Source organism: Staphylococcus sp. HMSC34G04, from assembly GCF_001838765.1.
Classification (GTDB): Bacteria; Bacillota; Bacilli; order Staphylococcales; family Staphylococcaceae; genus Staphylococcus; species Staphylococcus epidermidis.
The window spans coordinates 1-57671 of record NZ_KV838772.1; the positions used below are offsets into that span (position 1 = coordinate 1).

Below are 57671 nucleotides of genomic sequence, written 5' to 3' on the forward strand. Positions count from 1 at the left end.
TATGGATGCGATGAGCCTAATCGAGACCGAAATGTCTCTTTTTTTATGCAAAAATAGTTTTAAAAAGAAAGTGTTTGATATGAGAAGTAAGGATCTCGACGAAGAGAAAGCGTTTTGAACTCATGAATTAGGGAGCGAGAGCAATGAAATTATTCGAGCTACAAGGATCAACAAGAGTTGAAAATGAAACAAGAGGCGAGCGCTTATCTCAAATGGATAAAGCTTCTTAACCGAGGAATTAAACTGACATTCTACAGTAAGACACTAAAATGAAGACGACGAATTAATAATATACTCGTCGTCTTGAGACTTGGATATAAAATTAGTTTAAATAAGCAATGAATATAACATTTTATTTTCATTGATATAAATATTAGAAGGATCAAATTGACATACACGATCTTTTAACTGAATGAGATCATCATGATGTTTCAGCTGTATACCTATAATAACAGTTCCAGTGTTTTGTGATGTTTTCTTTAAATATTCAAATTTTGTAATATCGTCTTGAGGTCCGAGGACATCATTAACGAATTCTCTTAAAGCACCAGGTCTTTGTGGAAAATTTAAAATAAAGTAATGTTTCATTTCTTCAAATAGAAGAGAACGCTCTTCTATTTCTTTCATACGATTAATATCATTGTTGCCTCCACTTACTATGCAAACAATTGTTTTATTTTCAATCTGCTTTTTATATTGCTCTAAGGCACTTACACTTAAAGCACCAGCTGGTTCAGCAACAATCGCTTGTTTAGAGTACATATCCAGAATTGTGGAGCAAACAGCTCCTTCGTCAACTTGAACGTAATCATCCACTTTATCTTTCGCAATTTCAAAAGTAATATCACCAACTCTTGCTACTGAAGCTCCATCAACAAATTTATCAATATTTTCTAAAGTAACTATACTATGGTTGATAATGACTGATTGATACATACTACTGGCACCAGTTGGTTCAACACCGATAATTTTAGTGTGGGGGGAATGTGTCTTAAAATATGTGCTCACTCCTGAAATAAGACCGCCACCACCTATAGCAGCAAATACATAATCAAATGTATTATCCTCTTTTTCAGCTTGATTTAATATTTCCTTAGCTATAGTGCCTTGTCCTGCAATAGTATATACATTATTAAATGGATCAATGAAATTCATTTTATGTTGCTTCGTATAGTTTAAAGCTTGTGCTAAGCAGTGATCAAATGTATCGCCAATTAGTACTATTTCTACGTTATTATCCCCGAAGAATTTGACTTGATTGATTTTTTGCCGTGGTGTAGTTACTGGCATGAAAATAACAGCTTTTAAATTGAGTTTTTTTGCAGTATAAGCAACACCTTGAGCATGATTTCCAGCACTTGCGCAAGTAATACCTTTATTTTTTTCTTCATTGGATAATACTGATATAGCATTATAAGCTCCTCTTAATTTAAAGGATCGTACCCACTGTAAATCTTCTCTTTTTAAATAAACATTACAATTATATTTTTGAGATAAGTAATGATCGAATTGTAAGGGAGTTTCTTTTACTATATTTTTCAGACGTAAATATGCTTCATCTATATCTTTTGTCGAAACTTTAGTTCTTACTGTCACTGTCTTTCACACCTTTAAAAAGTTTTTTCGTATTTTTCTATTAAATTTTCAAATTGTAAAGTAATAGCAATATCGTCTAAGCCATGGATTAATTTATTTTTCCAGGTTTCATCTATATCAAAATGAAAAGACTGAGACACCGTAGACACTGTTTGATTAGGTAAATCAACAGTTATTTCATCAAATTGAGCTAAATGTTCTCGTTCTTTCTGATTTAAACATATAGGTAACATTGCGTTTTTAGTACAATTCATGTAAAAGATATCACTAAAACTTCCTGCAATAATAATGTTAAAACCATAATCTTTTAAGGCCCACGCTGCATGCTCACGGCTAGAACCACAACCAAAGTTATCTCCAGTAATGAGAATTGACGCACCATGATATTCAGGTTTATTAGGATTAAAATCAGGATTATCACTACCATCAGGTAAGTAACGCCATTCATCAAAAGCAAAAGGTCCAAAGCCTGATTTAGAGACCCGCTTAAGATGCACTTTGGGAATGATTTGGTCAGTATCTATATTGTCATAAAAAAGGGGGACAGTTTTTCCGGTATATATTGTTATCGGTTTGATTTCCAATTACACTACCACCTTTCTAACATCAATGAATTTACCATTAATCGCAGCAGCTGCTGCCATAGCAGGAGATACCAAATGTGTACGAGCGCCTTTGCCTTGTCTTCCTTCAAAATTGCGATTACTCGTGGAGGCACAATGTACTCCTTCTGGAACTTGATCTGGATTCATACCTAAGCACATAGAACAACCTGGTTCACGCCACTCAAATCCAGCATCTTTAAATAATTTATCTAGACCCAGAGCTTCAGCTTCCTTCTTAACAGTTCTTGAACCTGGAACCACAATAGCAGTAATATTTGGATGTACTTGTTGTCCTTTAATAATATGACTTGCTTCAATAAGATCTGATAATCTTGCATTCGTGCATGAACCTAAAAAAACGTAACCTAATTTTATATCTTCGGCTTTTTGACCTGGTTGAAGTCCCATATAGTCATAAGCACGTTGGTCATTTGCATTTTTAATTTCTGGGAATGGATTACTAAAACTAACTCCCATTTCTGGGTTAGTTCCCCAAGTTACTTGAGGTTCTAAATTTGTTACATCAAGTTCAATAACTTTCTCAAAATAGGCATCATCATCAGAATAAAGTTCTTTCCACCACTCCATAGAACTATCAAAATCAGTAGCATAAGGACGACCTTTTACGTAATTAAATGTTGTTTCATCAGGTTGCATTAAACCATACTTTGCTCCTGCTTCAATAGCCATATTACAAATCGTCATACGTGCTTCCATGGATAAATTTTTTATAGTTTCCCCTGTAAATTCAAGCGCATAACCAGTACCGAAATCTACACCATATTGATTGATTAAATATAAAATAATGTCTTTAGCATAAACTCCAGGTGGTAAAGAACCATTTATATTAATTTTCAAATTTTTAGGTTTTGTTTGCCATAATGTTTGTGTAGCAAATACATGTTCAACCTCGCTTGTTCCTATCCCAAATGCGATAGCACCAAATGCGCCATGTGTAGCAGTATGGGAATCTCCACAAACAATAGTTTTTCCTGGTTGTGTTAATCCAGTTTCTGGTCCAACCATATGTACGATACCTTGTTCGTCAGAACCCATATCAAAAATATGTACGCCAAAGTCTTTAGCATTTTGTTGTAAAGTTGTAATTTGTTTATAGGCAATTTCATCTTTTATATTAAAAATATCAATTGTGGGAACGTTATGATCTAAAGTTGCAAAGGTTAGATCAGGTCTTCTAAGTTTACGATTTTGTATTCTAAGTCCTTCAAACGCTTGAGGAGAAGTAACTTCATGAATGAGATGTAAATCAATATACAATAATTGTGGTTCACCTTCTTTTCCATGAAGCACATGTTTTTTCCATACTTTATCAAAAAGTGTTTGACCCATAATTTTCTCCTCCTCTTATAAATATTTTTCTTTAAGCAACTTAAAAATTTCTGAGGTTCGATATTGTCCACCTAAATCTGCAGTTGTCTTATTAGATTGAATAAACGAGTAAACAATTGACTCAAGTTCGTTAGCCGCATCAATTTGATTTAAACTTTCTCTTAAGCAAAGTGCTAAAGAGAGAACCATACCAAATGGATTCGCTTTATCTTCATTAGCTATATCTGGAGCTGAACCATGAATTGGTTCATACAGACGTGTACCTGTTTGACCAAAACTAGCTGAAGGAGAAAGACCTAGAGAGCCTGGTATAACAGATGCTTCATCACTTAAGATATCTCCGAAAAGATTCTCTGTTACAATCACATCAAATTGCGTAGGTTGGGTGATAAGATGCATACTACAAGCATCAACTAGCATATGATTAACTTCTACTTCTGGAAAATCCTTTTTTACATCATTTACTATCTGTCGCCATAACTTACTAGAGGATAGAACGTTTTCCTTATCAACAGATGTTAATTTTTTACGTCTACGGTTTGCAAGATTAAAAGCGATTCTCACAATACGTTCAATTTCTTGACTTGAATATTTTAATGAGTCTAAAGCTTCATTTTTTTTAACATAGCTTGGTTCACCAAAATAAATACCGCTCGTTAATTCTCTTACAATAACTAAATCGGTGCCTTCTACAATATCTTGTTTTAGTGGTGAAAGATGACTAGCCCCTTTAGTTACAAATGTAGGGCGAATATTAGCAAATAAATTTAAGGATTTTCTCAGTTTTAACAAACCGTGTTCTGGACGATTATTTGGGTCTGTCCATTTAGGCCCTCCAATCGCGCCTAATAATATAGCATCTGCATTTTTACATGATTGTAATGCTTCATTAGTTAAAGGTGTACCATAATTATCTATTGAGATACCTCCAAAATGATGACTTTCCAAATGGTATTCAAAATGATATTTTTCACTTATTAATTTTAAAAGTTCTAATGTACCAGATAGAATCTCTGGTCCTATACCATCTCCAGGTAAGGCAACTATTTTATAACTCATGTACGGATACCTTCTTTCAACTCATATTCTGAAATATATTTAGCATGAGCATCGATATATGCTTTACATGAGGCTTTTAATATATCGTGGTCTATACCTATGCCAGTCACTTCAATATGATTAATAATGATTCGTACATGTACTTCTGCTTGAGCATCAGTACCTTCTGTTACAGAATCAATACGATAATCAATCAATTCTGCGTCTCTCTTGAAAATTCGGTCAACAGCATTATAAATTGCAACAATTGACCCCGTTCCAATACTTGAATCTTGTTTAATTTGTCCGTTTCTTTCCTTTATAACTACTACTGCACTTTGTAGACCTTTAGATACGTATTGAAGTTGTAAGTTATCAAGTTGAAAAATAGCATTGTGTTCATGTTCAGAGCCATGTATAATTGCATGAATATCTCTATCGGATACATTTTTTTTCTTATCTGCAATTTCTTTAAATTGTTTAAATAATGTAACTTGATCTTCCAATTTAATTTCATACCCTAGAGATTTAAGCTTTTCGGCAAATGCATGTTTACCAGACAATTTACCTAATGGCAATTCTGTAGTATTTACACCTACGAGTTGAGGTGTCATGATTTCATAGGTTTCACGATGTTTAAGTACACCGTCTTGGTGAATTCCGGATTCATGACTAAATGCATTTTGACCTACTATAGCTTTATTTCTAGGTACACGGATACCAGCATATCTTGAAATTAAGTCAGATGTTTTCTTAGTTTCTTTAAGGTTAATTTGAGATTCAAGACCATAGTGGTCCTTCCTTACATATAAAGCTAAAGCAACTTCTTCAAGTGCGGCATTTCCTGCTCTTTCACCAATACCGTTCACTGTACCTTCAATACGTCTAGCTCCACCTTCAATAGCTGCTAAACTATTAGCAACTGCCATTCCAAGATCATCATGACAATGTGCACTAAAGATAATTTTAGAATTTGACTTAACGGCCCGTGTTAATTGCTTAAAAATTTCACCATATTCAGTAGGATAACTAAATCCAACTGTATCAGGGATGTTGATAATTGTGGCTCCTGCGTTAATTGCAGTTTGAACACATTCAATTAAAAATGGAATTTCAGTTCTTGTTGCATCCTCTGGAGAGAATTGTACGACTTCAAAAAATTGTTTAGCATAAGAAACGTGTTCTTTGATTGAAGTTAAAACTTCATCTTGAGTCATTTTTAATTTATGTTCTAAATGAATAGGGGAGGTTGCAATGAATACATGTACTTGAGGTTTTACAGCTTCTTTAGTGGCTTCATATACAGCATCAATATCAGATTTTTTACATCTAGCTAATCCACACACTGCTGTTGTAGTCAAAGTTTTGGCTATAGCTTCTACTGATTTAAAGCTACCAGTACTAGAAGCAGGAAAACCTGCTTCTAGTACATCTACTCCCCATTTTTCTAGTTGCTTGGCAATTTTCAATCTTTCATCAAAGCTAAAATTGACTCCTGGCGTTTGTTCACCATCTCTAAGTGTTGTATCAAAAATTTGAATATGTTCTTCCATTAAAAACACCCCTCTACTGTTGTTATTTTTCAATACTTTTAGATTTAATGAATGGCATCATTTCTCTTAATTCACGTCCAACTTGTTCAATTTGATGACCATGTTGATCTTCACGTAATTGATAGAATTCTTTAAAGCCATTTTTGTTATCTTCAACAAATCTACGGCTAAAGTTACCATTTTGAATATCTTCAAGTACTTTTTTCATATTTTCTTTAACATCAGGTGTAATTACTCTTGGTCCAGAAACATAGTCGCCAAATTCAGCAGTGTTAGAGATAGAATAACGAACGTTTTCCATTCCGCCTTCATACATTAAATCAACAATTAATTTCATTTCGTGTAAGACTTCAAAATAAGCTAATTCAGGTTGGTAACCTGCTTCTACAAGTGTTTCGAAACCACTCTGAATTAATTTGGAAACTCCTCCACAAAGAACAGCTTGTTCACCGAATAAATCTGTTTCAGTTTCTTCTTTAAATGTCGTTTCAATGACCCCGGCACGAGTAGCACCAATGCCTTTTGCGTAGCTTAAAGCAATGTTTCTTGCTTGGCCTGTAGCATCTTGTTGAACACCAAATAATGCTGGTACGGCACTTCCTTCAACAAATGTACGTCTAACTAAATGACCTGGTCCTTTAGGTGCTACTAAAAAGACATCGACATCACTAGGTGGTTCGATAACACTGAAGTGGATATTAAAACCGTGTGCGAATGCTAAAGCATTTCCTTTTTCTAAATGTGGTTTAATTTCCTCGTTATATACTTTACCTTGAATTTCATCAGGCAATAGTACCATCACTACATCAGCTTGTTGTGTAGCATCACTTACCGTATAAACATCAAATCCATCTTCTTTAGCTTTATTAAATGATCGTCCTGGACGTAGACCAATGACTACATCATAACCATTGTCCTTTAAATTTTGTGCATGTGCATGTCCTTGTGAGCCATAACCAATGACAGCAATTTTTTTACCTTGTAATGCATCTTGAGTTACTGTTTCATCGTAATATACTTTTGTCATAATAAATTCCTCCAGTCATTTTATCGAAAGTTCTGAATTTTCAAAATAATATGTGCGTAAAAAGTGTATGATGTTAGTTATGTTTAGTTGATTTTTCATTTTAACTAGCGCATCAAAACATTTACTCACTTTTTACACTTAGTACATTTACTTGTTGTGATAGTTTTTTAAGAACAATTTTAAAAGTATCATCATCTTTAATATTGACTTTAAGTTTCATATTAGAAATTCCTTCTTTGTCTGAATGTTTAACATGAAGTTCATCAATATTACATTGTAAGCGAACGAAGGCGCTAGTAATTCTGTTCAAAGTACTCACTTGATCAACTAATGTAAAATGAATTGTTCGTTCCATTAGTAACCCTCCATTTCATGATTTGATTTGCCACTAGGTACCATTGGATTAACTGGTTCTACAGGTGAGATTCTAACTTCAATGAGTGCCGGTCCATGATATGCAAATGCTTCATCAATTGAAGATTCTAATTTATCAGGAGAATCTATCAAGAATCCCTTAACGCCATAAGCTTCCGCCATTTTCATAAAATTAGGTTGATCATTAAATACAGAATGAGAAAATCGTTTATTAAAGAATTTATCTTGCCATTGTTTGACCATACCTAAAGTTCCATTATTAATAAGTACTATTTTGACATTAAGTTCATATTCTGGAAGTAAAGCCATTTCTTGGTTCGTCATTTGAAAACCACCATCTCCTACAAAACAAACAACTGTTTTCTCAGGTTCAGCTAATTGTGCTCCTATTGCTGATGGAATTCCAAATCCCATAGTACCTAAACCGCCACTTGTTACCCATTGGCCATAATTTTTAAATGGGTAGAATTGTGCTGTCCACATTTGGTGTTGTCCTACGTCAGTTGTCACAATTGCATTTCCATTGGTAACTTTACCAATATATTCAATTGCTTTTTGTGGTTTACAAAATGTTTTATCATTATCATCATATTTAAATGGATATTTACTTTTGTTATTAATACAATAATCGTTCCATTCTTCGTGGGTGGATGTTAAAACTTGCTCATGGCATAAATTCTCAAGCACAAGTTTGCAATCAGCGACTATACCTAAATCTGTATTAATAACTTTATTTATTTCAGAAGGGTCGATATCGACATGTACAACTTTTGCATTTGGTGCGAATTCATCAGGCTTACTTGCAAGACGATCATCGAATCGACTACCTAAGTTGATAAGTAAATCACAATTTGTTAATGCCATATTACTTGCATAAGATCCATGCATGCCACCCATACCTAAAAATAAGGGGTGATGATAAGGTATTGCTCCAAGTCCAAGGAGAGTTGTGACAGTAGGGATTTGATGTTTTGTCACAAATTCTGTCAATAAATGATTAGATTTAGAGTGATTAATACCAGCACCTGCAAGAATAAGAGGTTTCTTAGCTTCTTTAATCATATATATTAACCTATTAATATCCTCTTTATTAGGGTTACTATTAACTTCATAGCCAGGAATATTAATTTCTTGCGTAAGTTCAACATCAGTTTTAAGAACACCCATATCTTTAGGAAAATCAATCACTACAGGGCCTTTTCTTCCAGTGTTCGCTAAATGAAAGGCTTCATGAACAATTCTTGGAATGTCTTCGATCTTTTTAACTTGATAATTGTGTTTTGTAATAGGTGTAGTCATCGAGAGTAAATCAGCTTCTTGGAAAGCATCTTTACCTATACCAGGTGTAGCAACTTGACCAGTAAAAACGACTAGTGGTAAAGAGTCACTAAATGCATCAGTAATACCCGTAATGGCATTTGTTGCACCAGGTCCGCTTGTTACAACAACGACTCCTGTTTTACCAGAGACACGCGCATATCCTTCAGCAGCATGTGTAGCACCTTGTTCATGACGGGCAAGAATATGTTTGATTTTCCCGTCATAAAATGTATCGTATAAAGGTAAGACAGCACCACCAGGATAACCGAAGATAAAATCTACATCTTCTTGCTGAAGTGCTTCAACTAATAATTGAGAACCACTGCGTGTTATTAAGGGTTGTGAATTCTTTGTTTGATGCACAGAAGGGTGAGGCGAAACCATTGATTTTTGATTTGACATTTTAATCATCTCCTAATTAAATAAGGTTTTCCGGAACTTGCATAATACCACCAGTATTAGCGCTTGTGACTAAACTAGTATATCTAGCTAAGTAGCCTGTTTTAACCTTTGCTTTAAATGGTTCAAGCTGATTTTTACGACGATACAGTTCTTCTTCAGATTGATCTACGTTTAGAGTTCTATTGATTAGATCAATCGTAATTTTATCACCATCTCTTATTAAGCCAATGGGTCCACCTGAAGCGGCTTCAGGTGAAATGTGTCCAACTGCAATACCTCTAGTTGCACCCGAAAATCTACCGTCCGTAATTAATGCAACATCTTTACCTAATCCTCTGCCCACTATGGAAGACGTAGGGGCTAGCATTTCTGGCATTCCAGGACCTCCCTTAGGTCCCTCATATCTAATAACAACAACATGTCCCTCTCTTACTTTATGATTATCAATGGCTTCAACAGCTTCATCATGAGAGTTGAAACAAATTGCCTTTCCTGTAAATACTTTAATTGAAGGATCAACTCCACCGACCTTGATTACCGCTCCTTTAGGTGCGAGGTTTCCGAATAAGACAGATAATCCACCTTGCTTATCATAAGGGGTTTCAAGAGGATGAATAACTTCAAAATTTTTGATGTTTTTACCTTCATTATTTTCTCTCAAGGATTTACCCGTAACTGTTAATCTATCTGGATGTAAAGTGCCATCCTTTTTCATTAATTCATTTATGATAGCTGGCACGCCACCTGCTTCATGAACATCATGCATAGAATAAGAAGAACTAGGTGCAATTTTAGAAAGGTAAGGTGTTTTTTTAGCAATTTCATTAATACGTTCTAAGTCGTAGTCAATACCTGCTTCATTTGCAATTGCAAGAGTATGAAGAACAGTATTAGTAGAACCTCCCATGGCCATATCAAGAGCAAAAGCATCATCAATCGCATCTTGTGTGATAATATCGCGAGGTTTAATATCATGTTTAATATTTTCAACTAACCTGAATGCTGCTTGTCTAATCATTTCACGACGTTGGTCACTCACAGATAGAGCTGTACCATTATATGGTAGGGCTAAACCTAAAACTTCCATTAAACAGTTCATTGAGTTTGCGGTAAACATACCGGCGCATGAACCACATGTAGGACAAGCGTTTTGTTCCATGTCTAAAAATGCTTCTTTTGAGATTGTTCCTTCTTTAAAAGCTCCAACCGCTTCAAACATTGAAGATAGTGTCAATGCCTTACCTTGAGCGGAAAGACCAGCTTTCATTGGGCCTCCTGAGCAAAAGATAGCTGGTACATTTGTTCTAACTGCTGCGAGTAACATTCCTGGCGTAATTTTATCGCAATTAGGAATGTAAAATACACCATCAAACCAATGAGCGTTAATAACTGTTTCAGCTGCATCTGCGATAATTTCTCTTGAAGGTAAGGAATATCTCATGCCAATATGTCCCATAGCTATTCCATCGTCAACACCAATCGTATTAAATTCGAATGGGATAGCACCTGCTTCTCTAATAGCTTCCTTTGCGATGTCTGCTAATTCTCTTAAATGAACGTGCCCAGGAACAATATCAATATAAGAGTTACAAATTGCTACGAAAGGTTTATTCATATCTGTAGGTTGTTTAAGAGCGCCAGTCGCATGTAAAAGACTTCTTGCAGGAGCTTGGTGATCTCCTTTTTTGATCATATCACTTCGCATATATCATTCCCCCATATAATTATTTAGAAAATAAAAAAACGTCCCAATGAATATTGGGACGTTGTTAAGTCCCATCCAACTAGAAATAGGACTTAAACATTTAGAAGTTAAAACCTTTCTAAAGTTCGAGTCCTTACGAGTATAATAAAATGATAATAGCTTGTTGAGTTGTTGGTAGGTCTAGCGTAGATAGATAAGTCATTTTATTATACTCCTTTCGTTGAATGGTCATTTATTCTTAATAGTTTGAATTGTTTTAAAATTTGATAAATTCAATTTACTACATGTGATGAATTGTGTCAATAATAAATTTAGAATTTTCTAAAAATTTATAGAGGACAAGCTTAAATATTTTACGAAGAAATTTGAATTAAAATTTGTTACAATGATTAAGTTAATAAACCACGTAGAAATGTATATATATCTTTAAATATAGAGATAAATTGATTTTAAATAATCATATATAGGAGAGTAAAAATTGATAACTATTCACAATTTAAATGAAATGGATAAATTTGCTCAAATACTTGTAAAACATTTAAGTGCTAAGGACTTGATTTTACTAAATGGTGACCTAGGAGCAGGGAAAACTACATTAACACAATTTATAGGAAAAGCGTTAGGTGTTAAAAGAACGATAAACTCACCAACATTTAATATAATCAAATCTTATACAGGTTCAAGCATACGATTACATCATATGGACTGTTATCGACTTGAAGGTGAGGAAGATGATTTAGGTTTCGATGAATATTTTGAAGACAATGCCATCATAGTTATAGAATGGAGTAAATTTATCAAAGATTTCCTTCCTCCTAATCACTTAACGATTAATATAAATGTCAAAAATGCGAATGAGAGACAAGTATCTATTGAAACACATGGACAACATTATGCATTAGTAAAGGAGGCAATTTTAAATGAACTATCTTCTAATTGATACGTCAAACCAACCTTTATCAGTAGCTATTATGAAAGATAATGAAGTGATTGCTGAAAAAACAACTGATATCAAAAAGAATCATTCAGTGCAACTCATGCCTGAAATAGCAGAAATTCTTTCAGAAAGTAAATTAAATAAAACAGAAATAACTGATATCGTGGTAGCGGAAGGTCCAGGTTCATATACCGGTCTTAGAATAGGGGTTACTGTTGCTAAAACATTAGCGTATGCATTAAATACTAACTTATATGGTGTCTCATCACTTAAAGCACTTGCTAGCACAGTCAAAGACAGTACGAAGTTGTTAGTACCTATTTTTGATGCTAGAAGAGAAGCAGTTTATGCAGGTGTTTATCAATATCAAGACAATGAATTAATAACCATTATTGATGATACTTATATACCTATTTTTGAACTTATTGAAAAACTTCATCAACTAAACCAACCTTATGTGTTTGTAGGATATCATACCGAAAAAATAAAACATTTATTAGACAGTGATATCATAGAACAGTTACCAAAAGCTTCAAGTATGAAGCAATTAATTCAAAAACCAGAAAATATACATTCATTTACTCCTAAATACCATAAATTATCAGAGGCGGAACGAAATTGGTTAAACCAACAAGAGAACAATTGAATATTAGGAAAATGAGTGTGGAAGATGTACCTAAAGTTTTTGATATAGAAAGAAATAGTTTCTCACACAGTTCGTGGTCAATCGATGCATTTTATTATGAAATAGAAAACAACGAATTTGCAACATATTTTGTGATAGAATTTAGGGACAAAATAATTGGATATGTTGGTTTATGGTTAGTCGTTGATCAAGCACAAATTACAACGATAGCTATATCAAAGGCATTTAGAGGCTATGGTCTTGGTCAACTTTTACTTAAATATGCAATGAACTATGCACGTTTTTCTTGTGATGTGATGAGTTTAGAAGTAAGAATAGATAATGATGTTGCACAACATGTTTATAGAAATTTAGGATTTCAAAATGGTGGTAAAAGAAAGAATTATTATGGAGAAGGCGAGGACGCATTAGTCATGTGGGTGAATTTGAAATGACAAATAATACATTAATCTTAGCAATAGAAACAAGTTGTGATGAAACGAGTGTAAGTGTAGTAAAGAATGGTACTGAACTTTTATCTAATACTGTTTTAAGTCAAATAGATAGTCACAAACGTTTTGGTGGTGTTGTACCTGAAGTTGCTAGTAGACATCATGTTGAGGGGATAACAGCAACTATAGATGAATCATTAGTGAGTGCAAAAGTGAAAATGGAAGACATTGACGCTATTGCAGTTACACAAGGCCCTGGATTAATAGGAGCTTTATTAATTGGTATTAATGCGGCTAAAGCTTTGGCATTTGCTTATGATAAGCCTATTATTCCAGTACATCATATTGCTGGTCATATTTATGCCAATCACTTAGAACAACCGTTAACGTTTCCACTTATATCATTGATTGTATCTGGTGGTCATACTGAACTGGTATATATGAAAAATCATTTAGATTTCGAAGTGATTGGTGAAACGAGAGATGATGCAGTAGGGGAAGCTTATGATAAAGTTGCTCGAACAATCAATTTACCTTATCCTGGTGGACCGCATATTGATCGATTAGCAGCTAAAGGTAAAGATATATACGATTTTCCAAGAGTTTGGCTCGAAAAAGATAGTTATGATTTTAGTTTTAGTGGTCTTAAAAGTGCTGTAATAAATAAACTGCACAATTTAAGACAGAAAAATATTGAAATTGTAGCTGAAGATGTTGCAACAAGTTTCCAAAATAGCGTTGTAGAAGTTTTAACACATAAAGCTATTCATGCTTGTAAAACCTATCATGTTAATCGCTTAATTGTTGCAGGTGGTGTTGCTAGTAATAAAGGATTAAGAGCTGCACTAAGTGAAGCATGTAAAAAAGAAGGCATACACCTTACTATTCCAAGTCCTGTTCTTTGCACTGATAATGCAGCGATGATTGGTGCTGCTGGATATTATTTATATCAAGCTGGTTTGCGTGGCGATTTAGCCTTAAATGGACAAAATAATATTGATATTGAAACTTTTTCTGTTTAAATAATATTTCAAAGCGCCTATCTAAGAGTGACTACTTTTAGATAGGCGCTTAACTTTTTTATAAATATTAAACTAATTAATTCTAGAGGTTTCGAATATTTTGTTGAGCACGCTGATAAATATCGATAGGAAACTGTGTAATACGCAGTAATTCAATTGCATTACGTGTATTGGCTTTACCAGGTTTAATTTTGTAATCGAAAAATATGCTATTTTCTTGAATAGATTCATTAAAATGATAATTATTATATGTATTTTCTAATAATATTGATAGTTCAACATCATGTGTCGCAGCGATAACCTGATATGCTTTTTGATTATCTAAATACGATAATACTGATTCAGAAGCGGCAATACGTTCGGTTGTATTCGTTCCTTTAAAAATCTCATCTATAAAACAATATATCTTATTGCACTGATAAGTGTTAAATAATCTACGAATAGACTTAAGTTCTGACATGAAATAACTGTCACCACTTAAAACGTCATCCGCATTTGCCATTGAAGTCATTACATAGCCAGGTTGATAAATAAATGAGTAAGCTGTTGCAGTTTGTATCGATTGAGCTAAAATCAAATTTAGTGCAACTGCTTTCATAAATGTAGATTTTCCTGATGCATTAGAGCCTGTGAGTAATATATGATTTGAAATGTCAATGGTGTTAGCAATCGCATTTTCTTCATCTAGCAGAGGATGAATGATTGATTTCATTTGAAGGCCATTAATATTGTTATTGATTTTAGGATAACAATAATGTGTCAAAGTATGTTGATACATAGCTATAGAGTAATGATTATCTAATATACTTATATAGTCATAACATGCCATAACTTCTTCTTGATACTTAAAGTAGCTACGTTGTATTAAATGAAATAAAACATAATCTATCATGAATACTAATTTAATAAACATAATTATGCTACTCACCATATCTTGTGATTCTAATCTAGCTAATAAACCGCTAAAACGACGTGAAGCTTTAAAATGAGTAAAATCAACACTTATCGCTGGCGTGCTCTCAATCTTACTTAAAGCTTGACTTTGCTTTATAACATTAGCAGTATAAAAAACTGATTTTAAATCTTGGTCATAAGATTTTTTTAGTTTGAAAGATAATATTGCATTTAAAATCATAAAAGTAAGACATATTAATATACCTTTTGAAGGAATTAAAAAAATGAATGCAAACCCAATAAATGGTAACAACGGACAAAACATTAATAAAATATTACGCTTAGAGGGTAACATTTGATCTGGAAACAAAGGGTATACATTTTTACCAATTTTAGAAAGAATGTAAGATACATTTAAACGAAATACTTTATTATCTTTAAACATGTTTATCAATGAGGTTTGATTTACCTTAAACATACCTCTTAAAGTTGCATATAGTCGCATTTCACCAATTGCAGTGAAATTAAAATTAATTTTATGAAATAACGTATCCATATTTAGGTCTGACCAAGTCTTATCGTCGATAAATGACTGCTTATTATAATGATCACGGTAAGTACGGTATTGGGCATCGAATCGTGAATTAGGACGTATAAAACTTTCTAATTTTAATTTGTTATCCCATAAAGTATTTATTTTAGCAATCTGTTTACGTCTCTCTATTATAGATATAATTACATTTACAAGTGTAATTAGGATGATGAAAGTTAATATAATTAGTACTAAGGTTTGATTGTTCGTCATGAAGTTTAGTTCTCCTTTATCTTTCTCAATAAATTATTTCATAAATGAATATCTGAAACAATTAAAAATGGAAAATAAGTTGTCAATAGGGAACGTGCGTACTTATCAACAAAATGTGAGTAAGTTGTGGGTAAGTAGTGAAGTTGTTTGTGGATATGTAAATAAATAAGTTAATTTCAAAACATAAAAGTGTTAATTTACTTGTGGATAAATAGGATAACTCTGTGGATATTGATTATGAAAGTAATTCATGCTGTTAATAATATTTGTGTAAAAACATACTAAAAGACACCGAAAAGTCATATATTCGACTTTTAGGTGTCTTGTCATTATGTTGGAAATTAGAGCTTTTCTTGTAATTTTTCCCATTCTAACATTATTTGTTCTAATTTTTGTTCGGTTTCGGATTTTTGATTGGCAAATTTACTAGCTTTTAGAGGGTCGTTAAATACTTCAGGCTGTGTTAACTGTTCTTCGATATGTGATATTTGTGATTCTAATTCTTCGATTTGTCTTTCACAATGTTCAATTTGTCTTTCTAATTTACGTTGTTGTCTTTTTTGTTGTTTTTGACTGAAATAGGTTGAAGTATTTGCGTCTTGATTTATCTCTTTATTTTCAAAATTATTTTGAATTTCTGTTTCATGTGCTTTGATAGCAATAGCTTCTTCAGTTTTCTCAATATAATACTGATAATCTCCTAAATACATTTGGCCACCATTACGGTTTAAATCAAAAACTTTATTTGCAAGTTGGTTAATAAAATAACGATCATGTGATACAAAAATAATCGTGCCTTCAAAATCTTTCAATGCTTGTTCAAGCATTTCTTTAGAATCAATATCTAAATGGTTAGTCGGTTCATCTAAGATAAGAACATTATCACGTTGTAACATTAAAAGTGCTAATTGTAATCGTGCTTTTTCTCCGCCGGATAAGTCATTGATAATTTTTTTAACGTCTTCTTGAACGAACAAGAAACGCCCCAATACTGCACGTACATCTTTTTCATTCATGTGTGGATATTGATCCCAAACATAATCGAGAATGGTTTTATTTGATTTAAATTCAGCTTGTTTTTGATCATAGTATCCAATTTGTAAATTAGCACCAAAGATAATTTGACCACCTAGTTTTGGATGTTTTTCAGCAATTGTTTTTATCAATGTTGTTTTACCAACACCATTTGGCCCAATGATAGCTATATGATCCCCTTTAAAGACTTCGAGGTTTATAGGTCGTGTAATAGGTGAGTCGTAACCAATCTTTAAATCATGAATATGCATCACATCATTACCAGTATTACGGTCGAAGCCAAATTGTATATTTGCACTTCTAGCATCTATCATAGGTTTATCAATACGTTCCATTTTTTCCAATGTTTTACGTCTACTCTTAGCCATGCCACTTGTAGATGCACGAGTAATATTTTTTTCTACAAAGGTTTCTAAACGCTTGATTTCTTCTTGTTGCTTTTCAAATTCTTGCATGCGCTTTTCGTAATACTGATTACGTTGCTTTATAAATTGCTCATAGTTTCCTACATAGTGTTTTACATTTCCTAGAGCAACATCATAAACTTGAGTTACAATTTTATCTAAAAAATATCTATCATGACTGATAATCACAATTGCTCCTTTAAAGTACTTTAAGTAATCCTCTAACCACTTGGTTGTTTCCATGTCTAGATGGTTAGTTGGTTCATCAAGAAGGAGTAGATCGGGTTCTTTAAGTAACATTTGAGCAAGAGAAAGACGCGTTTTTTGACCACCACTAAAATCATTAATAGGCTTGTTGAAATCGTTTTCTGTAAAGTTAAGCCCGTGCAGTACTGTTTTAATTTTACTTTCATATTGATAACCATCTAATTGCTCATAACGATTAGTTAAAGTTTCATATTTTTCAATATGTGATTGATATTCATCGGATTCATAATCTTGTCCATTTCGTGCAAGCCAATCTGTTTCATCCTTAATTAAATTTTCAATTTTTTTAATGTGTTCAAAGGGCTTAGACATTTCTTCAAAGACAGTAGCTTCTGAATTGAGTGTCATTTGCTGAGTTAAATAACTCATTGTTAAATTTTTGATTTTTGATATATGACCACTATCGTAATTTTCGACACCTGCTATGATTTTCATTAATGTCGATTTACCAGCTCCATTACGGCCTACTACGCCGATTCTTTCGCCAGTTTTCACCTCAAAATTAACATCTGTGAAGATATCTTCACCATCGAACGATTTGGAGATGTCATTAAGTTGTAAAAGTATCATTCGATTCTCACCTTTCTATGTATTTGAAATAGGTTTAAACTATATATAAAGTATTTGTTTTTAAATATTTAAATTTTTGTTAATTCTATATTATCGAATTTTAAATAGAAAAATAAATTGTGTACGTTGTCTTGAAATGATGTTAAACTCAATTACCTCTATTCTACAGTATTCATAGAACACATGAAACTAGGATATTTATTTTTAAAAATTAATAATGTATAATGTTTAAGTATTCGTTGTAGACAATTATTTGTATTATGAGATGACATTCAACATATGTTTTAACTCATTTACTGATTTTAAAGATACATGCATAATATACGCGAAAAAGGGGGTTAGATATATGTCAGATGATTTTAAAATTCCTCGCGCTACATTAAAACGTTTACCTTTATATTACAGATTTGTCAGTATTTTGAAAGGTAAAGGTATAGATCGTGTTAATTCTAAAACAATAAGTGAAGCACTACAAATTGATTCAGCTACAATAAGAAGAGACTTTTCATACTTTGGTGAATTAGGAAAAAAAGGATATGGATATAATATAGATAGTATGCTTGAATTCTTTAAATCAGAATTAAGTGAGAGCGATCAAATTAAAATTGCCATTATAGGTATCGGTAATTTAGGGCGTGCATTACTTACATATAACTTTTCAATACATGATGAGATGACAATAACTGAAGCTTTTGATATTAGATCAGATATTATAGGTGAAAATATCGGTGACGTTGTGGTAAAACATAGCGATGATATCAAAACGACATTAGAATCAGAAGATATTGATGTAGTCATTTTAACAACACCAGATAATGTAGCACAACAAGTAGCTGATGAACTTGTGAAAGCCGGTGTTAAAGGTATACTAAACTTTACACCACGTCGAATTAAAACACCCCAAGATGTCCAAGTACATCATATTGATTTTGGTATAGAGTTACAATCATTATTGTTCTTCATGAAAAATTATAGTAAATAATTAATAAAAAGCACTTTAACATAGTACTCTCAATTGAGAGTGCTTTTTTTATATTAAACAGTTACAATAGATTATAAATACGAAACTTTTTTAGCAAAAATTGTAAGTTGATATTTATTGAAATGGGAGATTGAAACAAGTGACTCAAGAAATAAATTGTAATTTCAAACCACATATTCCCAGAATAATGACAGTTCCTGGTATATTGTTGATACGTGAAAATAAGTTGGAGTTTCAGGCATATAATCAAAACAATAATCCATTCAATATCCAATTCGAACTCTCTAGCATTGTGCGGTATAGAATATCTAAAGGTTTATTAGGAAATAAATTGTTTATTTATTATTCTGATCGAGAGTGGTATAAATTTAGTAACTTATCTAAAAATGACTTAAACAAACTCACAAAATATTTATATTAAAAAATAATAAAGAAAATTAAGAATTTGCAAAATATTGTCCTTTCTACTATAATACCTTAGTATTTATATCGGAAAAAGGTGATAAAATGGTTTGGACAATTATAAGCGGACTAGTCGTTGGCATATTGCTAGGATTTGTAATGCAGAGAACAAGATTTTGTTTAGCTGGTGGATTTAGAGATATGTACGTTCAAAAAAGTAACAAAATGTTTTATGCATTGCTTATTGCTATTACAGTCCAAAGTATTGGTTTACTTATTCTAAAGAACTTAAATATTATTGAGGTTCCAGCAGAAACATTTCCAGTTATAGGAACTATTTTGGGATCCTTCGTTTTTGGAATAGGAATAGTATTAGCTGGAGGATGCGCGACTGGAACTTGGTATAGGGCTGGTGAAGGGTTAATTGGAAGTTGGGTGGCATTAATATTTTATGCATTGACTTCAGCCGTAACTAAAACTGGGGTACTTCTTCCAATAATGAATCAAATAAATAAACCGACACAAGTCAGCACAAGTATGACAAGTACAACTGGTATACCACAATGGATTCTCGTCACGTTATTAACTGTAATTACAATATTTTTAGTTGTAAAAACAACTCGAAAGCCTAAAATAATGGTGCCCCAACTTAAACAAAAATATAGTGGTATTAGACATTATCTATTTGAAAAAAGATATCATCCATTTGTTGCTGGTATTGCAATAGGTTTTATTGCTTTACTTGCTTGGCCTATGAGTGAATCTACTGGGAGAATGGGTGGCTTAGGTATAACAACACCATCTGCAAATCTTGTAAATTATCTTATTTCAGGAGATTTAAAATTTATTGATTGGGGTGTGCTTTTGGTACTAGGTATATTCATAGGTTCTTATATAGCTGCAAAAGGGTCTAAAGAATTTAGATGGAGATTGCCAGATATTAAGACAATTCGCAATAGTGCGCTTGGTGGCATATTTATGGGATTTGGTGCTTCAGTTGCAGGTGGTTGCTCTATCGGTAATGGTCTAGTAGAGACAGCTACAATGAGTTGGCAAGGATGGATTGCTTTAGCCTCTATGATTATTGGTGTTTGGTTTATGAGTTATTTTATTTTTGTAAAACCTATGAAAAAGTTACAACAAGTATCTCAAAGCTAATATTGGTTATTCAAATGTGACATTAGATAAAGTGAATGAGGAGGTATATCAATGGTATACGAATTAGGAACAGTAGGGATGGTTTGTCCATTTCCTTTAATAGAAGCACAAAAGAAAATGAATGATTTAAATCAAGGGGATGAATTGAAAATCGATTTCGATTGCACCCAGGCTACCGAAGCATTACCTAATTGGGCTGCAGAAAATGGATATCCAGTTACAAACTATGAGCAACTTGATGATGCATCATGGACGATTACCATTCAAAAGGCATAAAAACTTATAATTATAAAGTTGATAAAAAGATTTTTTAAGGATAGAAAATTAAGCAAATTTAATTATAGATTAGATTGACGAGAAAAAAGTTAAATTAAGTAGCCATTAGCTATATCGTTGAAAGAAAGAGCTAAACTTGAAGACTGTTTTTAATTTAATGAAATTCGTTAGTAGAATTATGATAGCCTGAGACAACAATCATTGTCCCAGGCTTATTTATTATTGTAATGAGATAACTAAATCAAGATTATCTTTTAATTATACTCATTACTAACATGGTGTAACGAAAGTAATATGTTTTTTGTACTACGCTTATATATAAAATGTAACTTAAAGTGACATACTGTGTAACATGACCTTACCTAATTTTGCTTTTTAAAAAAACACTCATTATGATGTTTTTAAAGGAAGTGGTAAGTATGAATATGAATGATACAATATTTCTATTTTTATGTACTCTATTAGTATGGTTAATGACACCAGGTTTAAGCCTTTTTTATGGGGGACTCGTACAATCAAAAAATGCTTTAAATACTGTAATGCAAAGTATGGTTGCCATTGTCATTGTCACATTTATATGGATAATGATTGGTTTCTCTTTAAGTTTTGATGGAGGTAATCAATGGATAGGTGGTTTGAAATTTTTGGGTCTTCATCATGTTGGTTTTGAAACTTCAAAAACTTTGAGTACTCATATCCCTCTCTCATTATTTATGTTGTTTCAAATGATGTTTTGTACAATTGCGGTATCTATTTTATCAGGTTCGATAGCCGAGAAAATGAGATTCATTCCTTATCTGATTTTTGTGAGTTTATGGGTTCTATTAATTTATAGCCCTGTTGCCCACTGGGTATGGGGTGGTGGTTGGATTAGTAAAATTGGAGCAATAGATTATGCGGGTGGAACAGTAGTTCATATAACATCAGGTGTATCTGGTTTGGTTCTTGGGATAATGATAGGTATAGGTAAAAAGAAAGAAAAACATACTCCCCATAATCTATTAATTACACTTATAGGTGGTATATTAGTATGGTTAGGATGGTATGGATTTAATGTGGGCAGTGCATTTACACTTGATCACATAGCCATGATATCGTTTGTGAATACAGTTATTGGTGCAAGTGCAGGTGCTTTCGGTTGGTTAATCTTTGAATATATCTTGAAAAAGACTACAAGTTTACTAGGTCTTTTATCTGGAGCACTCTCTGGTCTTGTCGCTATTACACCAGCAGCAGGATACGTCAGCTATATGAGTGCTATGATTATTGCAATAATTGGTGGCATAGGTTGCTATATCGTTATAAATTTAATCAAAGTAAAACTCCAATATAATGATGCACTTGATGCATTTGGTATTCATGGTGTAGGTGGTATCTTAGGAGCTGTGTTTACAGGAGTTTTTCAATCACATCAAATTAATAGTGCGGTGCAGAATGGTTTTATCTATACAGGTGATTTTAAAATAGTAGTCATTCAACTTGGCGCGGCAATTGCGACTGTCGTTTTTAGCGCAATAGTCACATTTTTGATTGCTAGATTTATTAAAATTTTTACTCCTTTAGCTACAACTCAAGAAGAAGATAAAACCGGACTCGATGTTATAGTACACGGTGAGAAAGCATATTTCTATGGAGAGCTAAATAAGTTTAATCGTCATATTAAGTTTTAAAATTATATAAATGACAATCACCTAACACGTCAATTTATTTAATCGTATTCTAAACAATAATTTCAACTATTTAAAGCGTTGGTTCATATGATAAAATAAAAAGGAATGATTGATGACGTGATAGGTGATTTTTTATGAAAAATATATCAGATATAGCAAAACTAGCTGGAGTATCGAAAAGTACTGTTTCACGCTTTTTAAATAATGGATCTGTAAGTCCAGCAACAAAAGAAAAAATAACTAAAATAATAGAAGAAAATAATTATCAACCTAATCAATTTGCACAAAGCTTAAGAGCTCGACGTACCAATTTGATTGGAGCAATTATTCCACGTATGAATTCATACGCTGTTGATGAAACAATTAAGGGCTTGGTACACCAATGTAATAAACATCGATATCAGTTATTATTAAATTACACAGGATTAGAAATAGACGGTGAAATTTCGGCACTAAAAACATTATCACGTAGTAAAGTTGATGGAATCGTGCTAATGGCAACACATATTACTGAAGCACATATTGAAGTCATTGAGAAAATAGATGTTCCTGTCATTATAGTGGGACAAGAACATGATCAACTATATAGTATATATCACGATGATTATGAAGCTGGATATAAAATTGGAGTACTCATTGGTGAAAAAGGATGTCGAAATGTACATTTCTTTGGTGTAAGTGAAGAAGATATTGCAGTTGGTGTTCAACGTAAGCTGGGAGTTATTCAAGCGTTGAATGACTATCACATAAGTCCGAAAATTTATGAGACAACATTTAAGCATGAACAAGCTTTTAAAGATGTAAGTCAGCAACTTAAAAGAGTACATCATGCTGATGCGATAGTTGGAGCAACTGATACCATTGCTTTTGCAATCCATAAATATTGCTCTGATCATCAACAAAGGTTTTACAATTGTTCAATATATGGATTTGGTGGAGACCCTATGACTCAAATAGTATCACCTGTCATTCAAACGGTTAGCTATAATTACTTTGAAGCAGGAGAGCAAGCATTAAAAGAAATTAACCAACTATTAAAAGGTGAACAAACAGCATTAAAAATAAAAATTCCTATCCATTTGAATTAACATGCACAACAAGCTTGTTTTAGTTAAAATGGAACCGATACCACATATAATGATAATTGCTAATCAAATTGATATAATTATTGTGAAAACATAGTTAAATGAAATAATTAATTATATGTTGACTGGTATCAATTGGATATTAATAGGCCTGAATTTAAACATGTCAAAAAGTGACATTATTAACATATTTGTCTTAATCGATATGTTAGAATAATAGAGTTATTAATATATAAATAGTTTTAGTAGGAGGTAGAACATAGTGGAGTGGACTCGTGAAGAGAGATACCAACGTATTGAGGATGTTGATGAAACATATCTTGAGCAACTGAAACACCAAGTGGATACATCTTTATATAGACAAACATTTCATATCCAACCTGAAATGGGTTTATTGAATGATCCAAACGGACTCATTTATTATAAAGGATACTACTATATTTCACATCAATGGTTTCCGTTAGGTGCTGTGCACGGTTTAAAATATTGGTTTAATTATAAAAGCAAAGATTTATTACATTTTGAGCCTCAAGGAACACTTCTTAAACCTGATACTAAGTATGATAGTCATGGCGTATACAGTGGAAGTGCTTTTGAATATCAAAATCACCTTTATTATATGTATACAGGTAATCACCGTGACCAACATTGGAATAGAATTTCCAGTCAAATGATTGCCAGAATGAACAAAGACGGAAAAATAGAGAAGTTTCCTAAACCTGTGATTTATGGACAACCTGAAGGCTATACAAGTCATTTCAGGGATCCCAAGGTATTTGAAAAAAATAATCAACTGTACGCTATTCTAGGTGCTCAAAATGAAAATGAGATGGGTCGTTTACTTTTATATCGTAGTCAAGATGTTGTTGATTGGCATTTTGAGGGTGAGATTAAAACTAATCTGACACAATTTGGTTATATGTGGGAGTGCCCTGATTATTTTAGACTAGGCAATAAAGATGTCATACTCATGTGTCCACAAGGTGTTGAAGCTGAAGGAGATAAATTTAGAAATATCTATCAATCAGGGTTTATGATAGGAGATTTAAACTTTAATAATCTATTTTTCGATCATGAAAGTTTTCAAGAATTGGATAATGGTTTTGATTTCTATGCGCCACAAACGTTTATTGATGCAGATGGACAACGCATTTTAATAGGATGGATGGGACTTCCAGATACAGAGTATCCTACAGATAAAGAGGGGTGGGCACATTGTCTTACTATTCCTCGAGTACTGACTATTGAAAATGGAAAACTTAAGCAACGACCTTTTAAGCAGTTAGAAGATTTAAGAACAAATAAAGAAACAGCTTTGGGATATGCTAATAAATTCAAACGTAAATTACATCCATATGAGGGTAAACAGTATGAGATGATTATAGATATATTAGAAAATGATGCTTCAGAAATATATTTTGAATTGCGTAGCTCTCGATCTGAATCTACACTGATTACTTATAATAAACACGAAAATAAACTCACTTTAGATCGTACCGATAGTGGGAAACTACCATCAAATGTCGATGGAACAACGCGTTCTACCATTTTAGACTCACCATTAAAACAGTTACAAATTTTTGTAGATACATCTAGTATCGAAATATTTTGTAATGATGGTGAGCGTGTTTTAACCTCACGTATTTTCCCAAATGAGGATGCTACTGGTATAAAAGCTTCGACTGAATCTGGTCAAGTATATTTAAAATTCACTAAATATGAATTAAAAGGGTGATTTATAATGAGACGTCTATTTGCCATTGGAGAGGCATTAATTGATTTCATACCACACGTAACACATTCAAAATTAAAAGATGTTGAACAATTTAGTCGACAAGTTGGAGGCGCACCGTGTAATGTAGCGGCTACAGTAAGTAAATTAGGTGGAAAATCAGAAATGATAACACAGCTAGGAAATGACGCGTTTGGTGATATCATTGTAGAAACAATTGAACAACTTGGCGTAGGTACGCAATATATTAAGCGAACTAATAAAGCAAATACTGCGTTGGCATTTGTTAGCCTTCAAGATGATGGTCAAAGAGATTTCTCATTTTATCGTAAACCTTCTGCAGATATGTTATATCAACCTGAAAATATTGATAATATTCAAGTATTTCAAGACGATATTTTACATTTTTGTTCTGTAGATTTAATAGAGAGTGACATGAAATATGCCCATGAGAAAATGATTGAAAAATTCGAGTCAGTAGGTGGTACCATTGTTTTTGATCCTAATGTACGCTTACCTTTATGGGAAGATAAACTCGAATGTCAACGTACAATTAATGCGTTCATACCTAAAGCACATATTGTTAAAATATCTGATGAAGAATTATTATTTATTACTGGTAAGAAGAATGAAGATGAAGCAATTCAATCTTTATTTAGAGGTCAAGTTAATGTAGTGATTTATACGCAAGGAGCACAAGGTGCCACTATTTTTACCAAAGATGATTATCGTATTCATCATGAGGGGTATCAAGTTCAAGCAATTGATACAACTGGTGCTGGTGACGCATTTATAGGTGCTATTATTTATTGCATACTCCAGGCTCGGCATTCTGAATGTAAAGATTTATTTAAGGAAAAGGGAAAGGATATACTAGCGTTTAGTAATCGTGTTGCAGCACTTACAACAACGAAACATGGTGCTATTGAAAGTTTGCCAACAAAAGAAGATATAAAAGACTATTATTGATTAAAAACATAAGAAATAAGTCAAACACCCACCTTTACAACTTCATATCGTAAAGGTGGGTGTTACATTATATTTTTTTAACATTACGTACTGAAGCGAAACAATTTTCGCCATTCTTAAAGTAAACAATACGTTCTTTTGAATCAATAGATTCAATATTATGCCTGTTTATTACAAAACTGTTATGACATCTAAAGAAACGTTCATCAAGCTGTGCTAATTCCTTTAAATTTCCATAAAATTCAATTTGTCGATTATCAAGATGTGCGATGAGTCTATGAGATTTCGTAGATGATTCAAAAAACATAATATCATCATATTGAACGTATACTGAATTACTTCCACGTTTTAACTCAATCGTATCTACATTACTTTCTTTAGATAATAATTTGAGTCGTGTATGTGCTGTTTCAAGACAATCTATGATTCTCATTTTTAATTCAGATGGATCATCCTTAAAAATAAAATCCATAGCAGCCACTTTATAAACAAACGTCAAATAAGTCAGTTCACTGTGACTGGTTACAAATATAATATTACCAACAGGATCATGTTTACGAATTTCACTGGCTAATTTAATACCGTTCATATCAGCTTCTAATTGAATATCAAGGAAGTAACAACCAATGTCATTAAGTTCTTTTGATTGCTCTAAGACCTCATAAGGATCATTTGTTGCTAAAGTTAACTCCATTGGCTTTTCTTCAATCATTATGTAGTTTTTAATGATTGATACCATATGTTCTCTTTGTCTTTGGTCATCTTCACAAACAAAAATTTTCATTTAATTCTACACATCCTTATGATTCCTTATTATTTATTTCTACTTTTTGTACAAAGTAACCATTTTCGATGACAGTATCTAATAAAACATTCTCGTTTGAGTCTGTCAGTTCTTTTAAAGTTGATAAACCTAAACCGCGATTATCGCCTTTGGTAGAAAAACCTTGTTCAAATAACTCATGAATTTTAGGAATATCATCACTACATTTATTCATAACGATAAAAGTGACAGATTCATCATTATCAATGAATGCGATATTGATGAGTGGTTCTTCAAGATTTTCTGAAGCTTCAATAGCATTATCAACTATAATACCGATAATACGACTAAGCTCAACAGTATTCATATCGATACGATCAATTTCATCAGGAACCTCAATACTAATTGGAATACGTTTTTCTTGAGCTTGAATAATTTTAGTAGTAATCAGCCCTTTAATTTCTCTCACTTTCAATTTTTCAATACCATTCATTTTAATAGAGCGAGTTTTTAATTTATCTTTCATTGGGACGATATGTTCATCAAAATATTTGCGTAATCCAGGCATATCATCTTCTCTTATGTAATCTGAAAGAGTGGTGAGGATATTAACATAATCATGTCGGAACTTACGCATTTCATTGTTAATGCTTTCTATACGTAACGTGTACTCATAATATGCTTCGATTTCTTGTAGCTTACGTTTATATTTCATTTCACGTAGTGCGAAAGCCGATAACAATAATATAACCAAACTCAAAAGTACGGTAATAGAAACAAAAATAATAGCATAAAAGTTCAAACTATTACTTTCTTGTAAATTAGTTTGTGAAATTATATAGAAGTATATAAAAGTATATAAAAGCAATAGCTAATACAAAAGAAATAATAATGTAATACCTTTTGCTTAAATATAAATAAGAATACCTAAGCCTAATTAATAAGTGTTTAAATAAATGTGCCAAAATTAAAGATAAAATGATAAAAATTGAAAAATGAAAGATATTATAAAAATAAATATTATGTATTATATTTTCAGTATATAAACTGATAGCTACTGTAATAAAATTTGTTAAATATGACAACAAAGTGCTCATTAACACTATAACAATAGAATACCATCTTACTTTTGAATAGAAGAAAATTATAATTATTAATACTACAAGTACAAGTGCTTGGCTTGCATAAACATTATATAATATTGCAGAAAGGATTATAATTCCAGTAATGAAAATATAATCCTTTCCTACAAATTTAATATTAGCAATAGTTTTTGTAACCCAAACCAAAAGAAACACTTGTATAGCTGCAAATGGTAAAAAGTCAAGTTTACCCATTGAATACACTCTTTCTACAAAATTCTACTCATCTAGTTTAGTTAATTCTTCTGGCACTTGTGGCTCATCGAGATAATTACTACAAGGGTTGTATTTTGATGCGTTACCAATTACTGCCATAAAGTTTGAAAATATTTTTAAAAGTAAGCCACCTAATAAATTCATATTTGTTAATCCTCCTTAGGAAAAAATATTGGTAAAAGTGTAATAGACTCTATTACAACACCCAAGATAACATTTTTTTTGAATACTTCTTCTAGTGTTAAAGCGATTGTTATGATTACGATAAAACTTAATATGGAGAGTACTTTTTTCTTCTTAAGTAAACGTTTAGGTATAGGTTGTTTCTTTGTTGCAGCCGGTGCAAAAGATATTACTAATAAAAAACTAATCATGGCTAAAAAATAAAATATATTTGTACTAAGAGGAAGGTGTAGTACTAGCCAAGGTAAAAATAAAAAATAAAGAATATTTTGTATATGACATTGAAGAGTTGTTTTAGCATGTGCACCATGAGCAAATATTCTTAATAGAAAGTAACTAATATGAGTTAAAAATGTAAAAATGAGCAAATCAAAAAAATAAGACAGTCCATATAGAACCACTGTTTTTTCAATATTACCAGCAACTACTTGCATCCCTAAACGAACTTTTAGAAACTCAATGTGATCTAAGTTATTTTTACGTTGTAAATATTGAGCAAATTGCTCAATTTTTTTATCGATGATTTTCACTTGTCTTCTACTCTCCTCAAGTGTCATTATACTATTTTGCGCAACATTTTTTAGAAAGCATGCCTAACTGTCAAAAAAACATACCTAAGTGTTTTAATTAAGTGCTATTAGATATTTTATCATATTTAGTTTTACAGTTGAGTACTAAATATTGCTATTTACGAAATTTTAATCTTTAAATGGAAAAATCATGTTTTAATAGACTTATATCACAGAGATGTGATTGAAAGATAGTTGAAAAATTTGCTTAATCTAGTCGAGTGAATGTTAAATTCATTCGTATCCATTACCTTAATTCGAAAGGAGTGAAGTTATAATGGCAGCAGATATCATTTCTACAATCGGTGATTTAGTAAAATGGATTATCGATACAGTTAATAAATTCAAAAAATAATTTTTGAATGAGTCTATTGTAACTTTTGTAACTTTGTTTTCTTCGTATAATTAATACTATTAGTGAGTTGTTGAGCCATCCCAACTTAATAATTTACTAATATAAACTAAGCAAGTGAGAAGCATTTGCTAGTAGCTGTAGTTTCCTTGGACTCAGTGTTACGTATTATTCTTAGCTACCTTAATAGGTAATTATTTCTAGCATGTAAACTATCGTAAACAACATTCAATTTATCATGTTAAATAGATAAATTCACTAAAATTTTTTCATAATTAATAACATCCCCAAAAAATAGATTGAAAAAATAACTGTAAAAACATTCCCTTAATAATAAGTTATCAAGCCGTGAGTCTCTCCCAAGCTCACGGCTTTAACTATGCTATTTATAAAGATGTGGTTTTAGATTTTTGAAAACTGGAATATATTCTCTTTGTTGATCTACTAAGTCTATGTCGATATGTGTTGTTAGTACACCTTCTTTATCATCTAAATGGCCTAAAATTTCACCATTAGGATTAATGACAATTGAATTTCCAGCATAACTGGTGTGACCATCATCACCACAACTATTACAAGCTACAATAAAAATATCATTTTCGATTGCTCTCGCTTTTAGTAATGATAACCAATGATCTAGTCTTGAGTTAGGCCACTGTGCTACATAAAAAGCAATTTTAGCACCTTTTCTAGCTGGATAGCGTAATATCTCTGGAAATCGTAAGTCATAACAAATGATTTGTGTCACAAGTGTTTGATCAGATAAATAAAAAGGTTCAGGGACTACATGTCCACCACATAAAAAGTCTGGTTCACTTAACATTGGCACGAGATGTATTTTGTCATATTCATTAATCAATTCTCCGTTTTTATTGATTGCAAAAGCAGTATTATATATATGATTTTCTCTTATATTTGAAACTGAACCTGCAATGATATCCACATTAAATGTATGTGCTAAATCTTTTATAAAGAGAGAACTGTCTTTAAGATTTTTATCAGCTTTTTGTTTTAATTCTTCTAAAGCATAACCGTTATTCCACATTTCTGGAAGCACGACGACACTGGTATCTTTATCTAAATATTGCTTAAACTTAGTTTTGATATTTTGCATATTTTTTTCAACATTTCCACGTTCTACATTGAATTGAAGTATTTGGATTTTCAATATATTCACCCGCCTGTCGTTTTAGTTATAAGATACTAAAATTGCCAGTTAAAGGCAAAATTTCATTTAAAATATCTAAAATTTAATCATGTTAATCTATACATAAAACTATATTGAACTAACATAAATTTTGAAATTTTGTTAGGCTTAGGGTGAAGCTTTAGCTTACATCTAATTATCAAGTACTAATTAAAATAAAAAATTTCATGAATTCTGTTGTTTACAAATAGTTACTTTTACGTTTCAACTTTATTAATATTAATTTTCAATAATCATATTTAAATGCAAAATGCTTAGTTTTTTTATATACTTGAAATAACAAAAGATTGTAATGGGGAGGTGGTTGAATCTATGAAAAAGTTTAACATTAAACATTCATTTATGCTTACGGGCTTTGCGTTCATGGTAACTACATCATTATTCAGTCACCAAGCACATGCTGAGGGTAGTCATCCTATTGACATTAATTTTTCTAAAGACCAGATTGATAAGAATACAGCTAAGAGCAATACTATCAATGAAGTGAATGACACTAGTCGCACAGGAAATAGTATGAATTCGGATAATGATTTAGACACAGATATCGTTTCAGATAGTGATTCAGATTCAGACATTGACACATATTTAGATAGTGATTCAGATTCAGATGGTGACTCAGATTCAGGTAGTGACTCAGGTGCAGACAGTGATTCCGATTCAGATAGTGATTCGGACTCAGATAGTAACACAGATTCAGACAGTGACTCTGACTCAGATAGTGACTCAAATGCAGACAGTGATTCAGACAGCGATTCGGACTCAGATAGTGACTCAGATTCAGACAGTGACTCGGATTCAGATAGTGACTCAGATTCAGACAGCGACTCGGATGCAGACAGTGATTCAGACAGCGATTCGGACTCAGATAGTGACTCAGGTGCAGACAGTGACTCGGATTCCGATAGTGATTCCGATTCAGACAGTGACTCGGATAGTGATTCAGACTCTGATACAAGTTCAGGTAAGGGTTCACATACCGGAAAAAAACCTAGTAACACTAAAGGAAATACAAATAGACCTTCTCAAAGTCATACGAATCAACCCCAAAGGCCTAAATACAATCAAACAAATCAAAACAATATAGACCATAATATTAATCATACACGTATTAATGGAGACGGTGCACCATATAAACGTCGACAAAATATTATTAATTCTAGCTCAGGTCATAGAAATCAAAATAATATAAATCAATTTATATGGAATAAAAATGGCTTTTTTAAATCTCAAAATAATATCGAACATAGAATGAATAGTAGTGATAATACCAATTCATTAATTAGTAGATTTAGACAATTAGCAACGGGTGCCTATAAGTACAATCCGTTTTTGATTAATCAAGTAAAAAATTTGAATCAATTAGATGGAAAGGTGACAGATAGTGACATTTATAGCTTGTTTAGAAAGCAATCATTTAGAGGAAATGAATATTTAAATTCATTACAAAAAGGGACAAGCTATTTCAGATTTCAATATTTTAATCCACTTAATTCTAGTAAATACTATGAAAATTTAGACGATCAGGTTTTAGCTTTAATTACAGGAGAAATCGGCTCAATGCCAGAACTTAAAAAACCTACAGATAAAGAAGATAAAAATCACAGCGCCTTCAAAAACCATAGTGCAGATGAAATAACAACAAATAATGACGAACACTCCAAAGATTATGATAAGAAAAAGAAAATGCATCGAAGTCTTTTATCATTAAGTATTGCAATAATTGGAATTTTTCTAGGAGTCACTGGACTATATATCTTTAGAAGAAAAGGGTAATAAAATAAGCATCTCGCCATGTATGATAATTGATTTATACATGATGAGATGCTTTTATTTTTAAAATATAAAATGGAATATAAATGTTGCTTGTTCTTGCAATTTTTTAATAGAATCTCCACCTATAACTTGAGCTAATACAACCGAACCATTCATAAGCATGTGTATACCTATTGGCACTGCAATTCGTTTTGTATAAACATAAGCAAGTGAGAAAATGACTCCCATTCCAAAATATACTGGTATAAATTTGAAGTCATTATGTGCTAAAGCGAATATTAGAGAGCTTACTACAGATGCAATGATAAAGCTTACCACACGTGATCCTTTTATAAAGTTATACAATTCTCCGAAGATAACTTTACGAAAAACGTATTCCTCTAAAATGGGACCTACGATGGATATTAAAACGATAAATATCGGCATTTGCTTAGCAATAGCCATTAACCTTTCTGTGTTTGGACTTCTTTGCGGACTTCCATTGATGGCAAATAAAATTATACTGATAATGAATTGGTAAATCATCACAATACAAAATCCTAATAGAACCCAGGCGAGAATATATCTTTTAGGTTCCTTATGTCCTTGTTCTAATTGAGTAGGATTTTTAATGGTTGCTTGCATGAAAATGATTAACAATGCAGCGATGATGAAGATAGATACTTGCATGATAATCATTGTTTGGGCAGTTTGCATTTTAGACATATCTCCAAGTAAATGGCTACCTAAAACCAAACCAGGTAATATTTGAGCTAAACCGTAGAATAGAACGGTTAATAGGGATACCCATAACCTTTTCATAATTTCCCTCCATCTATATATGTATATTATATATTTTATCGTAAATAAAGGATAAGTACAAAATTAATAGTCCTTATTGCTTGATATATTGACCAATTTTGATTAATATTAAAAACAGATTAGCACTCTATATATCAAAGTGCTAAATCACATGTAAATGAAGGAGGAACAATCATGCTTAAACCATTAGGAAATCGTGTGATTATTGAGAAGAAAGAGCAAGAACAAACAACTAAAAGTGGCATCGTTTTAACAGATAGCGCTAAAGAAAAATCAAATGAAGGTGTGATCATTGCAGTTGGACAAGGTCGTTTATTAGACAATGGCACACAAGTTGCTCCTCAAGTCAGTGAAGGTGACACAATCGTCTTCCAACAATACGCAGGTACTGAAGTGAAACGTGGCGACAAAACATATTTAATTTTAAATGAAGAAGATATATTAGCTATTATAGAATAAAGTGCGAATTTTAAATATTAATTAAATGATTTAATAAGTGGAGGTTGTTTAGACTATGGCAAAAGATCTTAAATTCTCTGAAGACGCACGTCAAGCAATGTTACGTGGCGTTGATAAATTAGCAAACGCTGTAAAGGTTACAATTGGACCTAAAGGGCGAAATGTTGTTCTAGATAAGGATTATACAACACCTTTAATTACAAACGACGGTGTAACAATTGCTAAGGAAATAGAGTTAGAAGATCCATATGAGAATATGGGTGCAAAATTAGTGCAGGAAGTTGCGAATAAAACAAATGAAATTGCTGGGGACGGTACTACTACAGCAACAGTATTAGCGCAATCAATGATTCAGGAAGGTCTTAAGAATGTTACAAGTGGTGCAAATCCTGTAGGTTTAAGACAAGGTATTGACAAAGCAGTGCAAGTGGCTATAGAAGCACTTCATGAGATTTCTCAAAAGGTTGAAAATAAGAACGAGATAGCGCAAGTTGGAGCTATTTCAGCAGCAGATGAAGAAATCGGACGCTACATTTCTGAAGCAATGGATAAAGTAGGTAACGATGGCGTTATCACAATTGAAGAATCAAATGGATTTAATACAGAATTAGAAGTAGTTGAAGGAATGCAATTTGATCGCGGTTATCAATCACCATATATGGTAACTGACTCAGATAAAATGATAGCTGAATTAGAACGTCCATATATATTAGTAACGGATAAGAAAATTTCATCATTCCAAGATATTCTTCCATTATTAGAACAAGTTGTGCAGTCTAGTCGACCTATTTTAATTGTTGCGGATGAAGTAGAAGGTGATGCGCTTACTAATATTGTTTTAAACCGTATGCGCGGAACATTTACTGCTGTAGCAGTTAAAGCTCCAGGATTTGGTGATCGACGTAAAGCAATGTTAGAAGACCTAGCAATATTAACTGGTGCTCAAGTCATTACTGATGATTTAGGTTTAGAACTTAAAGATGCATCTCTTGATATGCTAGGTACTGCAAATAAAGTTGAAGTGACTAAAGATCACACAACAGTCGTAGATGGTAATGGTGATGAAAATAATATTGATGCTCGTGTAGGTCAAATTAAAGCGCAAATTGAAGAAACTGATTCAGAGTTTGATAAAGAAAAATTACAGGAACGCTTAGCAAAACTAGCTGGTGGCGTAGCTGTTATCAAAGTAGGGGCTGCAAGTGAAACAGAACTGAAAGAACGTAAACTAAGAATTGAAGACGCATTAAATTCAACACGTGCAGCGGTGGAAGAAGGTATCGTTGCTGGTGGTGGAACTGCGTTAGTCAATATATATCAAAAAGTAAGTGAAATTAAAGCAGAAGGTGATGTTGAAACAGGTGTTAATATTGTTTTACAAGCATTACAAGCACCTGTTAGACAAATTGCTGAAAATGCAGGATTAGAGGGTTCAATTATTGTTGAACGTTTAAAACATGCTGAAGCGGGCGTTGGTTTCAATGCAGCAACAAATGAATGGGTTAATATGTTAGAAGAAGGTATAGTAGATCCAACTAAAGTAACTCGTTCAGCGTTACAACATGCAGCAAGTGTAGCTGCTATGTTCTTAACAACTGAAGCAGTCGTTGCTAGTATTCCAGAGCCAGAAAATAATGAACAACCTGGAATGGGTGGCATGCCAGGTATGATGTAATAAGGCTTTTAAGAGTTGGTTTAAAGGCATTTATAAAATTAAATGGTCATAATTTGGTCATAGAAATTTAAAAAATAAAATGCCGATAGGTTCAGCTGAACTTTTCGGACATTTAAAATAAATCTTTTGAGACGTTTTCCATAAGTTGGCTAAACTTTTGGGAGGCGTCTTTTTTATATGATTCTGTAATCTTTGCGTAGATGTTCATTGTGGTATTGATATTTTTATGGCGTAGTCGTTCTTGAATTTCTTTAATGTGTACACCAGCCTCAATAAGTAATGCACAATGCGTGTGACGGAATGAGTGCGTTGAAATATCTTTATTAATGTTTGTGTGTATCACATAATACTATTAATCCAAGTGGATAATTTTCTAATAACCAAAGGATAACCATTATAATCTGTAAACACAAAATCATTATCAATATATAACGCATCTTTCCATTTGTCTTGTATTTCATATACATCAATGAACTTTATAGTTTGATTATTTTTAGATAATGTTTCAATTTGTTGCTTTAATTTTGTAATAATTTTATTTATAAATTCCATTCTAAAGGAAATACTCATATTTGATAAAAATCTAAAAATTCATCATCAGTGTAATGTTCAGATTCTTCGATATTAATTGATATGTAATGGCTAAATTCACCAGTTTTTACAGGTATATCATAGGAACCACCAGGGTAAACATAGCCTTCTAAATAAAAATCTTTTTCATAATTTTGTTTTCTAATGGTTAATAATTTTATTATTGACGTGGATGAATATATAAATAATTATTGATTTATATTTTCATCAATTAGTAAATATTTCTGTAATTTTTTAGTTTAAGGTGTAAAATGTGATATCTTTCATGATGAATGACCGCAGTTAAAAGGCTCAACAATTTAATGCTGAGCCTTGTTGTTAATCATCTAAATTTTTAGGATTAAAATGTTTATAGATTGTATGTCCTTCTTCACTTATAATGTTGCTAGCAATCTCCTTTAATATTGGATAATAATTATTAGCAAAACCTACAATTATCTGATTAATTATTACCGATGATAACTCTCTATCTGTAGGCAGTGCAGAATTAATTATTTTAACTAAATCTAAATACATAATTTCATTAGAATTTCTATGAGCGATATATTTAAGGAAATTAGCTTGAACCTCCTCAAAAACACTATATTTTAAATCCATTTCTAAAAATATTAAACTAACAGTTTTAGTGTTTAGTTGGCTTTGTCCCATTTCTGATGCTAATTCTTGAATTGATTGATATAAAAGTCTAATATCGTTTTTATCTTCTAACATTTAGCTCACTCCATTTAAAATAACCATGATATTGATTCTTTAATAGTTGTTGATATTATCCCGGCATTTCCCTTACTTAAACCAGCATTTAAAGCTCCTCGATATGCAGCGTCTCCAACAGCTTGAGCTGGTACATCTGACAATTTAAGTAATGGTTTCAATTCTTTCACTATAGGTGAATAAGCTTTATCAAACAAGTTAGCCGCTTTATTGCCACCGACTTTTTTAATTACTTTTCTTGCATCGCTTTTATGATTTATTATAAATTTAATTGCTGTTTTTGCTACTTTTGTTGCTCCGATTCGTTCTTGAGCTTGAGGATTTTGAGGTAAATCGGGATTTCGATTAATTTTAACACCATCAACATTTACATATTGTGGTTGGTTTACTTTTTGAGAACTTTCTTGAACTTCATTCGCATTTGCTAAAGGGGAAACTGAAGAAACTACAATAGCACTTAAAACTAGCGATCCAATACTTTTACTTAAATTCACAGCTTATCTACTCCCGTAATCAAATTTTTAAACCAAGCACTTACAACTTTAGTCTATAGTAATAATTTTAAAATTGGTGTAATTTCTCTAAGTGTCTGTTTCGTATACATAAGTGTCTATATATAACTTTTTACTTTTATTAACTTTGGAATTACTTCTGAGAAAAGTCCTGTGTTGCAGTGAAAAAATAATATATGTAAAAGATAAATGTGACGTGCGTTTCAAAATGTAAAAAAGTTGACTGAACAAAACGTTCTCTGAAGAAATTAAGATTATTTTTATAAATATAGTCATAATAAAGAACATCATACGTAGTATATGATGGCTTAAACGTCGAATTTGAAATTAAAAATAAACATAGTATGAGTAGCGTCATTTAATTATACTATGATTTAAAACTAACTGAGATTCATGAATCCCCAAATGTTGAGTAACTTTCAACATAGGTTAATAGTATCATAATTTAAGAGTAGGTACTAAATTTATATATGGTATTCTTTTAAGAAAAAGGGCATGATGAATGATGACAACTATTATAATTTCTATATGTTCTGTGATATTTTCTATTTGCAGTTTTATTGTAGCATTATTGAATAGATTAGATAATCTCAGACCACAAATTTATGTTATTTTGAATACAAAGAAAGATCAAGAAGGTAAACGTATAAAGGCGGAAAATATAGAAATAAAAAACTTTGGTAAAGTACCTGGTATTATTACTGCTATTAAAATTATTTGTGAAGAAAATATTTATACTAATAATAAACAGTATAAATTTGAATCGATGTTTGAAACTGCAGATAATAATTATATAAGTCTAGAAAAAGTATTAAATCTATTATGTAAAAATCATATTTTAACTCCTAATCAAAGTTTGATATTACCTATAAATCAACCTACTAAAAGTAAAAACGAAAATTTAGAAAAATTATCTAATTATAACGAAGTGCAGGAATATTCTATAAATACAATTTCAGAAATTGATACAACGCTATCAATAAAAGTATATTATCAAAAATCAAAAAAAGGATTAACTTTTAATCATACTTATAAAGATACTAGTTACTTAATTTGTAAATAACTAATGGTCATAATTTGGTCATAACGGAGTACAAAAATAAAAATAATGGTATTTCCGAAGTGTTAAAACGCTGATTTAATAGGCTTTTATATATGTATTCAAGTATATTTTAGCTATGACATAATGCCAGGTATGATGTAGGTATTTTATTGATTTTAGACTTCAATATAAATATTTAATTTAAATTACTAAAAAGCTTCTCAAAAGTTGAATAGACTTTTGAGAAGCTTTTTTAGGTATGAGTTAAAATTATCGTAATTACAAAAATCGTCAAATATCTCACTATATAGTAAAGTTATAATGTTTAGTCAGTAAAGCTCTGAGAAATCAACGATTTTAATGCAGTTATAAAAGTGTTATCTCAATGTTGAAAGTAATAAAAAGTCTTTAGTATTATTCGGTAATTTTAAATTGTAAAAAATTAAAATACATGATATATTATAAATAAAATAAAGTATTGTGTATATTTTGTTCGATTATGCTCACACTGTAAATATCAGTATCATAGGCATATGATATCGAATTTTAATTTAAATCAAAAATTTGGGAGGCACATACAACTATGAAAGACATCAAACCTAATAATTCGAAATTAATACAAACATATTTAAGTAAGAAAACTATAAGATATGGCACAGCAAGTGCATTAACATTGGCACTCTATTTATTTAACAGTAACGTAACTGTGTATGCGGATGAAAATACTGCAAATCAAGGAACATCACCAAAAACTTCACAGACAGCACCTACAAATAATAATGAAAATACAGATGCAACAGCCGTAACAACAGATCAAAATAATAATGATGAAGAAGAATACGATGCGTCATATGAACTACCAATTCTTTATGTAACTGTCTGGCTAGATGATCAAGGAAATATTATTAAAGATGCTGTGGAAGATGCTAAAACCCCTGCTTCAGAAAGGCAACCGGTGAAAATTCCTGGGTACCAACATTATAGAACTTCTGTGAGTGACGGAATTACTAAGTTTATTTATCGTAAAATTAGCACTGCACAATCACCTATAGTTGAAAATAATCAACAAAATAATAATACAAATAATGTTGTTGAAACAACCAATCAAAATAAAGATGAAGTGAATGGAAAAGAACAAAATCAAGCAAATACTTCAGTAACAAATACACAAATTACCAAAAACGAGAAAGACGAAGACACAAAAACACTACAGAAAGATAAAGACGAGAAAGAATCTAAAGACACCAAAACACCAAAGAAAGACAAAGAAAATAAAGACACAAAAACTCCGAAGAAAGATAGAGAGGAGAAAAAACCAGTAATACCAAGTAACGGTAAAGTCGAGAAAGACGAAGACAGAAAAACATCAAAAAAAGACAAAGAAGAAAAAATCACAAAAACTTCGAAGAAAGAAAGAGAGGAGAAAAGCCCAGCAATACCAAAAAGCGACATAGACGAGAAAGACACAAAAATAACTAAGAAAGACAAAGTAGACGAAATTACAACAACTTCCAAGAAAGATAATAACAATGATGTACAAGATAAATTACCGGAAACAGGTAAATCAAACGATATTCAAAATCCTGCTTTAATAATGTTACTTGCTGGTTTAGGTTTATTAGGATTATTTAGAAATAAAATAAGAGAATAGTTAGTCATAGAGTGTGGATGTACAATCTGCACTTTTTTTATCGGAAAATTTATTATATAAATAAAATATTGTGCGAAATTGAATGAGGTGGTATATTTTAAAGAAACATATTTATTTATAATTAATATTTTTGGATTGAATATTGCTGTATTAATTATAATTTTAAGGAGCTAAAAATGAAGGAAAACAAAAGAATAAACAACTTAGACAAGAACAACACTCGTTTTTCTATTCGAAAATATCAAGGATATGGCGCAACTAGCGTAGCTATTATCGGCTTCATAATCATTTCATGTTTCAATGAGGCAAAAGCAGATAGTGACAAATATGAAATAAGGTCTCATCAACAATCAATGACTAATCATTTAACCACTTTACCATCTGACAATCAAGAGAACACCTCAAATAAGGAAATCAATAACCAAAATCATGATATATCTCAATTAAGTTTAAATAAGTCTATCCAAATGGACGAACTTAAAAAGTTGATTAAACAATATAAAGCCATTGATCTAAATGACAAAACTGAAGAATCAATCAAATTGTTTCAAGCTGATTTAGTGCAAGCGGAATCTCTAATGAACAATCCTCAAAATCAGCAAAATGTCGATGCGTTTTATCATAAATTTTTAAACAGCGCTGGAAAGTTAAGAAAAAAAGAAACTGTATCCTACAAACATGAACGAAGTGAGAGTAGTACATATCGTTCAGGTGATGAAGTTAGAAGTCAAACTTATTCTCATATTCGACATAAAAGAAATGCAGTTTCTTTTAGAAGTGCGGATCAATCAAATTTGTCAAATGACCCTTTAAAAGTAAATGAAACCAATCCAGAAATTCAAAACGGAAACTTTTCTCAAGTGTCTGGTGGGTCATTGCCAACCAGTTCTAAGAGATTGACAGTAGTTACAAATGTAGACAATTGGCATAGTTATTCTACTGATCCTAATCCTGAATACCCAATGTTTTATACTACAACTGCAGTTAACTATCCAAATTTTATGAGTAACGGAAATGCACCTTATGGAGTAATTTTAGGAAGAACAACAGATGGTTGGAATAGAAATGTTATTGACTCAAAAGTAGCAGGTATTTATCAAGATATTGATGTGGTACCTGGATCGGAATTAAATGTTAATTTTATATCTACTAGCCCTGTATTTTCTGATGGGGCTGCTGGTGCTAAATTAAAAATCAGCAATGTAGAACAAAATCGTGTATTATTTGATAGTCGTTTAAACGGTATGGGTCCGTATCCTACTGGTAAGTTATCTGCAATGGTAAATATTCCCAATGATATTAATAGAGTTCGAATCTCATTTTTACCTGTTTCTTCCACAGGTCGAGTTAGTGTACAAAGATCTTCGAGAGAGCATGGTTTTGGTGATAATTCATCTTATTATCATGGTGGTTCAGTGAGTGATGTAAGAATAAATAGTGGATCTTATGTGACCTCTAAAGTGACACAAAGAGAATATACAACTCAACCTAATAGTTCAAACGATACTTTCGCACGCGCAACAATTAATTTGTCTGTTGAAAACAAAGGTCATAATCAATCAAAAGATACATATTATGAAGTTGTTTTACCGCAAAATTCAAGATTAATTTCGACTAGAGGAGGTAGCGGTAATTATAATAATGCCACTAATAAACTTAGTATTCGATTAGATAACCTAAATCCTGGTGATAGAAAAGATATATCTTACACAGTTGATTTTGAATCCTTAAGCCCCAAACTCATTAATTTAAATGCGCATGTACTATATAAAACCAATGCCACATTTCGAGGAAATGACGGCCAACGAACTGGTGATAATATTGTTGATTTGCAATCTATAGCACTATTAATGAATAAAGATGTGTTGGAAACTGAATTGAATGAAATTGATAAATTTATACGTGATTTAAATAAAGCTGACTTTACGATAGATTCATGGAGTGCATTACAAGAAAAAATGACAGAAGGTAGAAACATTTTGAATGAGCAACAAAATCAAGTTGCTCTTGATAATCAAGCTTCTCAAAAAACTATCAATAATGTTACTCAATCCTTAGAAATATTGAAAAACAACCTTAAATATAATACACCACCTCAACCTATTATTAAATCAAATAATCAAATTCCCAATATAACTATATCTCCAGCGGAAAAAGCAGATAAGCTAACAATCACTTATCAAAATATTGATAATGAGAAGGCTTCAATTATAGCAAATAAATTGAATAATCAATGGTCTCTTAACAACAATATTCCAGGTATAGAAATTGAAATGCAAACAGGTTTGGTAACAATTGATTACAAGGCAGTTTATCCCGAAAGTATTATAGGGGCTAATGATAAAACTGGAAACAGTGATGCAAGTGCTGAAAGTCGTATCACCATGCCGAGAAAAGAAGCAACACCACTATCACCAATTGTTGAAGTGAATGAAGAACGTGTGAATGTAACCATCGTACCTAATGGTGAGGCAACCCAAATAGATGTTAAGTATAGAACTCTAGACGGGCAAGAAACGACACTCATTGCAAGTAAAAACGAATCATCATGGACATTAAACAAGCAAATAGATCATGTAAATGTGGATGAAAATAGTGGGAAGGTAACGATGGACTATCAAGCAGTTCAACCACAAAGTGAAATTATCGCAACAGAGACAAAAGGAAATAGTGATGTAAGTGCTGAGAGCCGTATCACTATGCCGAGAAAAGAAGCAACACCACTATCACCAATTGTTGAAGCGAATGAAGAACGTGTAAATGTAACTATCGTACCTAATGGTGAGGCAACCCAAATAGCTATTAAGTATAGAACTCCAGACGGACAAGAAGCAACATTCATTGCAAGTAAAAACGAATCATCATGGACATTAAACAAGCAAATAGATCATGTAAATGTAGATGAAAATAGTGGAAAAGTAACGATGGGCTATCAAGCAGTTCAACCAGAAAGTGAAATTATCGCAACAGAGACAAACGGAAACAGTGATGCAAGTACTGAGAATCGTGTTACTATGCCGAGAAAAGAAGTAACACCACTTTCACCAATTGTTGAAGCAAATGAAGAACACGTGAATGTAGTAATCGCACCTAATGGTGAAGCAACCCAAATAACTGTTAAGTATAGAACTCCAGACGGACAAGAAGCAACATTCATTGCAAGTAAAAACGAATCATCATGGACATTAAACAAGCAAATAGATCATGTAAATGTAGATGAAAATAGTGGGAAGGTAACGATTGACTATCAAGCAGTTCAACCAGAAAGTGAAATTATCGCAACAGAGACAAACGGAAACAGTGATGCAAGTGCTGAGAATCGTGTTACTATGCCAGTTAAAGAAAAGACGCCAGCTCCCCCTATATCTATAGTCAACGAATCTAATGCAAGTGTTGAGATAATACCTCAAGTTAAAGTTACTCGGTTATCGTTACAATATATAGACGCTAAGGGTCAACAACAAAATTTAATTGCTACATTAAATCAAAATCAATGGACATTAAATAAAAACGTCTCTCATATTACTCTAGATAATAATACAGGAAAAATATTGATCAATTATCAAGCGGTGTACCCTGAAAGTGAAGTGATTGCAAGAGAAAGCAAAGGAAATAGCGACTCAAGCAATGTAAGTATGGTTATCATGCCGAGAAAAGAAGCAACACCACTTTCACCAATTGTTGAAGCGAATGAAGAACGTGTGAATGTGACGATCGCACCTAACGGTGAGGCAACCCAAATAGCTGTTAAGTATAGAACTCCAGATGGACAAAAAGCAACACTCGTTGCAAGTAAAACAAATCAACAATGGACATTAAACAAGCAAATAGATTATGTAAATGTAGATGAAAATAGTGGAAAAGTAACGATGGGCTATCAAGCAGTTCAACCAGAAAGTGAAATTATCGCAACAGAGACAAACGGAAACAGTGATGCAAGTGCTGAGAGTCGCGTTATCATGCCAAGAAAAACAGCTACACCAAAACCACCTATTATAAAAGTAGATGAAATGAATGCAAGTTTAGCTATCATTCCTTACAAAAATAATACAGCTATTAATATACATTACATAGATAAAAAAGGCATTAAGTCTATGGTTACTGCAATCAAAAACAACGATCAATGGCAATTGGACGAAAAAATTAAGTATGTAAAAATCGATGCAAAAACCGGTACAGTTATCATTAATTATCAAATTGTACAAGAGAATAGTGAAATAATTGCTACAGCTATCAATGGTAATAGTGATAAGAGTGAAGAGGTTAAAGTATTAATGCCTATTAAAGAGATTACACCACTTGCGCCTTTATTAGAGACTAACTTTAAAAAAGCGACAGTTTCTATCTTACCTCAATCGAATGCTACAAAACTGGATTTTAAATACCGAGATAAAAAGGGAGATTCAAAAGTAATTATAGTTAAAAGATTTAAAGATATATGGAAAGCAAACCAGCAAATCAGTGGTGTGTCTATAAATCCTGAATTTGGACAAGTAGTTATCAACTATCAGGCAGTATATCCAGAAAGTGATATACTAGCAGCACAGTATGTGGGAAATAGTGATGCTAGTGAATGGGCTAAAGTTAAAATGCCTAAAAAGGAAATAGCACCACATTCACCATCATTAACTTATGATAATATAAAAGATACGATATTGATTACACCTAATAGTAATGCCACTGAAATGGAATTATCGTATGTGGATAAAAATAATAAATCATTGAAGGTTAAAGCACTCAAAATTAATAATAGATGGAAGTTTGATTCAAGTATTAGTAATATATCTATCAATCCAAACACAGGAAAAATAATATTACAGCCACAATTCTTATTAACTAATAGTAAAATTATTGTCTCTGCTAAAAAGGGAAACAGTGATGCAAGTATATCAGTCTCTTTAAGAGTGCCAGTAGTTAAAAAAATTGAATTAGAACCTATATCTAATGTACCGGTGCCGGTATCATTAAATAAAAAGAATATTCAATTTGATGATTGTAGTGGTGTAAACAATAGTTTAAATAAACAAATATCGAAAACTCAACTTCCTAATACTGGATATAGTGATAAGACATCAAAATGGAACATATTAAGTGTACTTTTACTAGGTTTCGGCTTTTTATCTTATTCACGAAAAAGAAAAGAGAAGCAGTAAATCATTAATGAGTCTACTCACTAATATGGGTAGGCTCTTTAATGATAATAATCGAAGATAATATGTTGTGTAACGTTTCGGTAGTGATAATGTCATAATAAAATTATTAGACAAATCTAGTAGTGATGAAAAAAGCTGTGAATTTACACTAAATTCACAGCTCAAACTTATTTAATATCATCAATTGCATTAGCAATAGACTCAAAGACATAAGGAATATCTTCTTTTTCTACACAACTAAAGGCAATACGAATATCTGTACTATTTAAAGCAATAATACCAATTGAATAGTTATTAATTAAATGTTTACGTAATTCTTCTGGATCGACTTGATTTAATTTCAATGACATAAAGTATCCTGAATTAAAGTCATAGGCTTGCCAATATTTAGCATATTTATTATCATATACCACTTGTTTAGTTACTTCGTAGCGTTCTTTTAAAATATTGATATTTTGATTGATTTCTTTATCAAATTGCTCATGATGTTTAAGTACATGTTTGATAGCACTCTGAGAAGGTAGTGGAGAACTTGAAATATTGCTACGGATCAATCCTTTTACTTTAGCTTCTAGTGCATTTTTTAACGTTTCATGATTAATTCCAAACGTCATAAAGCCAACACGGAATCCCCAAGAGAAGAATTCTTTAGTAGCTCCATCCAAACGCACTGGTAAAAGGTTTGAAGATTTAACCTGTGTTAAAGCCGTGAAAATCGACTGTTGGTAAACTTCTTCATAAAATAACCCATAGTATGCATCATCGACAACAGTTACTACTTTAGTACCCTTATTAGCTAATTCTTCAATTGCATCTACAATAGTATTAACTTCTTCTTTATTTGGTGTGTAACCAGTTGGGTTATTAGGATAATTTAAAATCATAATCACTTTGTCTTTTTTATATTCTTTTAATGTTTTTACAAGCTCAGATGTAGTGAAGTGTCCTGAGTCATCAAAAATAGAATACGTATCGATATGAGCACCGTGACGTGTACTAAATACAAGTTTATAATTGCCCCAGTTGTGTGTCGGTAATAAGATGGTATCTTCTGTATCTACAAATAAATCAGCTACTAGAGAAAGACCGTGCGTGAGCGCGTTTGTAACGATGGGACGAGAGATAGATTTTGACTTTAAGTCGGGATTTTCTTTAAGCATTTTTTTCTGCCATAAATCACGTAATTCCTCTACACCTTGAGGAGGTGCATATGGGAAAATTTCATCCGGTGTAAGGTCATTAAACATTTGGTTAAGTGAATCTGCATACATTTTACCTTCTTTTTTGGTTGCCATACCAATAGTAGCATTATATGTAGTACGTTTTGCTTCGGCGGATTGTGATAAAATTCCTTTTGGATAAAACATCTCTTTACCTAATTGTGACATCATATCTAATACTTCTGGACTTGATTGCTTTATTTCATCATTCAATTTTTGGGCTAATGGATTCATCATTGTCTTAACCTCTTTTCAATAAAGTGTTTATATATATATTATCTTGTATTGCTTTAAAGATAAAGTGTTGTACTAAAGTTATAAATTAAAAATTATCTGCCAAAAACAGAACATATGTTCTGTTTTTATGTTAAACTATTGATAGGTCATCATATTATATGACACTCATCTTTTTGGGAGGTGTAGTATAATGACGTGGTGGCAAGATGGAATCATAACATTAATTACCGGTGGCATACTCATTGTCTTTCGTATTTGGTTGGAAATAAAATGGAAAGGCAAATAGATGACCAAAAAAACCCCAAGTCTGCTGGTACCAGACTTGGGGTTGTGTAGTATAATACGTGGATACAATTAAATTGTAACACTGTACTAAATAGACCGCAAACAATATTATATAAAGTGATGCTATTGAGTGTGGTTCATAGTTTTGTTTTAATTTGATATACTTTTATATTACTGAGGTGAAATAAATGAAACACTTGACTAAAATATTTGTTGGATTAGCTATTGTACTATTTATAGTAGGGTATTATTTACAAGCGACAGATCATGATTCGCAAGGGGTAAAATTATTGCTAGCAGCAATTATGTTCATGATTTGTGCTTTTATCAATAGACATAACGAGCGTAAAAAAAAATAGATACATTCATGTGATAAAACTTCAAATATTACTTTAAGTTTTAAGTACATAAAATCAAACAGGTGAAGTATATTTTGCTATTTTAACTGTAATTTTAAAAGGATCATTAGTAAATATTTGGCAAAATTTGGTAAAATATTTAATTTTAGGATGAAATGTAGAATTCAAATGAATTCAGTTTCATCCTTTTTGTATATAGATGATATACACAGTATATTCCTGATGAAGTAGAGATTACTACAATTTTTCCTAAATCACTTTACAAAAGTGTGTATATTGTATATATTATGTATATACAGATGAAAAGGGGGACATCAATGAAAATAATTTTGAAGAACAATAGTGAAAGTCCTATATATGAACAGATTAAGCAACAAATTAAAGAAAATGTTTTGAAAGGTTATGTTTCCCCTGGTGAACATCTTCCATCAATGCGTGAGTTAGCTAAAGATTTAAAAGTGAGTTTAATAACGACAAAACGAGCATATGAAGATTTGGAAAAAGATGGGTTTGTAACAACTATTAGAGGTAAAGGAACCTTTGTAAAGGAACAAGATAATTCTATTTTAAAAGAAAAGCAATTTTTTGTTATTGAAAATTTAGCTCACTCTATGTCAAAAGAAGCCAAAACAATTGGAATGCCTTTAGAGGAATTAATAGAAATATTGACTATGATTTATGAGGAGGACGACTAATGAACGCGATAGAACTTAAAGATGTTAATTATCAATCTAACGCATTTCAATTGCAAGATGTCTCCTTCAATGTTCCTAAAGGATATGTTACAGGTTTTATAGGTGGAAATGGTGCGGGGAAAACTACAATAATACGATTAATTATGGATTTAATTCAATCTGAAAGTGGTACGATCACTGTTTTTGAGAAAGATATAAAAATCCATCCTCGTGAAATAAAAAATAAAATTGGATTTGTGTATTCTGAGATTTATTTTAATCAAAAATGGACAGTAAAAAAATTAGAAAATATCATTGCCCCTTTTTATGATCGTTGGGATCATGAAATATTTATAAAATATTTAAATTTTTTTCAGCTTCCATATAAAAATAAAATAAAAACTTTCTCAACTGGTATGAAAATGAAACTATCGTTAGCAATTGCATTCAGTCATCATGCAGAATTATTTATCCTAGATGAACCAACATCAGGGTTAGACCCGTTAATAAGAAATGAATTACTTGAAATTATTCAACAAGAATTGATAGATGAAAATAAGACAGTTTTCTTTTCAACACATATTATTTCTGATTTGGAAAAAATTGCGGATTATATCGTTTTTCTCAGTGAGGGTGAAATCATATTCAATGAGTCCAGGGATAAACTATCGCAAAAATACAAAATCGTTAGTGGTTCTAATGAAGACTTAGATGAAGAGTTGAATGAACTCTTGATATACAAAGAAAGTAAGCAAACAGGTTATATTGGTTTAACAGAATATTATCAAACATTTAATGAATTATTTGGTAGTGGCGTTGAAATAAAAGATGCATCTATAGAACAATTGATGATTTATTTAGAAAAAAGTAAACAGGAACGAAATACAAATTCAAAACACAAAGTGAGATTTAACTATGAAGCAATTAATGATTAGAAACTTAAAATTACGTAGTTGGACATTAATTCTTTACGCATTATTGCTTTTATTCTTCCCCATTTATCATTTGTTAAATAAAGATACACCATTATATTCAATTATCTCAGGACCAATCGGATTAATACTGACGATGATATGCTTGATAGATATAGGTCATTTATTTAGAGTTAACCGTAGATTAGGTGGTTCATCTTCATATTATTTCTTTTATAGTTTGCCTGTTTCAAAGAAAGATTTGCTTAACGCTAATTACATGACGTGTATTTTATTAACTTTTATAGGTGCGCTTATCATTAGTTTATATGGATACAATACAAGCACAATAAAAACAGATTCGATTTATTTTTCGACGACTTTTTCATTCATTGTAGGAAATTTCTTTTCTATACCTATAGCGTTTAGTAAGAGTACTGAACGTAAAGATCGAGATATCCCATATTTAGCTTATATTGTAGGGATTATGGTGGTTCTGCCATTTACTTTATCGGTCGTTTTCATCTTAATCAATTATCTTACACACAATGATAGCCATATCCCAATGATATACTCATATTTCTTAAATTATGGTCTATTAGTTATAAGTAGCATTTTCTTAGTCATTAATTATTTGATTCAAATTAAAAAAATAAAGAATTAACATTTTTAAGGAGGTCTATGATGAAATTACAACATATCACAAAAAAATATGGTCAAAATACTGTTTTAGACGATATAGATTTTGATTTTGGCGAGAGTCAAATCGTTGGTCTTATCGGTAAAAATGGAGTTGGTAAAACAACTTTGATGAAGGTCATGAATAATAACATTATTAACTATCAAGGAAAGGTCGACATGCCTAAAAGTGAGAATGTTGGCTATTTAATTGAGCATCCTAAGTTATATGGAAATAAGACAGGTTTATTTAACTTAAAATTATTTGCACAAGTATTAGGCGATGGTTTCGATAAGGAATATGCAAATCATATTATCGAAGCTTTTGGAATGAAACCATATATCAAGAAAAAAGTTAACAAATATTCAATGGGAATGAAACAAAAATTATCAATTGCAGTTTCATTAATGAACAAACCTAAATACTTAATTTTAGATGAACCTACAAATGGTATGGATCCAGATGGTTCGATAGATGTACTAAAGACAATTCAATCACTTGTTCAACAATTAGAAATGAAAATATTAATCTCAAGTCATAAATTAGAAGACATTGAATTGATTTGTGATAGAGCAGTATTTCTTAGAGATGGTAAGTTCGTTCAAGATGTAGATATGAAAGATGGGGGACCAGAGGATAGTACCATTCTTACTTTACAAAAAGATGACTTTAATAAAGCTTTAGATTATCTTTCTGAAAACTTTAAAGTACAGCAGTCTCAAAAAGAATCTGGAGAAATTATCATTAAAGCTCAAAATGATTATAGAGAGTTACTTAAATCGTTATCCCAACTAGATATTTATCCAAAATATATTGAAACACGTAAAAGTTCACTACGTGATACTTACTTTAATATTAATCAAAGAGGTGATAAATAATGAAGAGCTTACAGTTAGTCAAATATGATTTAATTAGTATACTTAAAAGTCCGTATACTTATTTAGCATTTATACTTGTAATTGGAATGACGGTATTCCAAGCTAGCATGATGGCAAATTATAGTTCTGCACATAAAGTTAATATAGATATGGTTTTTAATTTAGCTAATTGGCTTTTCTTGTTTGCTGGACTTTTATTCATTATAAAAACAATAACAAGAGATTACTCACAAGGTACTATACAATTGTTTATGAACAGAATAACTAGCAGAATGGGCTATATCATTACTAAAACAGTATCTATTGTATTAATTTCATTCTTATTTACAATTATTCACTACTTGGTAATAATTATTATACAATCTACAACTAAAAGTGAAAAAATAGATGGAGATAGATTTTTAAATAATATTTGGTTTTACCTTATTTTCTTTTTATTCTTTGGATTATTCTTATTATTAATCACTTTAATAGTAGAAAAACCTGCTGTCATATTTACTCTAGGTATTTTCTTAATACTCATCGTTCCGTTTATTCAGCCATTTATTCCAATGATTCCGAATATTGGCGATGATATTCAAGATTCATTTAAATATATACCATTTACGTATTTAACTGAAAAAATGACTGGTGAGATTAAATTCTCTCATTGGCAATGGTTTATCTCTATTGCATCAATAGTGGTCTTATTTATTGCAAATATGTTATATGCCTCAAAGAGAGATATTTAAATAATAAAACGCGGAGAAGTTAGTTAAGTGACTCAGACATATAAAAATTGTTTAGTCATTAATTAAAATTTATGAGGTGTATTTTATAGGGTGGGACATAGAATTCATGACGAGTTCTGTCCCACTCGTTTTATTTATATACAAGTAGATTTATTATTGAGTTAAAACTGATTCCAAAATATTGAATTAATTTTATACCTTTGACTAATAATAATATGTGTTTCTTTAAGTCAATCCTCAAAAATTAGGATGGGTTTTATCTGGCAACTTATTACTTCTAATTTTATTGACAAAATTTGTACTTCTTTTGCTTTTGGTCCCCAAACTGTTAATCGTTTGAATAAATCGTTCATGAAGACAAAGATAGGGATAGCACTTGATTAACTATTTGTTAAATATTGATCAATCAGATGTGTATCATTATCTCTATGAAAAACTCTTGCTTCGATGTTCAGAAATTCAATAATATACTTTAATATTAGAATGTTAATCATGGCATCGCCACACCAATACTCTTTAATTATAAGCACCTTAGAATAATTCGATTCTCTTAATTGATTTAAACGTGCATCATTAAGTGGTAGGTGGAAGAAATTATAAATGGATAATAAATTGTCTTTATTTACTTGTATTTCCTTAATGAATTCATTGAGTGTTTGACTTTTATTAAAATAAGTTTCTAAATTTCTTATATAAAAACCCTCCCTTGAATAATTTAAAATGTTATATCAATTTTTTGAGTTTAAAGAAATTAAAATAACTTAATATATGTATATTAAATAATGTGACTATCTTGTTAGATGAAACTACATTGTGCATATGCTATATTAATTAGAACAAGAGTGAAAGTGGTGACTCAGGTGCGAATTCAAAGTAGATGGTTAATATTCGCTATTTTTTTAACTGGAGCTATTTCTTTATTGATAGGTTTGACTTATTACAAAAGTATAAAATCTGTGGATTTATCTGGTTACAGTGTGAATCAAATTAGTTTAAATCATGGTTTTAATCAAAAAGGATTTGTGGTTAATAAGAAAATTAAATTAGATAGATATACCTTTTACAATGATAAAAATCATAAAGATTTTACAGTAAAAGTAAAAAATAAAACGCATAAGGTTAAAGGCATGGTTTTAGTCAAAGATGATAAAGTTGAAACAAATTTTGGTGTTAAAATGGGTGACCCAATTGATAAAGTCATCAATAAATTGGGAGAAAACTACAAGATTAATAAAGTAGGTAAAAATTATCACTCAATGACATATGTAGACCGTTTTAATAAACTGAAATTAAACATTTTATATAAAGATAACATTGTTAAAAGAATTGAGTTCTTTAGTAAATAATAATCAAAAAAGTATTAGATATTTTTTAGTTCAGATTGAGAGCGTGCGTAAATATGGATAAAATAACCTTCTTAAATGAATTAGAATTAGCTTTAGATGATTTACCTAGAGAAGAAAAAGATAGTATTATGCACAAGTATGAAAACTTATTCTATGAAGAAGAGTTGAAAGGGATTAGTGAATCACAAATTATAAAAAAGTTAAATGATCCTTATCATATTTCCAAAGAAGTAAAAGCTAGAAGTGCTATTCATTATGCTAGTTACAAACCAACCTTAGCAAACATCGTAAGAGCAATACTAGCATCGTTAAGTCTTGGTATTTTGTCGTTATTTATTATTTTAATACCGGTTGTTATCATTGCATTACTTATTCTACTCTGTTTCCTTATTTCTATTTGTTTTATCTTTGCACCATTTGTTTTATTATTTTATTCAGTATTACATGGTTTCGAAAATGCTATAAGTAATGTGTTTTTTTCAATTTCTTTTACAGGTTTAGGAATTATGTTTATTGTTATTACTTTGAAAATTGGTGAAATAATTCATAAACTTATTTTGAAATATCTTCTTTGGTATATAAAGACTGTTAAAGGAAGCGTTAAAGAATGAAAAAGCTTTTTATTAGTGGTTTAATCATATTTATCATTTTCTTTGCTAGTGGTACTATGACGTGGTTTACTATAGATAAAAACAAATACGATAATCGACATTATAACAAAACTATAAATAGTAAAATTGAACATTTATCAATAAGTACAGTAACAACCAATGTTAATGTAATTTCTGGGAAAAAATTAGCCGTTTATTTTACTGGAGATAATAAAATAAATGTTACAAAAAATAATAAAAGGTTAAGTATTAAAGAAAAACGTGCAGTAGATAGAGGATATGGATTAAATTTTAATCCATTTCACTCAAATAATAGGAAGCTAACAATTGTTGTACCAGAAAAAGACCTTAAATCTCTTAATATTCAATCGTTATTGGGAGAAATTGATTTAAATCAAGTGAATTTGAAACATGTTTCATTGGAAACAGATAGAATTATACAACTTAAACGGTCTGAACTCAATCAGCTAAATATCGAATCCTCTAAAGCAAATTTTTATATTACAGACTGTTTAATCAGGGAAGGTCGTATGAAGCTTGATAAGGGCTTAACTCATGTTAAAAATAGTACATTAAGTGATACTGTTTTCTTGGTTAATAGAGGTGATATTTCCATGACGGACATGAAATCTAGCAATGATATAAAAGCTTCTACACAAAAAGGTAATATTAATTACCATTTTGGCGAAAAACCCAAAAACACCTTGCTTAAACTTCATCCTGGTCATGGAAATAAAGAAATTAAAAATCGATATTTCGACAAAGGAAAAGTAGGAAACAGCGATAATATATTGGAATTTTACACTGTGGATGGCGATATTATAATTGAATAAATAATATAAATTATTCGACCCTTTGATTTATTAAGATAGGGTCGAATTTTTAATTAGTATGTGGCAAAAGTTAATGGTGTATCTATTTCGCCTTCAAAGTAATTTATATTCAATTTCTCACCTTTTAACCAATTAGAGAAATTGATTGAGGTTGGATGACTGTTTTGACCTAATGCCATCCATGCTATTAATGAATTAGGTTCATATAGTGAAGTATGAATTGTACCAGACCAACTCTTAAATAGTTTGCTATAGATTTCGTATTGCGGGTCGTTAAATAATTTGAATGCGATATCTTTGTTTGTAGAAGGAGTTGTTTTATTTATTACACGATTTAAGCGTTCTTTAGATTCTCTTGTATAATTTCTATTTTCATGGGTAAGCAATTCAAAATGATTTGTACATATATGTTCATACCTTACATCTATTGATCGAGGTGTAACTTCGACAATGGCATAATTCGAATGTCTATCCATTAGTATATAACTGAATGAACTACGGTGCGGTACTTCTTTTAAAAATTTGATTGCTTCAGTTACATTTTTGCAGTTTTCAAGTATAAGCCGACCAACCATGTAACATACAAACCCATTTTCAGGCTTTTTACGATGCATAAAATTATATGCCATAACTAAACCATACTCGTTCATACCATCCATTCTACCAGTCACTCTTGAAGTCGGTCCTATTTGAGATAATCCCCCGTCATTAGGTTGAAATAATAAGTATCTACCATCATACGTTGCAGGATGATAATCATAATTTCGAACTAAAAAATCACTACCTTTATATACTGTGCAGCCACTGTCCTTTAAATCAGTAAATCGATAATGGCCAAAATTTAAAATCATTTGTTTTGTAGGTAGATTCAATACATCTTGCATGCCAATTATTTCTTCCCAAATCTGTGGTGAATAGACTTGAAATATATCATAGGTTTCTTTGACATCAATATCAAAACGTGGAATTCTCTTTCGCCATTCTTTATTTCGATTTTTTAATAAAGGAGTGGTTTGTAACCAAAGAGCAGTCTTTACTCCTAAATCATAGTGCGAACCGCGATGAGTCATTATATCAGAACGTACTTTTTGCATTTTATAATCTCTCCTTATATTTTTACTTCAATGTAATATAAAAGTAACTTAGTATTAATTGAACTTGATTTATGTAAATCATACAATCTAAATTAAGACAATGACATTATCTCAATAGGAGTGATCATTCTGAATATTGATAATTACAAAGTAATCACTGATAAATTAAAATCTTGGTTGCTAAGTTAATCTGTGTGTACCATGATTAAAGAAATCATTTAATTGTTTCATTTTAAGCATCTTTAGTTGATATATTATCATAATTTATATTCATATTTAGAATAATTATCCGTAAAAAGGGTATATATTTAATGATGAAGTTAAGTATGCTATCATTATGAAATGTAGCTATGCATATTAATTATAGAGGTGAAAACTAATGTGGAACTTTATTAAAGGGTTATTCAAATTTGTCTTTAGTTTATTAGCTATTACTACAGTAGTAGTAGGCATCGGTGTAGTTGCCTTTGCTTATATTTTTAAAAAAGACTTTGAAGATATCGAAAGAAAAACGAAAGAAATCGTTTCTGATATCGAAAACAACAATTAATTTATAATAATTTAGGAATAAGCCTGTACATCATTGAGATGTGTAGGCTTATTTTTATTAGTTGATTTTACCAATTATCAGTCAAAATTAATTATTGAATTCTAAAATTAATAATTAAATGGTTTCATTCAGAAAGGCTTTAGATAACACTAAGTATGTTTGTGATTATATAACTGTAAAATGAAAAATTCATAATAAATTCTCTTGTACTCTTTATATAAAAGAAATATCTATAATATCTAAAAATGAAACTTTGTGACGTTCTCTTGAATGAGGAGCAGTACCTTCAATCTCATAATTCATTGAATCAATCCGATGTATAATGAGCTCTATAAAGTTAATATATCCTTCTTCGTAATATTTGATATTGACTGGGCGTGATTGTTGTAGTGCTTCATGTAAATGTATATTTAGTTGCGAAAGTTGGTCGTCTGAAAGCACTGGTCTGCTCACTTTATTTTGATCTATCATATATTGATAAATTGTTTCAAACTGTTCTGGTAAAGTTGCGAATGGTGCCCATTTAACCATACCACGACCGGTAGGAATATTTTTATCTAACATGTCTCGTGGTATATTACGGTAATCCATTTCATTAAATATATCTTTCATTATTCAATCACCTCAATCTTTATAGTATCATTATACGAACATTTGTTCTGTTTTTCAATATAAAGTTTTTAGCAATATAATTGTTCGTGATGTTTTAGTGTGATAGAAGTAATTTCTAATTTGATTTCGTTACTATAAGTAGTAAGGTGATATGTAAAATGACTTTTCGTTGTAAATTAAACATACTTAAAGGTAAAATTGAATCAATGATTAATGATTTTATGGAGGTTTTGGTATGACATTAGGTTATATAGGTTCTTATACTAAAAAGAATGGTAAAGGTATATATCGCTTCAAATTAAATGACGAAACAGGAGTCATTGAAGCGTTAGAAACTGGTTATGAAATTGAAGCGTCAACTTATCTTACTCGTAAGGAATCGTTTTTATATGCGATTACTAAAGAAGGTGAAGAATGTGGTGTAGCTAGTTTTAACATTAAAGAAGATGGACAACTGGAATTAATTAATAAATGTCTAGCATCAAAACAGGGAACTGGCTGTTACATTCAAGTGTCTAGTAATGGTAAATATTTATTTGAAGCGGTTTATGGTGCAGGACTTGCAAGGATTTATAAATTAAATGAAATTACGGGAGCAATAGAGAAATTAATAGAAGAACTTGCGCATGAATTTCCAACTGGCTCACATGAAAGACAAGATTCATCACATGTTCATTTTTTAAATGAAACACCTGATCATAAGTATGTTGTAGCTACTGATTTAGGTACAGATAGAGTTGTAACATACAAATTTGGTGAGGATGGTTTAAACCAATATGCAGTTTCTCAATTCAATAATTCAGACGGACCTCGTCACATCGCTTTTAGTAAAGATGGGCGACACGCGTATATCGTTCATGAGCTATCAAATGAGGTGAGTGTTACAGAATACCAAGATGGTAAGTTCATTGAGCTAGAAAGACATTCAACTATTCCAAGAGACTTTGATGGGGAATCGAAACTAGCAGCAGTAAGACTATCACATGATGGGAAGCACTTATATATAAGTAATAGAGGGCATGATAGTATTGCTATGTTTGAAGTTTTAAAAGATGGCAGGTCACTGAGAAGTATTGAAATACAACCAAGTTACGATGCCTTTCCAAGAGACTTTAATATAACTGAATCAGATAATTATTTAATTTGCGCACATCAAGAAGGGGAATCAAAAGTTTCAATTTTTGAGCGTGATAACATAACTGGCAAACTTTCATTAAAAGATAAAAAAGCTATAGCTAATGAAGGTGTCTGTGTACTACTATAAGATGTCTTTGAATAATATAAAAGCGATATAAAAGCCCTTGAGTGATTATGAGATTAAATAACAAAACTCTGTATATCACTCAAGGGCAATTCATATGGAGATAACTAACACTAGTTCTTGAAGAAGGTTTTAATATATTTAAATTTACCTTTGTATGGAGGGAAAAATAAACTCGATTCTAGACGTGTAGATTTAAATGTATATGATTTCATATGACTAAATGTATCAAAAGAATACTTACCATGATATTGACCTATGCCTGAAGAACCTATGCCACCGAAAGGTAAGTTAGGATTAGCTAAATGCATTAACGTATCGTTAATTGCACCGC

General features: G+C 31.3%; 52 protein-coding genes and 3 pseudogenes (1 of these 55 running past the window's edge). 30 read left to right on the plus strand and 25 right to left on the minus strand.

The genetic code is table 11. From position 1 onward, the window contains the following. Window positions 1-327: 327 nt before the first annotated feature. From ilvA to ilvD, 9 genes are all read right to left on the minus strand, one after another. Window positions 328-1596 carry a threonine ammonia-lyase IlvA gene (ilvA, locus tag HMPREF3241_RS11325; RefSeq protein WP_002447538.1) on the minus strand — a complete coding sequence of 423 codons (1269 nt, stop codon included), beginning with the start codon at window positions 1594-1596 and terminating at the stop codon, window positions 328-330. A 14-nt stretch (window positions 1597-1610) separates the two neighbouring features. Beyond that, window positions 1611-2180: a 3-isopropylmalate dehydratase small subunit gene (gene leuD, locus HMPREF3241_RS11330; protein WP_002447537.1), complete on the minus strand. Its 570-nt coding sequence runs from the start codon at window positions 2178-2180 to the stop codon at window positions 1611-1613. Next, on the minus strand, window positions 2181-3551 hold the full coding sequence (leuC, locus tag HMPREF3241_RS11335; protein WP_002447536.1) for a 3-isopropylmalate dehydratase large subunit: 1371 nt from the start codon (window positions 3549-3551) through the stop codon (window positions 2181-2183). Window positions 3552-3566: 15 nt separating this feature from the next. Further along, complete coding sequence (gene leuB / locus HMPREF3241_RS11340; RefSeq protein ID WP_002447535.1) at window positions 3567-4610, minus strand: 3-isopropylmalate dehydrogenase; 1044 nt, start codon at window positions 4608-4610, stop codon at window positions 3567-3569. Continuing rightward, on the minus strand, window positions 4607-6142 hold the full coding sequence (locus HMPREF3241_RS11345) for a 2-isopropylmalate synthase (RefSeq protein WP_002495674.1): 1536 nt from the start codon (window positions 6140-6142) through the stop codon (window positions 4607-4609). Before HMPREF3241_RS11345 ends, leuB begins: the two co-directional genes overlap by 4 nt. Window positions 6143-6164: 22 nt before the next feature. Continuing rightward, on the minus strand, window positions 6165-7169 hold the full coding sequence (ilvC, locus tag HMPREF3241_RS11350; protein WP_002447533.1) for a ketol-acid reductoisomerase: 1005 nt from the start codon (window positions 7167-7169) through the stop codon (window positions 6165-6167). A 121-nt stretch (window positions 7170-7290) separates the two neighbouring features. Then, window positions 7291-7524 carry an ACT domain-containing protein gene (locus tag HMPREF3241_RS11355; protein ID WP_001830009.1) on the minus strand — a complete coding sequence of 78 codons (234 nt, stop codon included), beginning with the start codon at window positions 7522-7524 and terminating at the stop codon, window positions 7291-7293. Continuing rightward, window positions 7524-9248, minus strand: coding sequence for a biosynthetic-type acetolactate synthase large subunit (gene ilvB, locus HMPREF3241_RS11360; RefSeq protein ID WP_050396446.1), 1725 nt, complete (start codon window positions 9246-9248; stop codon window positions 7524-7526). The genes HMPREF3241_RS11355 and ilvB overlap by 1 nt, the downstream gene beginning before the upstream one ends. 34 nt (window positions 9249-9282) lie before the next feature. Further along, window positions 9283-10971: a dihydroxy-acid dehydratase gene (gene ilvD / locus HMPREF3241_RS11365; protein WP_002447531.1), complete on the minus strand. Its 1689-nt coding sequence runs from the start codon at window positions 10969-10971 to the stop codon at window positions 9283-9285. Between the two features lie 478 nt (window positions 10972-11449). Between ilvD and tsaE the strand changes: the two genes are divergently transcribed. Genes tsaE through tsaD form a run of 4 tightly spaced genes read left to right on the plus strand, consistent with a single transcriptional unit; the run spans window position 11450 to window position 14007 of the window. Beyond that, the gene (gene tsaE, locus HMPREF3241_RS11370; RefSeq protein WP_002447530.1) at window positions 11450-11911 is read left to right on the plus strand and encodes a tRNA (adenosine(37)-N6)-threonylcarbamoyltransferase complex ATPase subunit type 1 TsaE; all 462 of its coding nucleotides are present in this window, start codon (window positions 11450-11452) and stop codon (window positions 11909-11911) included. Then, window positions 11892-12554 (plus strand): tRNA (adenosine(37)-N6)-threonylcarbamoyltransferase complex dimerization subunit type 1 TsaB, encoded by a 663-nt coding sequence (tsaB, locus tag HMPREF3241_RS11375; protein ID WP_002447529.1) that lies wholly within the window; start codon window positions 11892-11894, stop codon window positions 12552-12554. Before tsaE ends, tsaB begins: the two co-directional genes overlap by 20 nt. Next, on the plus strand, window positions 12527-12988 hold the full coding sequence (gene rimI, locus HMPREF3241_RS11380; protein WP_002495673.1) for a ribosomal protein S18-alanine N-acetyltransferase: 462 nt from the start codon (window positions 12527-12529) through the stop codon (window positions 12986-12988). Before tsaB ends, rimI begins: the two co-directional genes overlap by 28 nt. Further along, a complete protein-coding gene (gene tsaD / locus HMPREF3241_RS11385) occupies window positions 12985-14007 on the plus strand; it encodes a tRNA (adenosine(37)-N6)-threonylcarbamoyltransferase complex transferase subunit TsaD (protein WP_002495672.1) in 1023 nt (340 codons plus the stop codon). Before rimI ends, tsaD begins: the two co-directional genes overlap by 4 nt. Before the next feature lie 82 nt (window positions 14008-14089). On the opposite strand, the gene HMPREF3241_RS11390 is transcribed toward tsaD, so the two are convergent. Further along, window positions 14090-15706, minus strand: a complete 1617-nt coding sequence (locus tag HMPREF3241_RS11390) for a MutS-related protein (RefSeq protein ID WP_002447526.1) — start codon at window positions 15704-15706, stop codon at window positions 14090-14092. Between the two features lie 341 nt (window positions 15707-16047). After that, window positions 16048-17982 (minus strand): ABC-F family ATP-binding cassette domain-containing protein, encoded by a 1935-nt coding sequence (locus HMPREF3241_RS11395; RefSeq protein ID WP_070853670.1) that lies wholly within the window; start codon window positions 17980-17982, stop codon window positions 16048-16050. Window positions 17983-18328: 346 nt separating this feature from the next. On the opposite strand from HMPREF3241_RS11395, the gene HMPREF3241_RS11400 reads away from it, so the two are divergent. From HMPREF3241_RS11400 to HMPREF3241_RS11435, 8 genes are all read left to right on the plus strand, one after another. Beyond that, window positions 18329-18964 (plus strand): redox-sensing transcriptional repressor Rex, encoded by a 636-nt coding sequence (locus tag HMPREF3241_RS11400; protein ID WP_002457908.1) that lies wholly within the window; start codon window positions 18329-18331, stop codon window positions 18962-18964. A gap of 139 nt (window positions 18965-19103) precedes the next feature. Then, the gene (locus HMPREF3241_RS11405; protein WP_002495670.1) at window positions 19104-19385 is read left to right on the plus strand and encodes a hypothetical protein; all 282 of its coding nucleotides are present in this window, start codon (window positions 19104-19106) and stop codon (window positions 19383-19385) included. Window positions 19386-19471: 86 nt separating this feature from the next. Continuing rightward, window positions 19472-20524, plus strand: a complete 1053-nt coding sequence (locus tag HMPREF3241_RS11410) for a YeeE/YedE family protein (protein ID WP_070853671.1) — start codon at window positions 19472-19474, stop codon at window positions 20522-20524. 51 nt (window positions 20525-20575) lie between these two features. Continuing rightward, window positions 20576-20800, plus strand: coding sequence for a sulfurtransferase TusA family protein (locus HMPREF3241_RS11415; RefSeq protein ID WP_002447520.1), 225 nt, complete (start codon window positions 20576-20578; stop codon window positions 20798-20800). 419 nt (window positions 20801-21219) lie between these two features. Next, window positions 21220-22470, plus strand: coding sequence for an ammonium transporter (locus HMPREF3241_RS11420; RefSeq protein ID WP_002495669.1), 1251 nt, complete (start codon window positions 21220-21222; stop codon window positions 22468-22470). 134 nt (window positions 22471-22604) lie between these two features. Continuing rightward, window positions 22605-23558, plus strand: a complete 954-nt coding sequence (locus tag HMPREF3241_RS11425) for a LacI family DNA-binding transcriptional regulator (protein ID WP_002447518.1) — start codon at window positions 22605-22607, stop codon at window positions 23556-23558. A 259-nt stretch (window positions 23559-23817) separates the two neighbouring features. Beyond that, window positions 23818-25290 carry a sucrose-6-phosphate hydrolase gene (locus HMPREF3241_RS11430; protein ID WP_002447517.1) on the plus strand — a complete coding sequence of 491 codons (1473 nt, stop codon included), beginning with the start codon at window positions 23818-23820 and terminating at the stop codon, window positions 25288-25290. Window positions 25291-25296: 6 nt separating this feature from the next. Continuing rightward, complete coding sequence (locus HMPREF3241_RS11435) at window positions 25297-26256, plus strand: carbohydrate kinase family protein (RefSeq protein WP_002447516.1); 960 nt, start codon at window positions 25297-25299, stop codon at window positions 26254-26256. A 67-nt stretch (window positions 26257-26323) separates the two neighbouring features. Here HMPREF3241_RS11435 and agrA read toward each other — a convergent pair whose 3' ends face one another. The 4 genes and pseudogenes from agrA to HMPREF3241_RS11460 form a co-directional block, all read right to left on the minus strand. After that, the gene (gene agrA / locus HMPREF3241_RS11440) at window positions 26324-27040 is read right to left on the minus strand and encodes a quorum-sensing response regulator AgrA (protein WP_002447515.1); all 717 of its coding nucleotides are present in this window, start codon (window positions 27038-27040) and stop codon (window positions 26324-26326) included. Window positions 27041-27056: 16 nt separating this feature from the next. Further along, window positions 27057-28356: pseudogene (gene agrC / locus HMPREF3241_RS12875) on the minus strand (quorum-sensing sensor histidine kinase AgrC). A 24-nt stretch (window positions 28357-28380) separates the two neighbouring features. Continuing rightward, a complete protein-coding gene (gene agrD / locus HMPREF3241_RS11455; RefSeq protein ID WP_002447513.1) occupies window positions 28381-28521 on the minus strand; it encodes a cyclic lactone autoinducer peptide AgrD in 141 nt (46 codons plus the stop codon). Window positions 28522-28526: 5 nt separating this feature from the next. Next, complete coding sequence (locus tag HMPREF3241_RS11460; RefSeq protein ID WP_002495668.1) at window positions 28527-29090, minus strand: accessory gene regulator AgrB; 564 nt, start codon at window positions 29088-29090, stop codon at window positions 28527-28529. A gap of 316 nt (window positions 29091-29406) precedes the next feature. Between HMPREF3241_RS11460 and hld the strand changes: the two genes are divergently transcribed. Next, window positions 29407-29484, plus strand: coding sequence for a delta-hemolysin (gene hld, locus HMPREF3241_RS12590; protein WP_002494082.1), 78 nt, complete (start codon window positions 29407-29409; stop codon window positions 29482-29484). Between the two features lie 379 nt (window positions 29485-29863). Here the strand turns inward: hld and HMPREF3241_RS11465 are convergent, their stop codons facing one another. Further along, window positions 29864-30649 carry a carbon-nitrogen family hydrolase gene (locus HMPREF3241_RS11465; protein ID WP_002495667.1) on the minus strand — a complete coding sequence of 262 codons (786 nt, stop codon included), beginning with the start codon at window positions 30647-30649 and terminating at the stop codon, window positions 29864-29866. 351 nt (window positions 30650-31000) lie between these two features. On the opposite strand from HMPREF3241_RS11465, the gene sdrH reads away from it, so the two are divergent. After that, window positions 31001-32461 carry an MSCRAMM-like protein SdrH gene (gene sdrH / locus HMPREF3241_RS11470; RefSeq protein WP_070853673.1) on the plus strand — a complete coding sequence of 487 codons (1461 nt, stop codon included), beginning with the start codon at window positions 31001-31003 and terminating at the stop codon, window positions 32459-32461. Between the two features lie 60 nt (window positions 32462-32521). On the opposite strand, the gene mroQ is transcribed toward sdrH, so the two are convergent. After that, window positions 32522-33262 (minus strand): intramembrane glutamic endopeptidase MroQ, encoded by a 741-nt coding sequence (gene mroQ, locus HMPREF3241_RS11475; protein ID WP_002447509.1) that lies wholly within the window; start codon window positions 33260-33262, stop codon window positions 32522-32524. Window positions 33263-33436: 174 nt separating this feature from the next. On the opposite strand from mroQ, the gene groES reads away from it, so the two are divergent. Further along, window positions 33437-33721 carry a co-chaperone GroES gene (gene groES, locus HMPREF3241_RS11480; protein WP_001830378.1) on the plus strand — a complete coding sequence of 95 codons (285 nt, stop codon included), beginning with the start codon at window positions 33437-33439 and terminating at the stop codon, window positions 33719-33721. A 55-nt stretch (window positions 33722-33776) separates the two neighbouring features. Then, window positions 33777-35396: a chaperonin GroEL gene (groL, locus tag HMPREF3241_RS11485; RefSeq protein ID WP_002447508.1), complete on the plus strand. Its 1620-nt coding sequence runs from the start codon at window positions 33777-33779 to the stop codon at window positions 35394-35396. A gap of 112 nt (window positions 35397-35508) precedes the next feature. On the opposite strand, the pseudogene HMPREF3241_RS12880 reads toward groL, so the two are convergent. The 3 genes and pseudogenes from HMPREF3241_RS12880 to HMPREF3241_RS11500 form a co-directional block, all read right to left on the minus strand. After that, window positions 35509-35849 (minus strand): annotated as a pseudogene (locus HMPREF3241_RS12880) (tyrosine-type recombinase/integrase); the annotation flags it as partial. A 456-nt stretch (window positions 35850-36305) separates the two neighbouring features. Beyond that, window positions 36306-36698 carry a hypothetical protein gene (locus HMPREF3241_RS11495; RefSeq protein ID WP_002447505.1) on the minus strand — a complete coding sequence of 131 codons (393 nt, stop codon included), beginning with the start codon at window positions 36696-36698 and terminating at the stop codon, window positions 36306-36308. 14 nt (window positions 36699-36712) lie between these two features. Continuing rightward, window positions 36713-37192, minus strand: a complete 480-nt coding sequence (locus HMPREF3241_RS11500) for a hypothetical protein (protein WP_002447504.1) — start codon at window positions 37190-37192, stop codon at window positions 36713-36715. A 520-nt stretch (window positions 37193-37712) separates the two neighbouring features. Here HMPREF3241_RS11500 and HMPREF3241_RS11505 point away from each other — a divergent pair. The 3 genes from HMPREF3241_RS11505 (at window position 37713) to HMPREF3241_RS11515 (ending at window position 45056) form a co-directional block, all read left to right on the plus strand. Further along, window positions 37713-38273, plus strand: coding sequence for a hypothetical protein (locus HMPREF3241_RS11505; protein WP_002447503.1), 561 nt, complete (start codon window positions 37713-37715; stop codon window positions 38271-38273). Between the two features lie 562 nt (window positions 38274-38835). Next, complete coding sequence (locus HMPREF3241_RS11510; protein WP_070853674.1) at window positions 38836-39903, plus strand: LPXTG cell wall anchor domain-containing protein; 1068 nt, start codon at window positions 38836-38838, stop codon at window positions 39901-39903. 176 nt (window positions 39904-40079) lie between these two features. Then, window positions 40080-45056: a SasC/FmtB family protein gene (locus tag HMPREF3241_RS11515; RefSeq protein ID WP_070853675.1), complete on the plus strand. Its 4977-nt coding sequence runs from the start codon at window positions 40080-40082 to the stop codon at window positions 45054-45056. 167 nt (window positions 45057-45223) lie between these two features. Here HMPREF3241_RS11515 and HMPREF3241_RS11520 read toward each other — a convergent pair whose 3' ends face one another. Next, complete coding sequence (locus HMPREF3241_RS11520; protein WP_002457922.1) at window positions 45224-46510, minus strand: aminotransferase class I/II-fold pyridoxal phosphate-dependent enzyme; 1287 nt, start codon at window positions 46508-46510, stop codon at window positions 45224-45226. Window positions 46511-46986: 476 nt separating this feature from the next. Here HMPREF3241_RS11520 and HMPREF3241_RS11525 point away from each other — a divergent pair, with 476 nt between their 5' ends. The 6 genes from HMPREF3241_RS11525 (at window position 46987) to pmtD (ending at window position 51030) form a co-directional block, all read left to right on the plus strand. Further along, a complete protein-coding gene (locus tag HMPREF3241_RS11525; RefSeq protein WP_002447489.1) occupies window positions 46987-47157 on the plus strand; it encodes an SE1626 family protein in 171 nt (56 codons plus the stop codon). 317 nt (window positions 47158-47474) lie between these two features. Continuing rightward, entirely contained in the window at window positions 47475-47852 is a 378-nt protein-coding gene (locus HMPREF3241_RS11530) for a PSM export ABC transporter transcriptional regulator PmtR (RefSeq protein WP_001830364.1), read from the plus strand. Continuing rightward, window positions 47852-48766 carry a phenol-soluble modulin export ABC transporter ATP-binding protein PmtA gene (gene pmtA, locus HMPREF3241_RS11535; protein WP_002447487.1) on the plus strand — a complete coding sequence of 305 codons (915 nt, stop codon included), beginning with the start codon at window positions 47852-47854 and terminating at the stop codon, window positions 48764-48766. The genes HMPREF3241_RS11530 and pmtA overlap by 1 nt, the downstream gene beginning before the upstream one ends. Then, window positions 48747-49406 carry a phenol-soluble modulin export ABC transporter permease subunit PmtB gene (pmtB, locus tag HMPREF3241_RS11540; RefSeq protein WP_002495664.1) on the plus strand — a complete coding sequence of 220 codons (660 nt, stop codon included), beginning with the start codon at window positions 48747-48749 and terminating at the stop codon, window positions 49404-49406. The genes pmtA and pmtB overlap by 20 nt, the downstream gene beginning before the upstream one ends. A gap of 20 nt (window positions 49407-49426) precedes the next feature. Next, window positions 49427-50299, plus strand: coding sequence for a phenol-soluble modulin export ABC transporter ATP-binding protein PmtC (pmtC, locus tag HMPREF3241_RS11545; protein WP_002457923.1), 873 nt, complete (start codon window positions 49427-49429; stop codon window positions 50297-50299). Further along, window positions 50299-51030 carry a phenol-soluble modulin export ABC transporter permease subunit PmtD gene (gene pmtD / locus HMPREF3241_RS11550; RefSeq protein ID WP_002447484.1) on the plus strand — a complete coding sequence of 244 codons (732 nt, stop codon included), beginning with the start codon at window positions 50299-50301 and terminating at the stop codon, window positions 51028-51030. The genes pmtC and pmtD overlap by 1 nt, the downstream gene beginning before the upstream one ends. 130 nt (window positions 51031-51160) lie before the next feature. On the opposite strand, the pseudogene HMPREF3241_RS12600 reads toward pmtD, so the two are convergent. Further along, window positions 51161-51722: pseudogene (locus tag HMPREF3241_RS12600) on the minus strand (thioredoxin family protein). Between the two features lie 168 nt (window positions 51723-51890). Between HMPREF3241_RS12600 and HMPREF3241_RS11555 the strand changes: the two are divergent. The 3 genes from HMPREF3241_RS11555 to HMPREF3241_RS11565 are packed head-to-tail and all read left to right on the plus strand — an operon-like array spanning window position 51891 to window position 53820. Further along, entirely contained in the window at window positions 51891-52376 is a 486-nt protein-coding gene (locus tag HMPREF3241_RS11555) for a hypothetical protein (protein ID WP_002457925.1), read from the plus strand. Window positions 52377-52429: 53 nt separating this feature from the next. Then, window positions 52430-52987 (plus strand): DUF1700 domain-containing protein, encoded by a 558-nt coding sequence (locus HMPREF3241_RS11560; protein WP_002447480.1) that lies wholly within the window; start codon window positions 52430-52432, stop codon window positions 52985-52987. Next, a complete protein-coding gene (locus HMPREF3241_RS11565; RefSeq protein ID WP_002447479.1) occupies window positions 52984-53820 on the plus strand; it encodes a DUF4097 family beta strand repeat-containing protein in 837 nt (278 codons plus the stop codon). Before HMPREF3241_RS11560 ends, HMPREF3241_RS11565 begins: the two co-directional genes overlap by 4 nt. A 53-nt stretch (window positions 53821-53873) precedes the next feature. Here the strand turns inward: HMPREF3241_RS11565 and HMPREF3241_RS11570 are convergent, their stop codons facing one another. Further along, window positions 53874-54914 (minus strand): C45 family autoproteolytic acyltransferase/hydrolase, encoded by a 1041-nt coding sequence (locus HMPREF3241_RS11570; protein ID WP_002447478.1) that lies wholly within the window; start codon window positions 54912-54914, stop codon window positions 53874-53876. 379 nt (window positions 54915-55293) lie between these two features. Here HMPREF3241_RS11570 and HMPREF3241_RS11575 point away from each other — a divergent pair, with 379 nt between their 5' ends. Then, on the plus strand, window positions 55294-55464 hold the full coding sequence (locus tag HMPREF3241_RS11575) for a hypothetical protein (RefSeq protein WP_001830431.1): 171 nt from the start codon (window positions 55294-55296) through the stop codon (window positions 55462-55464). Window positions 55465-55677: 213 nt separating this feature from the next. On the opposite strand, the gene HMPREF3241_RS11580 is transcribed toward HMPREF3241_RS11575, so the two are convergent. After that, entirely contained in the window at window positions 55678-56076 is a 399-nt protein-coding gene (locus tag HMPREF3241_RS11580; RefSeq protein WP_002447477.1) for a YolD-like family protein, read from the minus strand. 235 nt (window positions 56077-56311) lie between these two features. Between HMPREF3241_RS11580 and HMPREF3241_RS11585 the strand changes: the two genes are divergently transcribed. Beyond that, on the plus strand, window positions 56312-57340 hold the full coding sequence (locus tag HMPREF3241_RS11585; protein ID WP_002447476.1) for a 6-phosphogluconolactonase: 1029 nt from the start codon (window positions 56312-56314) through the stop codon (window positions 57338-57340). Window positions 57341-57450: 110 nt separating this feature from the next. Here HMPREF3241_RS11585 and HMPREF3241_RS11590 read toward each other — a convergent pair whose 3' ends face one another. Further along, on the minus strand, window positions 57451-57671 hold the 3' end of the coding sequence (locus HMPREF3241_RS11590) for an aldehyde dehydrogenase (protein ID WP_002447475.1). The gene runs 1159 nt beyond the window's last position; 221 of the gene's 1380 nt are visible here — the last part of the coding sequence; its start codon lies off the right edge, out of view; the stop codon is at window positions 57451-57453.

Coding starts and splice junctions, on each gene's coding strand:
- leuC (WP_002447536.1), bottom strand. CDS start 3,551: ATGGGTCAAACACTTTTTGATAAAGTATGGAAAAAACATGTGCTTCAT.
- leuB (WP_002447535.1), bottom strand. CDS start 4,610: ATGAGTTATAAAATAGTTGCCTTACCTGGAGATGGTATAGGACCAGAG.
- HMPREF3241_RS11345 (WP_002495674.1), bottom strand. CDS start 6,142: ATGGAAGAACATATTCAAATTTTTGATACAACACTTAGAGATGGTGAA.
- ilvC (WP_002447533.1), bottom strand. CDS start 7,169: ATGACAAAAGTATATTACGATGAAACAGTAACTCAAGATGCATTACAA.
- HMPREF3241_RS11355 (WP_001830009.1), bottom strand. CDS start 7,524: ATGGAACGAACAATTCATTTTACATTAGTTGATCAAGTGAGTACTTTG.
- ilvB (WP_050396446.1), bottom strand. CDS start 9,248: ATGGTTTCGCCTCACCCTTCTGTGCATCAAACAAAGAATTCACAACCC.
- ilvD (WP_002447531.1), bottom strand. CDS start 10,971: ATGCGAAGTGATATGATCAAAAAAGGAGATCACCAAGCTCCTGCAAGA.
- tsaB (WP_002447529.1), top strand. CDS start 11,892: ATGAACTATCTTCTAATTGATACGTCAAACCAACCTTTATCAGTAGCT.
- tsaD (WP_002495672.1), top strand. CDS start 12,985: ATGACAAATAATACATTAATCTTAGCAATAGAAACAAGTTGTGATGAA.
- HMPREF3241_RS11390 (WP_002447526.1), bottom strand. CDS start 15,706: ATGACGAACAATCAAACCTTAGTACTAATTATATTAACTTTCATCATC.
- HMPREF3241_RS11395 (WP_070853670.1), bottom strand. CDS start 17,982: ATGATACTTTTACAACTTAATGACATCTCCAAATCGTTCGATGGTGAA.
- HMPREF3241_RS11400 (WP_002457908.1), top strand. CDS start 18,329: ATGTCAGATGATTTTAAAATTCCTCGCGCTACATTAAAACGTTTACCT.
- HMPREF3241_RS11410 (WP_070853671.1), top strand. CDS start 19,472: ATGGTTTGGACAATTATAAGCGGACTAGTCGTTGGCATATTGCTAGGA.
- HMPREF3241_RS11415 (WP_002447520.1), top strand. CDS start 20,576: ATGGTATACGAATTAGGAACAGTAGGGATGGTTTGTCCATTTCCTTTA.
- HMPREF3241_RS11420 (WP_002495669.1), top strand. CDS start 21,220: ATGAATATGAATGATACAATATTTCTATTTTTATGTACTCTATTAGTA.
- HMPREF3241_RS11425 (WP_002447518.1), top strand. CDS start 22,605: ATGAAAAATATATCAGATATAGCAAAACTAGCTGGAGTATCGAAAAGT.
- HMPREF3241_RS11435 (WP_002447516.1), top strand. CDS start 25,297: ATGAGACGTCTATTTGCCATTGGAGAGGCATTAATTGATTTCATACCA.
- agrA (WP_002447515.1), bottom strand. CDS start 27,040: ATGAAAATTTTTGTTTGTGAAGATGACCAAAGACAAAGAGAACATATG.
- agrD (WP_002447513.1), bottom strand. CDS start 28,521: ATGAATTTATTAGGTGGCTTACTTTTAAAAATATTTTCAAACTTTATG.
- hld (WP_002494082.1), top strand. CDS start 29,407: ATGGCAGCAGATATCATTTCTACAATCGGTGATTTAGTAAAATGGATT.
- sdrH (WP_070853673.1), top strand. CDS start 31,001: ATGAAAAAGTTTAACATTAAACATTCATTTATGCTTACGGGCTTTGCG.
- mroQ (WP_002447509.1), bottom strand. CDS start 33,262: ATGAAAAGGTTATGGGTATCCCTATTAACCGTTCTATTCTACGGTTTA.
- groES (WP_001830378.1), top strand. CDS start 33,437: ATGCTTAAACCATTAGGAAATCGTGTGATTATTGAGAAGAAAGAGCAA.
- groL (WP_002447508.1), top strand. CDS start 33,777: ATGGCAAAAGATCTTAAATTCTCTGAAGACGCACGTCAAGCAATGTTA.
- HMPREF3241_RS11495 (WP_002447505.1), bottom strand. CDS start 36,698: ATGTTAGAAGATAAAAACGATATTAGACTTTTATATCAATCAATTCAA.
- HMPREF3241_RS11505 (WP_002447503.1), top strand. CDS start 37,713: ATGATGACAACTATTATAATTTCTATATGTTCTGTGATATTTTCTATT.
- HMPREF3241_RS11510 (WP_070853674.1), top strand. CDS start 38,836: ATGAAAGACATCAAACCTAATAATTCGAAATTAATACAAACATATTTA.
- HMPREF3241_RS11515 (WP_070853675.1), top strand. CDS start 40,080: ATGAAGGAAAACAAAAGAATAAACAACTTAGACAAGAACAACACTCGT.
- HMPREF3241_RS11520 (WP_002457922.1), bottom strand. CDS start 46,510: ATGAATCCATTAGCCCAAAAATTGAATGATGAAATAAAGCAATCAAGT.
- HMPREF3241_RS11525 (WP_002447489.1), top strand. CDS start 46,987: ATGAAACACTTGACTAAAATATTTGTTGGATTAGCTATTGTACTATTT.
- HMPREF3241_RS11530 (WP_001830364.1), top strand. CDS start 47,475: ATGAAAATAATTTTGAAGAACAATAGTGAAAGTCCTATATATGAACAG.
- pmtA (WP_002447487.1), top strand. CDS start 47,852: ATGAACGCGATAGAACTTAAAGATGTTAATTATCAATCTAACGCATTT.
- pmtB (WP_002495664.1), top strand. CDS start 48,747: ATGAAGCAATTAATGATTAGAAACTTAAAATTACGTAGTTGGACATTA.
- pmtC (WP_002457923.1), top strand. CDS start 49,427: ATGAAATTACAACATATCACAAAAAAATATGGTCAAAATACTGTTTTA.
- pmtD (WP_002447484.1), top strand. CDS start 50,299: ATGAAGAGCTTACAGTTAGTCAAATATGATTTAATTAGTATACTTAAA.
- HMPREF3241_RS11560 (WP_002447480.1), top strand. CDS start 52,430: ATGGATAAAATAACCTTCTTAAATGAATTAGAATTAGCTTTAGATGAT.
- HMPREF3241_RS11565 (WP_002447479.1), top strand. CDS start 52,984: ATGAAAAAGCTTTTTATTAGTGGTTTAATCATATTTATCATTTTCTTT.
- HMPREF3241_RS11570 (WP_002447478.1), bottom strand. CDS start 54,914: ATGCAAAAAGTACGTTCTGATATAATGACTCATCGCGGTTCGCACTAT.
- HMPREF3241_RS11575 (WP_001830431.1), top strand. CDS start 55,294: ATGTGGAACTTTATTAAAGGGTTATTCAAATTTGTCTTTAGTTTATTA.
- HMPREF3241_RS11580 (WP_002447477.1), bottom strand. CDS start 56,076: ATGAAAGATATATTTAATGAAATGGATTACCGTAATATACCACGAGAC.
- HMPREF3241_RS11585 (WP_002447476.1), top strand. CDS start 56,312: ATGACATTAGGTTATATAGGTTCTTATACTAAAAAGAATGGTAAAGGT.